General features: G+C 66.1%; 49 protein-coding genes and 3 rRNA genes (1 of these 52 only partly in view). 32 read left to right on the forward strand and 20 right to left on the reverse strand.

Going from position 1 to position 56908, the window contains the following annotated elements; translation table 11 throughout:
- From M1L61_RS01700 to rrf (M1L61_RS01710), 3 genes are all read left to right on the forward strand, one after another.
- A 23S ribosomal RNA gene (locus M1L61_RS01700) occupies positions 1–1673 on the forward strand; it begins 1202 nt to the left of the window's first position.
- A gap of 127 nt (positions 1674–1800) precedes the next feature.
- Positions 1801–1915 (forward strand): 5S ribosomal RNA (gene rrf, locus M1L61_RS01705).
- Positions 1916–2047: 132 nt separating this feature from the next.
- Positions 2048–2162 (forward strand): 5S ribosomal RNA (gene rrf / locus M1L61_RS01710).
- Between the two features lie 280 nt (positions 2163–2442).
- On the opposite strand, the gene M1L61_RS01715 is transcribed toward rrf (M1L61_RS01710), so the two are convergent.
- Complete coding sequence (locus M1L61_RS01715) at positions 2443–4152, reverse strand: M28 family metallopeptidase (RefSeq protein WP_248854234.1); 1710 nt, start codon at positions 4150–4152, stop codon at positions 2443–2445.
- A gap of 86 nt (positions 4153–4238) precedes the next feature.
- On the reverse strand, positions 4239–4901 hold the full coding sequence (locus tag M1L61_RS01720) for a hypothetical protein (RefSeq protein WP_019338882.1): 663 nt from the start codon (positions 4899–4901) through the stop codon (positions 4239–4241).
- A 95-nt stretch (positions 4902–4996) separates the two neighbouring features.
- Between M1L61_RS01720 and M1L61_RS01725 the strand changes: the two genes are divergently transcribed.
- Entirely contained in the window at positions 4997–6295 is a 1299-nt protein-coding gene (locus M1L61_RS01725; protein ID WP_049454548.1) for a peptidoglycan DD-metalloendopeptidase family protein, read from the forward strand.
- Between the two features lie 108 nt (positions 6296–6403).
- Positions 6404–7939 carry a S41 family peptidase gene (locus M1L61_RS01730; RefSeq protein ID WP_248854235.1) on the forward strand — a complete coding sequence of 512 codons (1536 nt, stop codon included), beginning with the start codon at positions 6404–6406 and terminating at the stop codon, positions 7937–7939.
- Positions 7940–8022: 83 nt separating this feature from the next.
- Here M1L61_RS01730 and M1L61_RS01735 read toward each other — a convergent pair whose 3' ends face one another.
- On the reverse strand, positions 8023–8715 hold the full coding sequence (locus M1L61_RS01735) for a rhomboid family intramembrane serine protease (RefSeq protein ID WP_010484241.1): 693 nt from the start codon (positions 8713–8715) through the stop codon (positions 8023–8025).
- Positions 8716–8943: 228 nt separating this feature from the next.
- On the opposite strand from M1L61_RS01735, the gene M1L61_RS01740 reads away from it, so the two are divergent.
- Together M1L61_RS01740 and pnuC are read left to right on the forward strand one after the other, a co-directional pair.
- Entirely contained in the window at positions 8944–10293 is a 1350-nt protein-coding gene (locus tag M1L61_RS01740; protein WP_010484240.1) for an outer membrane protein transport protein, read from the forward strand.
- A gap of 141 nt (positions 10294–10434) precedes the next feature.
- A complete protein-coding gene (pnuC, locus tag M1L61_RS01745; RefSeq protein WP_019338979.1) occupies positions 10435–11007 on the forward strand; it encodes a nicotinamide riboside transporter PnuC in 573 nt (190 codons plus the stop codon).
- A gap of 118 nt (positions 11008–11125) precedes the next feature.
- On the opposite strand, the gene putA is transcribed toward pnuC, so the two are convergent.
- On the reverse strand, positions 11126–14344 hold the full coding sequence (putA, locus tag M1L61_RS01750; RefSeq protein WP_248854236.1) for a bifunctional proline dehydrogenase/L-glutamate gamma-semialdehyde dehydrogenase PutA: 3219 nt from the start codon (positions 14342–14344) through the stop codon (positions 11126–11128).
- 274 nt (positions 14345–14618) lie between these two features.
- Between putA and M1L61_RS01755 the strand changes: the two genes are divergently transcribed.
- The 6 genes from M1L61_RS01755 to M1L61_RS01780 are packed head-to-tail and all read left to right on the forward strand — an operon-like array spanning position 14619 to position 19442.
- The gene (locus M1L61_RS01755; protein ID WP_004153894.1) at positions 14619–15095 is read left to right on the forward strand and encodes a DUF2244 domain-containing protein; all 477 of its coding nucleotides are present in this window, start codon (positions 14619–14621) and stop codon (positions 15093–15095) included.
- 11 nt (positions 15096–15106) lie between these two features.
- Entirely contained in the window at positions 15107–16072 is a 966-nt protein-coding gene (gene coxB, locus M1L61_RS01760) for a cytochrome c oxidase subunit II (RefSeq protein ID WP_053442407.1), read from the forward strand.
- 59 nt (positions 16073–16131) lie between these two features.
- A complete protein-coding gene (gene ctaD, locus M1L61_RS01765; RefSeq protein WP_005407790.1) occupies positions 16132–17739 on the forward strand; it encodes a cytochrome c oxidase subunit I in 1608 nt (535 codons plus the stop codon).
- Positions 17740–17747: 8 nt separating this feature from the next.
- On the forward strand, positions 17748–17966 hold the full coding sequence (locus M1L61_RS01770; RefSeq protein ID WP_010484236.1) for a hypothetical protein: 219 nt from the start codon (positions 17748–17750) through the stop codon (positions 17964–17966).
- Complete coding sequence (locus M1L61_RS01775) at positions 17963–18553, forward strand: cytochrome c oxidase assembly protein (protein ID WP_053442408.1); 591 nt, start codon at positions 17963–17965, stop codon at positions 18551–18553. The genes M1L61_RS01770 and M1L61_RS01775 overlap by 4 nt, the downstream gene beginning before the upstream one ends.
- A 13-nt stretch (positions 18554–18566) precedes the next feature.
- Positions 18567–19442: a cytochrome c oxidase subunit 3 gene (locus M1L61_RS01780; RefSeq protein WP_005412024.1), complete on the forward strand. Its 876-nt coding sequence runs from the start codon at positions 18567–18569 to the stop codon at positions 19440–19442.
- 20 nt (positions 19443–19462) lie between these two features.
- Here the strand turns inward: M1L61_RS01780 and M1L61_RS01785 are convergent, their stop codons facing one another.
- Positions 19463–19681, reverse strand: a complete 219-nt coding sequence (locus M1L61_RS01785) for a twin transmembrane helix small protein (RefSeq protein ID WP_053442409.1) — start codon at positions 19679–19681, stop codon at positions 19463–19465.
- A gap of 57 nt (positions 19682–19738) precedes the next feature.
- Between M1L61_RS01785 and M1L61_RS01790 the strand changes: the two genes are divergently transcribed.
- Genes M1L61_RS01790 through cyoE form a run of 4 tightly spaced genes read left to right on the forward strand, consistent with a single transcriptional unit; the run spans position 19739 to position 23131 of the window.
- The gene (locus M1L61_RS01790) at positions 19739–20476 is read left to right on the forward strand and encodes an SURF1 family protein (RefSeq protein ID WP_049454539.1); all 738 of its coding nucleotides are present in this window, start codon (positions 19739–19741) and stop codon (positions 20474–20476) included.
- A 13-nt stretch (positions 20477–20489) separates the two neighbouring features.
- A complete protein-coding gene (locus tag M1L61_RS01795; protein ID WP_026347289.1) occupies positions 20490–21059 on the forward strand; it encodes a hypothetical protein in 570 nt (189 codons plus the stop codon).
- A gap of 10 nt (positions 21060–21069) precedes the next feature.
- Entirely contained in the window at positions 21070–22233 is a 1164-nt protein-coding gene (locus tag M1L61_RS01800; protein ID WP_197597680.1) for a COX15/CtaA family protein, read from the forward strand.
- Positions 22234–22237: 4 nt separating this feature from the next.
- Complete coding sequence (cyoE, locus tag M1L61_RS01805; RefSeq protein ID WP_197656745.1) at positions 22238–23131, forward strand: heme o synthase; 894 nt, start codon at positions 22238–22240, stop codon at positions 23129–23131.
- Between the two features lie 116 nt (positions 23132–23247).
- Here cyoE and M1L61_RS01810 read toward each other — a convergent pair whose 3' ends face one another.
- The 6 genes from M1L61_RS01810 to rpsU form a co-directional block, all read right to left on the reverse strand.
- Positions 23248–24219 (reverse strand): bile acid:sodium symporter family protein, encoded by a 972-nt coding sequence (locus M1L61_RS01810; RefSeq protein WP_126560948.1) that lies wholly within the window; start codon positions 24217–24219, stop codon positions 23248–23250.
- 28 nt (positions 24220–24247) lie between these two features.
- Positions 24248–24748 carry a protein tyrosine phosphatase family protein gene (locus M1L61_RS01815; RefSeq protein ID WP_010484227.1) on the reverse strand — a complete coding sequence of 167 codons (501 nt, stop codon included), beginning with the start codon at positions 24746–24748 and terminating at the stop codon, positions 24248–24250.
- Between the two features lie 28 nt (positions 24749–24776).
- Positions 24777–26516, reverse strand: a complete 1740-nt coding sequence (gene dnaG, locus M1L61_RS01820) for a DNA primase (protein WP_049412301.1) — start codon at positions 26514–26516, stop codon at positions 24777–24779.
- 60 nt (positions 26517–26576) lie between these two features.
- The gene (locus M1L61_RS01825) at positions 26577–27521 is read right to left on the reverse strand and encodes a YihY/virulence factor BrkB family protein (protein ID WP_019336363.1); all 945 of its coding nucleotides are present in this window, start codon (positions 27519–27521) and stop codon (positions 26577–26579) included.
- 103 nt (positions 27522–27624) lie between these two features.
- Positions 27625–28068 (reverse strand): GatB/YqeY domain-containing protein, encoded by a 444-nt coding sequence (locus M1L61_RS01830; protein WP_043400028.1) that lies wholly within the window; start codon positions 28066–28068, stop codon positions 27625–27627.
- 133 nt (positions 28069–28201) lie between these two features.
- On the reverse strand, positions 28202–28417 hold the full coding sequence (rpsU, locus tag M1L61_RS01835; RefSeq protein WP_002808376.1) for a 30S ribosomal protein S21: 216 nt from the start codon (positions 28415–28417) through the stop codon (positions 28202–28204).
- Positions 28418–28583: 166 nt separating this feature from the next.
- On the opposite strand from rpsU, the gene tsaD reads away from it, so the two are divergent.
- Complete coding sequence (gene tsaD, locus M1L61_RS01840; protein ID WP_010484223.1) at positions 28584–29609, forward strand: tRNA (adenosine(37)-N6)-threonylcarbamoyltransferase complex transferase subunit TsaD; 1026 nt, start codon at positions 28584–28586, stop codon at positions 29607–29609.
- Positions 29610–29642: 33 nt separating this feature from the next.
- Here tsaD and M1L61_RS01845 read toward each other — a convergent pair whose 3' ends face one another.
- Positions 29643–30308, reverse strand: coding sequence for a hypothetical protein (locus M1L61_RS01845; protein ID WP_049454524.1), 666 nt, complete (start codon positions 30306–30308; stop codon positions 29643–29645).
- A 358-nt stretch (positions 30309–30666) separates the two neighbouring features.
- Here M1L61_RS01845 and folB point away from each other — a divergent pair, with 358 nt between their 5' ends.
- From folB to M1L61_RS01865, 4 genes are all read left to right on the forward strand, one after another.
- Positions 30667–31020, forward strand: coding sequence for a dihydroneopterin aldolase (folB, locus tag M1L61_RS01850; protein ID WP_010484221.1), 354 nt, complete (start codon positions 30667–30669; stop codon positions 31018–31020).
- 59 nt (positions 31021–31079) lie between these two features.
- Complete coding sequence (locus M1L61_RS01855) at positions 31080–32351, forward strand: mechanosensitive ion channel domain-containing protein (protein ID WP_241886081.1); 1272 nt, start codon at positions 31080–31082, stop codon at positions 32349–32351.
- Between the two features lie 128 nt (positions 32352–32479).
- Positions 32480–34654, forward strand: coding sequence for a glycoside hydrolase family 3 N-terminal domain-containing protein (locus tag M1L61_RS01860; RefSeq protein WP_224328890.1), 2175 nt, complete (start codon positions 32480–32482; stop codon positions 34652–34654).
- A gap of 144 nt (positions 34655–34798) precedes the next feature.
- A complete protein-coding gene (locus tag M1L61_RS01865; RefSeq protein ID WP_248854237.1) occupies positions 34799–35341 on the forward strand; it encodes a hypothetical protein in 543 nt (180 codons plus the stop codon).
- A 46-nt stretch (positions 35342–35387) separates the two neighbouring features.
- Here the strand turns inward: M1L61_RS01865 and M1L61_RS01870 are convergent, their stop codons facing one another.
- On the reverse strand, positions 35388–36554 hold the full coding sequence (locus M1L61_RS01870) for a PQQ-dependent sugar dehydrogenase (RefSeq protein WP_043400016.1): 1167 nt from the start codon (positions 36552–36554) through the stop codon (positions 35388–35390).
- Between the two features lie 171 nt (positions 36555–36725).
- Between M1L61_RS01870 and yiaA the strand changes: the two genes are divergently transcribed.
- The gene (yiaA, locus tag M1L61_RS01875) at positions 36726–37181 is read left to right on the forward strand and encodes an inner membrane protein YiaA (RefSeq protein WP_049412288.1); all 456 of its coding nucleotides are present in this window, start codon (positions 36726–36728) and stop codon (positions 37179–37181) included.
- 107 nt (positions 37182–37288) lie between these two features.
- Here the strand turns inward: yiaA and M1L61_RS01880 are convergent, their stop codons facing one another.
- The 6 genes from M1L61_RS01880 to M1L61_RS01905 form a co-directional block, all read right to left on the reverse strand.
- The gene (locus M1L61_RS01880; RefSeq protein WP_019336755.1) at positions 37289–37612 is read right to left on the reverse strand and encodes a hypothetical protein; all 324 of its coding nucleotides are present in this window, start codon (positions 37610–37612) and stop codon (positions 37289–37291) included.
- A 110-nt stretch (positions 37613–37722) separates the two neighbouring features.
- Complete coding sequence (locus M1L61_RS01885; RefSeq protein WP_049454509.1) at positions 37723–39024, reverse strand: amino acid permease; 1302 nt, start codon at positions 39022–39024, stop codon at positions 37723–37725.
- Positions 39021–39782, reverse strand: a complete 762-nt coding sequence (locus tag M1L61_RS01890; protein WP_043400008.1) for a L,D-transpeptidase family protein — start codon at positions 39780–39782, stop codon at positions 39021–39023. Before M1L61_RS01890 ends, M1L61_RS01885 begins: the two co-directional genes overlap by 4 nt.
- 15 nt (positions 39783–39797) lie before the next feature.
- Entirely contained in the window at positions 39798–40646 is an 849-nt protein-coding gene (locus tag M1L61_RS01895) for a MurR/RpiR family transcriptional regulator (protein ID WP_043400005.1), read from the reverse strand.
- A gap of 373 nt (positions 40647–41019) precedes the next feature.
- Positions 41020–42114: a dipeptide epimerase gene (locus M1L61_RS01900; RefSeq protein ID WP_049454503.1), complete on the reverse strand. Its 1095-nt coding sequence runs from the start codon at positions 42112–42114 to the stop codon at positions 41020–41022.
- Positions 42111–43550 carry an SH3 domain-containing protein gene (locus M1L61_RS01905; protein WP_049454501.1) on the reverse strand — a complete coding sequence of 480 codons (1440 nt, stop codon included), beginning with the start codon at positions 43548–43550 and terminating at the stop codon, positions 42111–42113. The genes M1L61_RS01900 and M1L61_RS01905 overlap by 4 nt, the downstream gene beginning before the upstream one ends.
- A 132-nt stretch (positions 43551–43682) precedes the next feature.
- Here M1L61_RS01905 and M1L61_RS01910 point away from each other — a divergent pair, with 132 nt between their 5' ends.
- From M1L61_RS01910 to M1L61_RS01950, 9 genes are all read left to right on the forward strand, one after another.
- Entirely contained in the window at positions 43683–45173 is a 1491-nt protein-coding gene (locus tag M1L61_RS01910; protein ID WP_049454498.1) for a transglutaminase-like domain-containing protein, read from the forward strand.
- Positions 45174–45224: 51 nt separating this feature from the next.
- Positions 45225–48248 (forward strand): TonB-dependent receptor, encoded by a 3024-nt coding sequence (locus tag M1L61_RS01915; RefSeq protein WP_043399995.1) that lies wholly within the window; start codon positions 45225–45227, stop codon positions 48246–48248.
- Between the two features lie 55 nt (positions 48249–48303).
- Positions 48304–49860, forward strand: a complete 1557-nt coding sequence (locus tag M1L61_RS01920; protein ID WP_248854238.1) for a serine hydrolase domain-containing protein — start codon at positions 48304–48306, stop codon at positions 49858–49860.
- Complete coding sequence (locus M1L61_RS01925; RefSeq protein WP_049454488.1) at positions 49793–50506, forward strand: M15 family metallopeptidase; 714 nt, start codon at positions 49793–49795, stop codon at positions 50504–50506. Before M1L61_RS01920 ends, M1L61_RS01925 begins: the two co-directional genes overlap by 68 nt.
- 520 nt (positions 50507–51026) lie before the next feature.
- Positions 51027–51398 (forward strand): hypothetical protein, encoded by a 372-nt coding sequence (locus M1L61_RS01930; RefSeq protein WP_010484205.1) that lies wholly within the window; start codon positions 51027–51029, stop codon positions 51396–51398.
- Between the two features lie 232 nt (positions 51399–51630).
- Entirely contained in the window at positions 51631–52041 is a 411-nt protein-coding gene (locus M1L61_RS01935) for an EF-hand domain-containing protein (RefSeq protein ID WP_004139214.1), read from the forward strand.
- 95 nt (positions 52042–52136) lie between these two features.
- Entirely contained in the window at positions 52137–52889 is a 753-nt protein-coding gene (locus M1L61_RS01940) for an HAD family hydrolase (protein WP_171953737.1), read from the forward strand.
- A 31-nt stretch (positions 52890–52920) separates the two neighbouring features.
- Positions 52921–53409 carry a hypothetical protein gene (locus M1L61_RS01945; protein ID WP_235651310.1) on the forward strand — a complete coding sequence of 163 codons (489 nt, stop codon included), beginning with the start codon at positions 52921–52923 and terminating at the stop codon, positions 53407–53409.
- 165 nt (positions 53410–53574) lie between these two features.
- Positions 53575–54936: a VOC family protein gene (locus M1L61_RS01950; RefSeq protein WP_248854239.1), complete on the forward strand. Its 1362-nt coding sequence runs from the start codon at positions 53575–53577 to the stop codon at positions 54934–54936.
- Between the two features lie 95 nt (positions 54937–55031).
- On the opposite strand, the gene M1L61_RS01955 is transcribed toward M1L61_RS01950, so the two are convergent.
- Complete coding sequence (locus tag M1L61_RS01955) at positions 55032–56546, reverse strand: acetyl-CoA hydrolase/transferase family protein (RefSeq protein ID WP_248854240.1); 1515 nt, start codon at positions 56544–56546, stop codon at positions 55032–55034.
- Between the last annotated feature and the right edge of the window lie 362 nt (positions 56547–56908).

Below are 56908 nucleotides of genomic sequence, written 5' to 3' on the forward strand. Positions count from 1 at the left end.
AAGTCTGCTGGAGGTATCGGAAGTGCGAATGCTGACATGAGTAACGATAATGCGGGTGAAAAACCCGCACGCCGAAAGCCCAAGGTTTCCTTGCGCAACGTTAATCGGCGCAGGGTGAGTCGGCCCCTAAGGCGAGGACGAAAGTCGTAGTCGATGGGAAGCAGGTTAATATTCCTGCACCTCGCGTAAGTGCGATGGAGGGACGGAGAAGGTTAGGTGTACCAGGCGTTGGTTGTCCTGGGGAAAGGCGGTAGGTTTGGATCTTTGGCAAATCCGGGATCCTTTAAGACCGAGCACCGAGACGAGCCTTTATGGCGAAGTCACTGATACCACGCTTCCAGGAAAAGCTCCTAAGCTTCAGCTTACGCAGACCGTACCGTAAACCGACACAGGTGGGTAGGATGAGAATTCTCAGGCGCTTGAGAGAACTCGGGTGAAGGAACTAGGCAACATGGCACCGTAACTTCGGGAGAAGGTGCACCCTTTTTGGTGGCTCGTGCGAGCTATAGCTGAAGAGGGTCGCAGTAACCAGGCCGCTGCGACTGTTTATCAAAAACACAGCACTCTGCAAACACGAAAGTGGACGTATAGGGTGTGACGCCTGCCCGGTGCTGGAAGGTTAATTGATGGGGTCAGCCGCAAGGCGAAGCTCTTGATCGAAGCCCCAGTAAACGGCGGCCGTAACTATAACGGTCCTAAGGTAGCGAAATTCCTTGTCGGGTAAGTTCCGACCTGCACGAATGGCGTAACGACAGCGGCGCTGTCTCCACCCGAGACTCAGTGAAATTGAAATCGCTGTGAAGATGCAGCGTTCCCGTGGCAAGACGGAAAGACCCCGTGAACCTTTACTATAGCTTTACACTGAACGTTGAGTTCGTCTGTGTAGGATAGGTGGGAGGCTATGAAACCATGGCGCTAGCTGTGGCGGAGCCATCCTTGAAATACCACCCTGTCGTGCTTGACGTTCTAACCTGGGCCCATTATCTGGGTCGGGGACCGTGTATGGTGGGTAGTTTGACTGGGGCGGTCTCCTCCTAAAGAGTAACGGAGGAGCTCGAAGGTACGCTCAGCGCGGTCGGACATCGCGCACTGTGTGCAAAGGCATAAGCGTGCTTGACTGCAAGATCGACGGATCAAGCAGGTAGGAAACTAGGACTTAGTGATCCGGTGGTTCTGTATGGAAGGGCCATCGCTCAACGGATAAAAGGTACTCCGGGGATAACAGGCTGATACCGCCCAAGAGTTCATATCGACGGCGGTGTTTGGCACCTCGATGTCGGCTCATCACATCCTGGGGCTGTAGTCGGTCCCAAGGGTATGGCTGTTCGCCATTTAAAGTGGTACGCGAGCTGGGTTCAGAACGTCGTGAGACAGTTCGGTCCCTATCTGCCATGGGCGTTGGAGATTTGAGAGGGGCTGCTCCTAGTACGAGAGGACCGGAGTGGACGAACCTCTGGTGTTCCGGTTGTCACGCCAGTGGCATTGCCGGGTAGCTATGTTCGGAAGCGATAACCGCTGAAAGCATCTAAGCGGGAAGCGCGCCTCAAGATGAGATCTCCCGGGGCACAAGCCCCCTGAAGGAACCATGTAGACTACGTGGTTGATAGGTCAGGTGTGTAAGTACAGCAATGTATTGAGCTAACTGATACTAATGATCCGAGAGGCTTGACCATATAACCTCAAGTTGCCTTGGCTTTACGACAACGTCGTAAGAGCATCCAAGTGCACGCTACGTCACAAGAACTACGAGAGGCAGGCGCCTTATCCGGCTGTATCGGATGGCGACGCTCCAACCGCCTCCCTGGTGAAATTAGCGCTGTGGAACCACCCGATCCCATCCCGAACTCGGAAGTGAAACGCAGCTGCGCCGATGGTAGTGTGGCTCAAGCCATGCGAGAGTAGGTCATCGCCAGGGTTTACACCCAAAACCCCGCTGCTCACGCAGCGGGGTTTTTCTTATTAAGTGAAGGCATTGCTTTTCTGGATACCTTCCGCCCCAAGGGCAAGATCGCGAAGCTGGCGCTGCAAGCGCTGCTGCAACCGTCTCCCTGGTGAAATTAGCGCTGTGGAACCACCCGATCCCATCCCGAACTCGGAAGTGAAACGCAGCTGCGCCGATGGTAGTGTGGCTCAAGCCATGCGAGAGTAGGTCATCGCCAGGGTTTACACCCAAAACCCCGCTGCTCACGCAGCGGGGTTTTTCTTTGACCGCCGCGAGCGGCGGCGCCAACCACGGTTGGCGACTACCGATAGCAGAGGGATCAGCGGTAGATCCACGCCATGCGTGGATGCTCCCTGCAAGGAACCAAGGCGCCAACCCAGGTTGGCCGCTACACACAGCAGGCCAGGGTTGGCACCCACCAATGGCGGAGCGCACAAAAAAACGGCGCCCCGTGGGGCGCCGCTCTACTCTCAACGATGTTCAGTCGAGCATGGCCCGACTTACTTGGCCGGGGCCTTGTCCTTCATCATCGCGTCGCGGGCCGCCTTGAACGGGTTGCCCTCATACCAGTTCGGCCAACGATCGCCGCCGGCCAGCTCCTTGCCGACGCCATACATCAGTTGCAGGTCTTCGACCGTACCGTCCAGCTTCCAGGTGGACGCATCGAATTCGTCCTTCGGCCCGTGGTAACGGTTGGCACCGTAGTCCGCCGCGGCCTTGCGGCCAGCGTCCACGCCACCCTCGCGCAGGTCTTCGCCGCCATCGGCGTACAGGGCCGGCACGCCGGCCTTGGCGAAGTTGAAGTGATCCGAACGGAAGTAGAAGCCGCTCTGCACCGAGGTCTCACCGTGCAGGGTACGGCCCTGGGCCGCAGCCAGCGGCTTGAGGATGTCTTCCAGCTCCGAGCTGCCGAAGCCGGTGACGGTCACGTCCTTGGCACGGCCGGCCACCGACATCGCATCGATGTTGATCACACCGGCGATCTTGTCCAGCGGGAAGGTCGGATGGGAGACGTAGTACTTCGAACCCAGCAGGCCGGACTCTTCCAGGGTCACCGCCAGGAACACCACCGAACGTTCCGGCTTCGGCTCCTGGTGGGCCATCGCTTCAGCCACCTCAAGGATGCCGGCCACGCCGGTCGCGTTGTCGACCGCACCGTTGTAGATGTTGTCGCCGGTTTCACCCTCGTGCTTGCCCAGGTGGTCCCAGTGCGCCATGTACAGCACGGCTTCGTCGGCACGCTTGCTGCCCGGCAGCACGCCCACCACGTTGCGCGACTGCTTCTGCGCGATCTGGCTCTTCAGGTCGACCGCGGCGGTGGCCTTCAGCGGCACCGGCTTGAAGCCGCGCTTGCTCGCATCCTTGTAAGCCTGCGCCAAGTCCAGGCCGGCACCGGCAAACAGCGCCTTCGCGGCGTCGGCGCTCAGCCAGCCCTGCACCGGAATGCGGGCATCCGGGTCATCCTTCGCCGGCAGGTCGTACTGCGGCCCGGCCCAGGAGTTCTTCACCACGTCCCAGCCATAGGAGGCACCGGCAGTGTCGTGCACGATCAGCGCGGCAGCGGCGCCCTTGCGCGCTGCCTCCTCGAACTTGTAGGTCCAGCGGCCGTAGTAGGTCATGCGCTTGCCGTCGAACAGCTTCGCGTCATCGACATGGAAGCCCGGGTCGTTGACGAACATCACGACCGTCTTACCCTTCCAGTCCTGGCCGGCATAGTCATTCCACTTCTGCTCCGGCGCATCGACGCCGTAGCCGACGAACACCAGGTCGCTGGCATCGACCTTCACCTCGGCCTGGCCGGTACGGGTACCCACCACCATGTCGGTGCCGAACTTCAGCTCGGTGGTCTTGCCGCCCTGGGTGATCTTCAGCACGGTCGACGCGTCGGCCGTGGTCTCGGTCATCGGCACATCCTGGAACCAGCTGTCACCGTTGCCGGGCTGCAGGCCGATGCGCTGCATCTGGTCGCGGATGTAGTTGACCGTCAGTTCCTCGCCCTTGCTGCCCGGGGCGCGGCCTTCGAATTCATCCGAAGCCAGCGTCTTGACCATCTCGGCGAAGTCGCCGGCGTTGATCTCGGGGGAGAACGCATGGGCCGCCGGCTTGGCAGCGGCGGTGTCGGTGGCCGGCGCGGGCGCCGGCGTGTCTTCGCCTTTGCAGGCACTGAGCGCGGCCGCAGCGGCCAGGCACAGGAGGAGTTTGCGGGGCATCGTCGATTCCTGGAAAACAAAGGGCGGCCGTACCTCGTGTACGACCGGTAACAGCGAGTATCACCGAACCGATGGGCGCGGTGTGCTCAGTCCGCCGGAGCGGTTTCGGTGTCGAACGGGATCGGCTCGGCGCCGGTGACCGGGCCGATGCGGGCCGTGCGGTGCACGTACAGCACCACCTCGCGCTCGAACTGCAACGGGCCGTCGACCACGGCATTCGGGCCGATGATCACGCGTGGCTTGCGGCTGGCGGTCAGCGAGACGCTGAAGTTCGGCTTGCGCACGTGCACACCGCCCTTGACCTGCGAACCGATGCCCACGGTGATGTCACCGTTGACGGTTTCCACGTCGTTGCCGACGCGGCTTTCGACCAGCCCGATGCCACCGTTCACAGTTTCAACGCCGCCTTCGATCTGGCTGCCGCGATCGCTGAAGATGCTGCCGTTGACGGTGCTGACGTTGCCATGGGCGATCACGTCGCGGCCCAGGCGCACACCGCCGTTGACCGTTTCGATCTTGCCGGTGCGCGCGCGATCGGCGACCTTCACCCCGCCGTTGACGGTGTCGATGCTGCCGGTCTCGACGCCTTCGCCGACGCGGATGCCGCCGTTGACGGTGTCCAGCTTGCCGTAGCGCTGGCCGGGTTCGGCGCTGATGCTGCCGTTGACCTTGCTGATGTTCTCCTGGGCGCAGACCGGCCCGGTGGCCAGCAGTACGCCCAACAGCAGCGGAATGGAGAGAGCTTTCATGGGGACCTCGATGGATGTGCGGCTGGCAGGCCGCGTGCGGAGATGTCACCATTCCCCGGTACCCCCTGCAACTGCCTGAAGTCACTGGAAAGCCCTTGCGCAACAACGTCTTCCCATCACGCCGACATCACATCGCCGCTGCCCGCGGCGGGCGCTGCCTGCTGTTGGGGCTGGCCTTGGCACTGGCGTTGCCGTTGCCGGGTGCCGCGCAGACCACGCGCGAGACCGAGCGCAAGCTGCAGAAACTGCGCAATGAGCTGAAGGGCGTGGCGCAGGAGCGCCGGCAGATCGAAGGCCAGCGTGGCCAGGCCTCGCAGCAGCTGCGCGAGGCAGATGAGAAGGTGGCCCGCACCGGCCGTGCGCTTGCGCAGACGGAAACCGCGCTGCGCGAGCAGGGAAGGGCCCTGGCCGAGGCCGAACAACGCCGCAGCACGCTGCAGGCCAACCTCGCCCAGCAGCATCGCGAGCTGGCCGGCCTGCTGCGTGCAGCCTACCAGCTGGGCAACCACGCACCACTGAAGCTGCTGTTGTCGCAGGACACGGTAGCCGATGCCAATCGCGCCCTGGCCTACCATCGTTACCTGCAACGCGAGCGTGCGCAGCGGATCACTACGCTGACCGCCGACCTGAAGGAACTGGAAGCGCTGCAGGCGCAGATCGCCGAGCGCAAGCAGAAGCTGCAGGGTGCACAACAGGACCAGAAGCAGCAGGCGGCGGCGCTGGAAGCCGACCGTCGCGATCGCGCCAAGACCGTGGCCTCGCTGGACGAACGCTTCAAGGACCAGCGCGAGAAGGAACAGGCGCTGGGCCAGGACGCCAAGGCGCTGGAAACACTGCTGGCCAATCTGCGCGCGGCCGCCGCCCGCGCCGAGGCCGAGCGTCGCGCGGCTGCACGCCGAGCCGCCGCCGAAAAGGCCGCTGCCGAGCGGGCCGCACGCCAGGCCGCTGCGCAGGGCCGCCCGCCGCCGCCGACCAAGGTTCCGCCGGCGGTGGCGTCGGCACCGGCGCCGAAGGTCGGGGGCCTGGGCTGGCCGCTGTCCGGCAACCTGCTGGCCCGCTATGGCGGCAAGCTGCCTGACGGGCGTACCAGCAGCGGCGTGCTGATCGGCGCACCGGCCGGCAGCACCGTCACCGCGGTGGCCGACGGTACCGTGGTGTTCTCCGATTGGATGACCGGCTACGGCATGATCCTGATCGTCGACCACGGCAACGGCTACATGAGCCTGTACGCCCACAACGACACCCTGCTCAAGGATGCCGGCGCGCGGGTCAGCCGTGGTGATGCGGTGGCCAAGGTCGGCAATTCCGGCGGCCAGGGCGTCACCGCGCTGTATTTCGAGCTGCGTCGTGGTGGGCAGCCGGTGAACCCTGACAGCTGGCTGCAGCGGCGCTGAATCCAGCGCTTCCGCGTGCAGGGCGGATTCAACGGGAATTTAGCTGTGCTTCGCGCATAATCGGTGCATGTGCCTTGGGCACCATGCCACCGTCGACAGGAGTGATCCATGCGCGCAGCCCGTACCGCCACCCTCTTGCTGGCCCTGTTGCCAGCGCTGTCCTGGGCGCAGCAGACCGCGCCCGCCCCGAGCCAGGAAACCGGCGGGCAGGCAGCGAGCAGCGAGGAGGCGGTGACCTCGAAGGTGCCGCTGGAGGACATCCGCCGCTTCGTGGCCGTCTACAACGCAGTGCGGGCCGCCTACGTCGATCCGGTCGATGACAAGAAGCTGATGCAGGCCGCGGTGCGTGGCCTGCTGCTCGACCTCGACCCGCACAGCACCTACTTCAACAAGGAAGACGCGCAGGCGTTCGACGAACAGGCCAGCGGCGCCTACGAAGGCATCGGCGTGGAGCTGCAGCAGCAGCCCGACAATGCCAGCATGAAGGTGATTTCGCCGATCGACGACACGCCGGCGGCGAAGGCCGGCATCCTCGCCGGTGACCTGATCATCGCCATCGACGGCAAGCCGATCAGCGCGATCGATGCCAGCGAACCGCTGCGCGGCCCGGCCGGCAGCAAGGTCGTGCTGACCATCGTGCGCGAAGGCAAGCCCAAACCCTTCGATGTCAGCCTCACCCGGCAGACCATCCGCGTGACCAGTGTGCGCAGCCGCCTGCTGGAACCCGGCTATGGCTATATCCGCCTGAGCACGTTCCAGGCCGACACCGGTTCGGACTTCCAGAAGCACGTGCAGCAGCTGCAGAAGCAGTCCGGTGGCCAGCTCAAGGGCCTGGTGCTGGATCTGCGCAGCAACCCGGGTGGCCTGCTGACCGCTGCCGTGCAGGTGGCCGACGACCTGCTCGACAAGGGCAACATCGTCAGCACCCGCGGCCGCATCAGCATCAGCGATGCACGCTTCGATGCGACCCCGGGCGATCTGTTGAAGGGGGCACCGGTGGTGGTGCTGGTCGATGCGGGTTCGGCCAGTGCCTCGGAAGTGCTGGCCGGCGCACTGCGCGACAACAAGCGCGCCCGCGTGGTCGGCAGCCGCACCTTCGGCAAGGGCTCGGTGCAGACCGTGCTGCCGCTGGACAACGGTGATTCGGTGAAGCTGACCACCGCGCGTTATTACACGCCCAGCGGCAAGTCGATCCAGGCCACCGGCATCGTGCCGGAGGTCGAACTGAAGCCTGCGGCGCGCCCGGAAGACGAGGCGCTGCCCTCCAGCCTGAGCGATTACAGCGAAGCGACCCTGCCGGGCCATCTGCGCGGTGACGACGAAGGCACCGAGGGCTACCACGCCGGCGCCGTACTGCCGGGCGATGGCCCGATCAACGACGCGCTGGCCGAGCTGAAGAATCCGGGTTCGGTGGCTGCACGCTTGAAGGCCGAAGCGGCGAAAGCGGATGCGGCGAAGGCCGTGAAGGCCACAGCTGCGAAGCCGGAGGCGAAGGTAGAACCGAAGCCGGAAGCGAAGCCGGAAGCAAAGCCGGAAGCAAAGCCGGAAGCAAAGCCGGAAGCACCGGAAGCAAAGCCGGAAGCACCGGAAGCACCGGAAGCAAAGCCGGAAGCAAAGCCCGCACCGGCTCCGGCCAAGCCCTGATTCTGTAGCGTCGAGCCGTGCTCGACTGATCTACGAACGAGCGGGTGAGCGTGACGCCGGCCAGCGGCCGGCACCCCAGGGGGTCAGAAGCCGTGCCGCTTGCGCAGGCGGCGTGCGATCGCGGCGCGCACGTACACGCCGTACAGCAGGCCGAACAGGAAGCCACCGATGTGCGCCCACCAGGCCACCATGCCGAAGCTGGGGCCGATATGGGCGAACACCACCTGCAGCGCCGCCCAGACGCCGATCAGCAGGTAGGCCGGGGCGCGCACGAACTCCAGGAACAGGCCCAGCGGGATCACCACGCCCAGCCGGGCGCCCGGGAACAGGGCCAGATAGGCGCCGATCAGCGCTGACACCGCACCGCTGGCACCGATGATGATCTGGTCCGGGCTGCCCATGGTGTAGATGGCCACCAGATTGGACACCGCACCGCCGACCAGGAACAGCAGCAGCAGGCGCCACGGGCCCAGCACCCGTTCGGCGGGCAGGCCGAAGATCAGCAGGAACACCAGATTGCCCAGCAGGTGTGACCAGTCCGCGTGCAGGAACAGGGCGGTGAACAGGCGCAGCACGCTGCCGTCCTGCAGGGTCGCCCACCAGTCCAGCGGGTGGGTCAGGCCGGTGGACAGGGCGCCCCAGTCCAGCCAGAGGCTGCCCCGGGCGTCATCCGGACGCGAGATCGACCACAGGAACGCCAGCCACAGTGCCGCAAACAGCACGGGCGTGGCCCAGCGCAGGGCTGCCTTCTTGCGCGACGGGAGGGAGACGAACATGGGCACTAGCCTAGCGTGAGGGCGCTTACGGCGGGGATTGTCCTGTTCAGCTTTTGAGACGAAAAAAGCGCCTGCGCTGTTATTGTTTCATTAACAGCTCTGGGTAATACTCGCATACGGCGTCGTATGTCGGGAGGGGAATCCGGCGCGCTCCGAAGGGCCCCAAGGCCCGCCGGGCGCAGGCGCACTCAGAGCACCATCACCGCTTACCGGAGAGAGAGAACTACGATGCAAACCGCTTCCACCATTGCCCGATTGACCCTGCTGGCCGTCGGCGTTGCCGGTGCGCTGGCTGCTGCCGACGCCAATGCCGCTGCCTTCCAGCTGAAGGAAAACAGCGCCAAGGGCCTGGGCCGCGCGTTCGCCGGCTCCGGCAGCGCCGAAGGCGACGCCTCCATCATCGCCGTCAACCCGGCCGGCATGCGCCAGCTCGATGGCACCCTGGTGCAGGGCGACCTGAGCGCCATCAGCTTCAAGGCCGAGTTCAAGGGCCAGGGCCGCAATGCAGCAGGCCGTCCGCAGACCGGTGGTGACGGCGGCGACGCCGGCATGATCGCTCCGGTTCCGGCCGCGTACTTCCACATGCCGATCGGCGAGAAGGCCCACTTCGGTGTGTCGCTGACCGCACCGTTCGGCTTCAAGACCGAATACGACAACGGTTGGGTCGGTCGTTACAGCGGCCTGAAGACCGATCTGAAGGCCATCGACCTCGGCTTCGCCGCGTCGTATGACGTCAACCCGTACGTGTCCTTCGGCGCGTCGGTGTTCGTCGAGCACCTGACCATCGAGCTGAGCAACGCCGTCGACTACGGCAGCATCCTGGCCGGTGCCGGCGCTCCGGGCTTCGCCCCGGGCAGCGCCGATGGCACCCTGAAGATCGAGGGTGACAACAATGCCGTGGGCTGGACCGTCGGTGGCCTGTTCTCGATCGACGAGAACACCCACATCGGCCTGAGCTACCGTTCGAAGGTCGAGCACAAGATCACCGGTGGTGATGCGACCTTCAGCGGCGCCGACCGCGCCCGTTCCCTGCTGACCAACTCGCCGCGTACCCGCGGTTGGTTCATGGACACCAGCGGCAAGGCCACTGTGACCATGCCGGCCTCGGCCACCCTGAGCGTGACCCACAAGGTCAACGACCGCTGGACCGTGATGGGCGACGTGACCCGCACCGCCTGGTCGACCGCCTTTGACAGCGTCACCGTCGACTACGCTTCGCCGCAGGCGGATTCGGTCCTGGAGTTCGGCTACCGTGACACCACCTTCGTGTCGCTGGGCGCCGACTACAAGCTGAGCGACACCGTCACCCTGCGCGGTGGTGTTGCGCTGGACCAGACCCCGACCACCGACGCCCACCGCGACGTCCGCGTGCCGGATACCAGCCGCAAGTGGCTGTCGCTGGGCGTGGGCTGGACCCCGTCGCAGAACACCGAGTGGAACTTTGGCTACACCCACCTGTTCACCAGCGATCCGAACGTGAACGTGCGTGCGACCACTGCCAACCAGGGCAACTCGCTGTCGGGCAAGTACAAGGTCCGTGGCGACGTGCTGGCTGCTTCGTTCCAGTACAAGTTCTGATCCAGGCCTCGGCCTGACGCAGTACACGGAAGGCCCCGCGCAAGCGGGGCCTTCTTTTTTGTGGAACGCTTTGGGGCATCCACGCAGGGTGTGGATCCAGCCGATTGCCTACGCAGCGCGTGGATCCACGACAATAGCGCGATGAACCTGTCCGATCCGAATTTCCAGCTGGAGCTGGCCGCCAACATCGCCGTCGCCGGCTCGATCCTGCTGGCGGGCCGCAACAACGTGCACACCTGGTGGCTGGGCATCGTCGGCTGCGCGCTGTTCGCGGCGGTGTTCGAGCGCTCTCACCTGTATGCAGACATGGTGCTGCAGTTCTTCTTCATCGCCATCAGCGTGCTGGGCTGGTGGCAGTGGCTGCGCGGCGACCACGGTGCACCCCTGCCGATCACCTCATTGCGACCGCGTGCCTGGGCGTGGCTGGCACCACTGGCGGTGGTGGCGACCTTCGGCTACGGCTGGATGCTGACCCGCCTGACCAACGCCTACGCGCCCTACATCGATTCGGCGGTGCTGGTGCTGAGCGTGATCGCCCAGATCCTGATGATGCGGCGCAAGCTGGAATCGTGGTGGGTGTGGCTGCTGGTGAATACCGTCGCGGTGCCGCTGTACTACAGCCGTGGCCTGCATCTGACCTCGATCCTGTACGTGGGCTTCTGGATCAACGCACTGGTGGCGTTGCGCCACTGGCGCAATCTGATGCGGGTGTAGAGCCGAGCCCATGCTCGGCTGTACCGTTCAAGCCGAGCATGGGCTCGGCTCTACAGCAAGCAATGCACAAAAAACCCCGCTTTCGCGGGGTTTCTCGTTTGCCGCATCAACCGGGCGATCAGTCGCCCAGGGTCAGCAGCGAAGCGTTGCCGCCTGCGGCGGTGGTGTTCACCGTCACCGTCTTCTCGGTGGCGAAACGCAGCAGGTAGTGCGGGCCGCCGGCCTTCGGACCGGTGCCGGACAGGCCCTGGCCGCCGAACGGCTGCACGCCGACCACCGCACCGATCTGGTTGCGGTTGACGTAGACGTTGCCGACGTGGACGCCGTTGCTGATGCGATCAACGGTTTCGTCGATGCGCGAATGCACGCCCAGGGTCAGGCCGTAGCCGGTGGCGTTGATCTGGTCGATCACCGCGTCGAGCTGGTCGCCCTTCCAGCGGATCACGTGCAGGACCGGACCGAAGACTTCCTTGTGCAGCTGGCCCAGGTCCTTCAGTTCGTACGCGCGCGGTGCGAAGAAGGTGCCATTGGCGGCTTCGGCGGACAGCTCGGCGGCAGCGATCAGGCGCGCTTCGCGGTCCATGCGTTCGGCGTGGTCCTGCAGGATCTTCAGTGCATCGGCGTCGATCACCGGGCCGACGTCGGTGGACAGCAGGCCGGGGTTGCCGACCTTCAGCTCCTTCATCGCACCGGCCAGCATGGTCATCACCTTGTCGGCGATGTCGTCCTGCACGAACAGCACGCGCGCGGCCGAGCAGCGCTGGCCGGCGGAGGTGAAGGCCGAACCGATCGCGTCCTTGACCAGCTGTTCCGGCAGCGCCGAGGAATCGGCGATGAAGGCATTCTGGCCGCCGGTCTCGGCAATCAGCACACCGATGGCGGCGTCACGTGCGGCCATCGCGCGGTTGATCGCACGGGCGGTGTCGGTGGAACCGGTGAAGGCCACGCCAGCGACGCGCGGGTCGGCGGTCAGCGCCGCACCCACGGTGGCGCCGTCGCCCGGCAGGAACTGCACCACCTCGGCCGGCACGCCGGCGTCGTGCAGCAGCTTCACCGCGTAGTAGCCGATCAGGTTGGTCTGCTCGGCCGGCTTGGCGATCACGCTGTTGCCAGCGGCGAGTGCAGCGGCCACCTGGCCCAGGAAGATCGCCAGCGGGAAGTTCCACGGGCTGATGCAGACGAACACGCCGCGGCCGTGCAGCTGCAGCTCGTTGGATTCACCGGTCGGGCTCGGCAGCTTCTCGGCGTGGCTGAACTGCTCGCGTGCCTGCTTGGCGTAGTAGCGCAGGAAATCCACCGCTTCGCGCACTTCGGCGATGCTGTCGGGCAGGCTCTTGCCGGCTTCCTTCACGCACAGCGCCATGAACTCCGGCATGCGCGCTTCCAGCTGGTCGGCGGCGTGCTCGAGGATGGCGGCGCGGCTGGCGGCCGGGGTGCGGTTCCAGGCCGGCTGCGCGGCCACGGCATTGGCCAGGGCCTTCTGCACGGTGGCAGCGTCGGCGGCCAGCCACTGGCCGACCACTTCACGGGTGTCGGCCGGGTTGGTCACCGGCAGCGTGGCGCCGGCCGGGTTCGCACCCGGTACCAGCGGAGCGGCCTGCCAGGCTTTCACGGCGGCGTTGATCTGCTCGGCCAGGGCGCGCAGTTCGTTGTCGTTGGCGAGGTTGGCGCCCATGGAGTTCTTCCTGTCGTGGTTCTGGCTGCGCAGCAGGTCAACCGGCAGCGGGATCTTGGGATGCGGAATCGATTCGAACGAGGACACCATCTCGACCGGATCGCGGATCAGGTCGGCGATCGGCACGCGCTCGTCGGTGATGCGGTTGACGAAGCTGGAGTTGGCGCCGTTTTCCAGCAGGCGGCGCACCAGGTACGGCAGCAGGTCTTCATGTGAACCGACCGGGGCGTACACGCGGCAGGGCAGGTTCAAGCGATCGGCCGGCACCACTTCGGCGTACAGATCGTCACCCATGCCGTGCAGCTTCTGGTGCTCGTACACGCCGCCATTGGCGATGCTGCGCACTGCGGCGATGGTGTGCGCGTTGTGCGTGGCGAACATCGGGTAGATCGCGTCGGCATGGGTGAACAGGCGCTTGGCGCACGCCAGGTAGGACACGTCAGTGTTCTGCTTGCGGGTGAACACCGGGTAGCCCGGATAGCCTTCGATCTGCGCGCGCTTGATCTCGGCATCCCAGTAGGCGCCCTTGACCAGGCGCACCTGCAGGCGGCGACCGGCGCGGCGTGCCATGTCGGCCAGATGGTCGATCGTGTACGGGGTGCGCTTCTGGTAGGCCTGCACGACCACGCCGAAGCCATCCCAGCCGGCCAGCGAGGCGTCGGAGAACACCTGCTCGATGATGTCCAGCGACAGTTCCAGGCGGTCGGACTCTTCGGCGTCGACGGTGCAGCCGATGCCGTAGCTCTTGGCCAGCTGTGCCAGTTCCAGCACGCCCGGCACCAGGTCCTTCAGCACGCGCTCGCGCTTGGCGTGCTCGTAGCGCGGGTACAGCGCCGACAGCTTGATCGAGATGCCCGGGGCGTTGTTGACGTCGCCGTCCGGACGGCCGCCGCGTGCCTTGTGATCGCCGCCGATGGCGTGGATCGCACGACGGTAGTCTTCCAGGTAGCGCAGCGCGTCCTTCATGGTCAGCGCGCCTTCGCCCAGCATGTCGAACGAGTAGCGGTAGCTGGCGTTGTCACCCTTGTGCGAGCGCGCCAGCGCTTCGCTGATGGTGCGGCCCATGACGAACTGGTGGCCCATGATCTTCATCGCCTGGCGCACGGCCAGGCGCACCACCGGCTCACCCACGCGGCCGACCAGGCGCTTGAACGCGCTGGGGGCATCGGCGCGGGTGGCGTCGTTCATCTGCACCAGCTTGCCGGTCAGCATCAGGCCCCAGGTGGAGGCGTTGACCAGCACCGAGTCGCTGCCGCCCAGGTGCTTTTCCCAGTCGGCATCGGCCAGCTTGTCGCGGATCAGCTTGTCGGCGGTGTCCTGGTCCGGAATGCGCAGCAGCGCCTCGGCCACGCACATCAGCAGCACGCCTTCCTCGCTGCCCAGGTCGTACTGGCGCATGAAGGCTTCGATGGCGCCCTGGTCCTTGGCACGCACGCGCACGCGGCCGACCAGGTCGGCGGCCAGCGCCTGCACCCTGGCCTGTTCCTCGGCGGGCAGGCGGGCCTGCGCCAGCAGCTCGCGCACATGGCTGGCCTCGTCCTTCAACCAGGCATCGGTGATGGCCTGGCGGAACGGGTTGGGGGGCGCCGGCAGTTCCGGCGACAGCAGCGCGCCGGGACGCGGAGCGTCGTGGGCGGCAGGGGAGGAGGAAGGTGCGTTCATGCCGGTCCGGCCAGTGGAAAACTTGGCGATTTTAATCATTTTTGCGGGTTCCGGAAGTGCCCCGCAGCCACCTTGATGAAGTGCTGATAGCCCCTAGCTGCGGTGGATTCAGCGTGTTCAGCAAGCTCGGAAGAATTTGTGCTGAATTCGTCATTTGTGTCGCCGACCTCATGCTGTGTTGCAGCATGGGAAAAAGTGTGAATGCACCCTTGCTACCGGCGAGAGGGCGGGGCTACCATCGAGACGTTTCCCGCGGCAGGAACGCGGTTGCGACATGATCGAGGTGCTTCCAGCTCCGGATGGGTCAGGTACGCAGCTGCGGCTGCGTCCCCCACGGGCGCTCGATGCCCGGCAGTTCGTCCTGTTGTTCACCGTGTTGTCGGGTGCGATGTGGCTGGTGTCCGCCCTCGGGTGGTTGGCCGGCAATGCATTCGCCCCCCTGTTCGCGCTGCTGTACAGCCTGGTGCTGGCGGCGGCGCTGCGTGCCTTGTGGCGCAGCGGAGAACGGCAGGAGGAGATCCGGGTAGTGCCGGCGTACGTGGAGGTCATTCCCGTACCCGGTGGATCGCCGGTGTTCCGGGCCCACCCCCACTGGGTGCGCCTGCTCACCGACGATGAGAGGGTCCGGCTGGCATCCAGCGGCCGGCAGGTGGAGGTGGGGAGTTTCCTCGCGCCGGCCGAACGTCAGACGCTTGCAGAGACACTTGAAAGCTTGCTCGCCGCCAGCGATGGCGGCAACCGACGACGCTAAGGGTCTAGGCAATGAAGCAAAGCAGCAGGTGGGGCACGAAGTGCGTGAACGCGGTTGCCGCAGTGCTGGCGACCGGGGGACTGATGCCGGCGTTGGCCTGGGCCCAGGCGGCCGATCCCAAGCCGTGGCAGCTGAACATGGGCAAGGGGGTGACCCAGACCTCGCGCCTGGCCTGGGAATCGAACAACCTGTCGTTGATCATCTGCACGGTGATCGGCGTCATCGTGTTCGGGGCGATGGCCTACGCCATGTTCAAGTTCCGCAAATCCAAGGGCGCGGTCGCCGCCACCTTCAGCCACAACACCAAGGCCGAGGTGATCTGGACGGTGATCCCGGTGATCATCCTGATCGTGATGGCCTGGCCGGCCACGGCCAACCTGATCAAGATGTACGACACCCGCGATGCCGAGATGACGGTGAAGGTCACCGGCTACCAGTGGATGTGGAAGTACGAATACCTCGGCGAGAACGTCACCTTCACCAGCCGCCTGGACCGCGAGTCCGACCGTGTGCGGCAGAGCGGCGTCGTGCCGACCCGCGAGAGCCATCCGCACTACCTGCTGGATGTCGACAACCGCCTGGTGCTGCCGGTCGATACCAAGGTGCGTTTCGTCATCACCTCCGACGACGTGATCCACGCCTGGTGGGTACCGGCGTTGGGCTGGAAGCAGGACGCCATCCCCGGCTTCATCAACGAAGCCTGGACCAGCATCGAGCAGCCCGGCGTGTACCGCGGGCAGTGCGCAGAGCTGTGCGGCAAGGACCACGGCTTCATGCCGATCGTGGTCGAGGCGGTGTCCAAGGAAGACTTCAAGCAGTGGCTGGCGCAGCGCAAGCCTGCGGCGCCTGCCACGCCGGCGGCACCTGCGGCACCGGCCGAACCGACCGAACCGACTGCACCGGCGGGCGAAGCACCGGCTGCGCCTGCTGCTGCAGAAGCGGGCAGCGCACCTGCCACCGCAGCCAGCGGCGCGTGATGTAAAGCCCGCGGCCGCTCGCGGCCGTGGTGACAACCGATTCTGAGAGGTGTTTTGCAATGGCGCACTCGGCAGTTGGGCACGACGATCACCATCACCACCAGAGCTTCTTCGAGCGTTGGTTCTTCTCGACCAACCACAAGGACATCGGCACGCTGTACCTCGGTTTCAGCTTCATCATGTTCATCATCGGTGCGGCGATGAGCGTGGTGATCCGCGCCGAGCTGGCGCAGCCGGGCCTGCAGTTCGTCAAGCCCGAGTTCTTCAACCAGATGACCACCGTGCATGCGCTGGTGATGATCTTCGGTGGCGTGATGCCGGCCTTCGTGGGCCTGGCCAACTGGATGATCCCGCTGCAGATCGGCGCGCCGGACATGGCGCTGCCGCGCATGAACAACTGGTCGTTCTGGCTGCTGCCGGTGGCCTTCAGCCTGCTGCTGCTGACCCTGTTCCTGCCCGGTGGTGCACCGGCCGGTGGCTGGACCCTGTACCCGCCGCTGTCGCTGCAGGGTGGCTACAACGTCGCCTTCAGCGTGTTCGCCATCCACGTGGCCGGCATCAGTTCGATCATGGGCGCGATCAACATCATCGCCACCGTGCTCAACATGCGTGCGCCAGGCATCGACCTTCTGAAGATGCCGATCTTCTGCTGGGCCTGGCTGATCACCGCCTTCCTGCTGATTGCGGTGATGCCGGTGCTGGCCGGTGCGGTGACCATGCTGCTGACCGACAAGTTCTTCGGCACCAGCTTCTTCAATGCCGCCGGTGGCGGTGACCCGGTGATGTACCAGCACATCTTCTGGTTCTTCGGGCACCCCGAGGTCTACATCATGATCCTGCCCGCCTTCGGCGTGGTCAGCGAGATCATCCCGACCTTCAGCCGCAAGCCGCTGTTCGGCTATCAGGCGATGGTGTACGCCACCGCCGCGATCGCGTTCCTGTCGTTCATCGTCTGGGCCCACCACATGTTCACCGTGGGCATGCCGCTGGGTGGCGAGATCTACTTCATGTTCGCCACCATGCTGATCTCGATCCCGACCGGCGTGAAGGTGTTCAACTGGGTCAGCACCATGTGGCGCGGCTCGCTGACGTTCGAAGCGCCGATGCTGTGGTCGGTGGCCTTCGTCATCCTGTTCACCATCGGCGGCTTCTCCGGCCTGATGCTGGCGATCGTGGCGGCCGACTTCCAGTATCACGACACCTACTTCGTGGTCGCCCACTTCCACTACGTGCTGGTGACCGGCGCGGTGTTCGCGCTGATTGCCGCGGTGTACTACTGGTGGCCGAAGTGGACCGGGCGCATGTACAGCGAGAAGTGGGCCAAGGTGCACTTCTGGTGGTCGATCGTGTTCGTCAACCTGCTGTTCTTCCCGCAGCACTTCCTCGGCCTGGCCGGCATGCCGCGCCGTATTCCCGATTACAGCGTGGCCTTCGCCGACTGGAACCTGATCAGCTCGATCGGTGCGTTCGGCATGTTCGTCACGCCGTTCATGATGGCCGCGATCCTGCTGTCCTCGCTGCGCAATGGCGAGAAGGCCGAGGCGCGTTCCTGGGAAGGCGCACGTGGGCTGGAGTGGACGCTGCCATCGCCGGCACCGGCGCACACCTTCACCACGCCGCCGACCATCCGTCCGGGGGATCTGGCGCATGACGACATCACGCACTGAGGTGGGGCATGCATAACGAGAGCCCGCTGCAGATCTGTAGAGTCGAGCCATGCTCGGCTGACGAAAAGCAGCCGAGCATGGCTCGGCTCTACAACAGCCCGGGCGACGCCCCGGAAAACGGCATCGAACAGCAACGCCGGCGCGCCAGGCGCACGGCGATGTGGGTCGGCGCCATCGCTGTGCTGGTCTACGTCGGTTTCATCCTCAGTGGGGTGATCGGCCGATGAGCGACGCATCGGCCACCGCGACCTCACGCAGTGCCGGGCTGCCGCGCCTGATCGGCGTGGCGGTGGCGGTGTTCCTGCTGACCTTCTCGCTGGTGCCGCTGTATCGCATCGCCTGCGAGAAGGTGTTCGGCGTGCGACTGGAGCGCGGCCCCGGCAGCGAAGCCAGTGCGGGTGCGGCGTCCGGCAAGCGCACCGTACGGGTGGAATTCGATGGCGGCGTCAACTCGCGCCTGCCGTGGTCGTTCCATCCCGAACAGCTGACCATGGACGTGGTGCCCGGCGAACTCAACGAAGCGTTGTACTTCGCACGCAACGACAGCCAGCAGGCGGTGGTCGGCAGTGCGGTGCCTTCGGTGGCGCCGGCGCGTGCCTCGGGCTTCTTCAGCAAGACCGAATGTTTCTGTTTCACCGCGCAGACGCTGCAGGCTGGCGAGAAGCGCGACATGCCGGTGCGATTCATCGTCGATCCGGATCTGCCGCCGGAGATCAGGACGATCACCTTGTCCTACACCTTCTACCGCAACGACGCGCTGTCCGATCGGCTGGCCCCGGCCGCCACCTCGGAAGGCGCGCACGCCGCACCCTGACCCGGATACCGACATGGCCCAGACACCGACCGACGCCAACGTGTACTTCGTCCCGGCCCAGAGCAAATGGCCGTTCGTGGGTTCCATCGCGATGATGGTGACCATGGTGGGCGTGGCCAGCTGGCTCAACGATGCCAGCTGGGGACGCTGGACGTTCTACATCGGCATCGCGATGCTGGTGCTGACCCTGTTCTGGTGGTTCAGCGACGTGGTGCGCGAGTCGCAGGCCGGCAACTACAACCACCAGGTCGATGGTTCGTTCCGGATGGGGATGATCTGGTTCATCTTCTCCGAGGTGATGTTCTTCGGCGCCTTCTTCGGCGCGCTGTTCTACACCCGCAACCTGGGCCTGTCGTGGCTCAGCGGCGAAGGCCGCGGGGTGATGACCAACGAACTGCTCTGGCAGGGCTATTCGGCAGGATGGCCGACCAATGGCCCGGCGGCGATCGGCGGTGCGTTCCAGACCATCCCGGCCTGGGGCCTGCCGCTGATCAACACGCTGATCCTGCTCACCTCCGGCGTGACCCTGACCATCGCCCACCATGCACTGAAGGCCGGCAACCGCCGCCAGCTGCTGATCTGGCTGGGCCTGACCGTGGTGCTCGGCCTCGGCTTCCTGACCCTGCAGGCGGAGGAGTACATCCACGCCTACAAGGAACTGAACCTGACGCTCGGCTCGGGTATCTATGGTTCGACGTTCTTCATGCTGACCGGCTTCCACGGCGCGCACGTGCTGCTGGGCACGATCATGCTGATCGTGATGTGGCTGCGTTCGGCCAAGGGACACTTCACCCGCGACAACCATTTCGGTTTCGAAGCCGCCGCGTGGTACTGGCACTTCGTCGACGTGGTGTGGCTGATGCTCTTCATGTTCGTCTACGTGCTTTGACCGCGCACGCATCGGTGGCCTCAGCCGCCGATGCCGTGCGGTTTGATCCAGCCCATGTAGATGCTCACGATCACCAGTACGATCAAGGCCACCGACAGCCCGATGCGGCGTGTCAGTGCGTTGACCGTGCGCTTGGTCTGGCCGCGGTCGACCAGCAGGTAATACAGGCCGGCGCCCAGATTCCAGACGATGACGATCAGAAACGCGATTACCAGCAGGGTCTTCAGCGAATCACTCATGCGCGGCTCGAGGGCAGGGTGGATGTGCCTATCTGACCGCGTTTGCGCGGACTTGTCATGATGCGCCAGCACACGCGCGTGCTCGGATGGCTGCTGGCCGTGCTGGCAATGGCCGGTTTCACCGCATTGGGGCTGTGGCAGCTGCAGCGCATGCATGCCAAACAGGCAATGTTGGATGCACAGGGTCCAGCCGCAGCGCAGGTACTGTCGTTGGCGCAGGCGCTGGCAGCGCCCGGTGCGTTGCACGGCGTGGCCGACCACGGTCGCTTCCTGCCCGGCGTGGTGCTGCTGGATAACCAGACCCGGCACGGCCGTGCCGGCGTGAAGATCTACCGCCCGTTCCGCAGTGACGAGGGCAGTGTGTTGCTGGTCGATCTGGGATGGCGCGCGCTGCCGCCTGATCGCACCCTGCCGGATGTGCCGTCGCCACCTTCGCCGGTGGCCGTACGTGGGTTGCTGGCGCCGCCGCCGTCAGCGGGACTGGCACTGGGCCCGGCGTTCTCCACCACCGATGAAGCGGGCCGCTGGCTGGCCAGCCGGTTGCCGGCCGGAGGCCTGGCCCGGGCGCTGGGGGTGCAGTCACTTCCCGATCGTGTACTGCGCCTGGACCCGGCGCTGCCCTTCGGCGACGAACGTGATCTGGACCTGCTGCCGAACACCTTGCCGCCGCAGCGTCATCTGGGCTACGCCGTGCAGTGGTTCGGCCTGGCCCTGACCGTGCTCGTCGTTGCGCTGGTGTTGGAGTGGCGCAGGAGGCGCGCCGTGGCACGACCGGCATCCCGTACCCAACCATGAGAAAATGCCCCGCATGAACACTGCTACGTCCCCGCAGGCGCGCGGCTCTGGCCGCCGGACCCTGGTACTGCTGTTTGCCGTGTTCTTCGGGGCGATGGCGCTGGCTGCCGTGCTGCGCTTCTCCGGCTGGCAGCCCACCGGGCACCGCAATGCCGGCCAGCTGCTGAAGCCGCCGGTGGACCTGCGCCAGCAGGCGCCGACCCTGGCCAGCGGCCAGCCTTATCCGTGGAATCCCGAGGCCCGTACCTGGCGCCTGCTGGTGGCGCCGGCCGGAGTCTGCGACGCGCAGTGCGTCACTTTGTCGCAGGGACTGGGCAAGGTGTGGCAGCTGTTCGGCCATAACGCCGATAATGTCGAAATCCTGTGGCTGGGAACGCCACCGGCGTCGATCGCCTCGCTGCCCGCGCTGCGGCCGCTGGCACCGTCGCCAGCACTGCGCGCGGCCCTGCCCGGCGTCGACGATCCGGCTGGCCTGCCGGTCTACGTGATCGATCCGAACGGCTTCGTGATCATGCGCCATGCCCCCGGCAGTGACCTGGGTGGCCTGCGCAAGGACATGGCCACGTTGCTGAAACTGAAGTGAGTCCCGTTTGATGAGCCTTTCCGCGCGTCCGGCGCTGCACCGCAATTTCCACCGCCTGGCGTGGTTCGCCATGATCATGACCGCGAGCACGATCATGTTCGGCGCCTTCGTGCGCCTGTCCGATGCCGGCCTGAGCTGCCCGGACTGGCCGACCTGCTATGGACAGGCCACCTGGCCGCAGCACGTGGAAGAGACCATCGGCCATCCGGCAGCGGAGATCCGCCCGCTGGAGACCCACAAGGCCTGGCGTGAGCAGGTGCATCGCTTCCTGGCCGGCGCGCTGGGCATCGAGATCCTGACCCTGGCGCTGCTGGCCACGCGCAAGCGCCGCTTTGGAAGCACGGCGGTGGTGGCCGCCTGCGTGCTGGTGGCCGCCGGCATACCGCTGTACATGATGGGCTGGCACGGCACCGCCAGCGCCTTGGCCCTGATAGGCGAGGCGATCCTGCTGATCGCGGCGCTGCGCTGGAGCAACATCGACCTGGCGCGCGCTGCCCTGCTGACCCTGGCGGTGGTGATCTTCCAGGCCCTGCTGGGCATGTGGACGGTGACCCTGCTGCTGAAACCCATCGTGGTGATGGGCCACCTGCTGGGCGGCATGCTGATGTTCGCGCTGCTGGTGTGGATGGCCTGGCGCGCAACGCACATGCCGATCACCCTGGCCGAAGCACCGAAGCTGAAGTGGATGCTGCGCATCGGTGTGGCGGTGCTGGTCACCCAGATCGCACTGGGGGGCTGGGTCAGTGCCAACTACGCGGCGCTGGCCTGCGGCGGCGGAAGCGCCTCGCTGGACAACTTCCCGCGCTGCGCCAACCAGTGGTGGCCGCAGCACAACTTCGTCGAAGGCTTCACCCTGTGGCGTGGCATCGGCGTGGACTACGAAGGCGGCGTGCTGGATGGCGCTTCGCGTATCGCCATCCAGATGGCGCACCGCCTGTTCGCGGTGGTGGTGGCGGTCTACCTGTTGTGGCTGGGCGTGCGCCTGTTCCGCCTGCCGAGCATGCGTGGCTGGGCCAGTGCGCTGATCGCGCTGCTGGTGCTGCAGGTCACCCTCGGCATCCTCAATGTGAAGCTGGCGCTGCCGCTGGAAGTGGCGGTGGCCCACAACGGCGTAGCCGTTGCCCTGTTGTTCGTGCTGGTCAGCCTGCTGGCCCGTCTGCGTGCCCCGGACTGATTCCATGTTTTCCAATTACCGCCAGTACTGGGACCTGACCAAACCCAAGGTCGTCGCCCTCATTGTCTTCACTGCCCTGGTCGGCATGGTCCTGGCCATCCCCGGCGTGCCCAGCTGGGAGCAGGTGCGCGCCGGCGTGCTCGGTTTCCTCGGCATCTGGCTGGCGGCCTCGGCCGCGGCCGCGATCAACCAGCTGCTGGATGCGCACATCGATGCGCAGATGGCGCGCACTTCGTGGCGTCCGCTGGTGGTGGGCAAGGTCAAGCCGTGGCAGGTGCTGGTGTTCGCCGGCGTGCTGATCGTGGTGTCGATGACCATCCTGGTGCTGTGGGTGAACCTGATCACTGCGGTGCTGACCTTCGCCTCGCTGATCGGTTATGCGGTGATCTACACCGTGTACCTCAAGCGCGCGACCTCGCAGAACATCGTCATCGGCGGCCTGGCCGGCGCGATGCCGCCGATGCTCGGCTGGGCTGCGGTCACCGGCATGCAGGGTTCGTCGGACTGGGCGTACTCGTCGCTGCTGGTGCTGATCATCTTCATCTGGACGCCGCCGCACTTCTGGGCACTGGCGATCTTCCGCCGCGAGGACTACGCCAAGGCGGAAATTCCGATGCTGCCGGTGACCCATGGCGTGGTGCACACCCGCAAGCAGATCATGGTGTACTCGGTGGTGCTGGCACTGGTCTGCCTGCTGCCGTACCTGGTGGGCATGAGTGGCGCGTTCTACCTGGGCGGCGCGATCGTGCTCAACGCCGTGTTCCTCTGGTACGCCTGGCGCATGCTGAACCCGCCGGACGAACTGTTCTCGATGAAGATGTTCTATTACTCCATCGTGTACCTGATGGCGCTGTTCGCCTTCCTGCTGGTGGACCACTGGATCCTGCCCTGGTTGTAAAGCGCCACCTGTAGAGCCGAGCCCATGCTCAGCTGAGGGGTGGTTGGAAGAGCAGCCGAGCGTGGGCTCGGCTCTACAGTAGATCCACACCATGCGTGGATGTTCTCCTCGTCGCGTCAGGGCTTGCGCCGCGCATACCGCTGCGCGATCACGCCGCAGACGATCAGCTGGATCTGGTGGTAGATCATCACCGGCAGCACGATGGCACCGAGGCTGCCACCAGCGAACAACACCTTGGCGATCGGCACGCCCGTGGCCAGGCTCTTCTTCGAGCCGCAGAACACGATGGCGATCTCGTCCTCGCGGTTGAAGCGCAGGCGGCGGGCGATGACGGTGATCAGCGGCATGGCGATGCCCAGCAGCACCGCGGCCACGACGGCCACGGCCAGCAGTGACAGCAGCGGCGTCTTGCTCCACAGGCCCTCGGTGACGGCTTCGCCGAAGGCCGAGTACACCACCAGCAGGATGGTGGCCTGGTCGGTGTAGCGCAGCAGTGCACGCTGCTTCTCCACCCAGCCGGCAATCCACGGCCGCAGCAGATGGCCGGCCACGAACGGCACCAGCAGCTGCAGCATGATGCCGCCGATCGCGTGCAGCGGATCCTGCACGCCGCCGGAGGTGCCGGCCAGCGCGGTCAGCAGCAGCGGGGTGAGGAACACACCCAGGATGCTCGACAGTGAAGCGCTGCACACTGCTGCGGGCACGTTGCCGCGGGCCATCGAGGTGAACGCGATGGACGACTGCACGGTGGAGGGCAGGGTGCACAGGAACAGCACGCCCAGGTACAGCTCCGGGGTCAGCAGCCAGCCCGACAGTGGCTTGAACATCAGCCCCAGCAGCGGGAACAGGATGAAGGTGCATGCGAGGATGGTCAGGTGCAGCCGCCAGTGCAGCATGCCGCCGATGATGGACTCACGTGGCAGGCGCGCGCCGTGCAGGAAGAACAACGCCGCGATGGCGACGGTGGTGACGTCATCAAGGACGATGGCGGCGGCGCCCTTCATCGGCAGCAGCGAGGCCAGGCCAACCGTGCACAGCAGGGCGAGGGTGAAATTGTCCGGTCGCAGGCGCGACCACCAGCGGGTCATGGTGGGCAGAGTCCTTGGTGCGGTGGAGTCAGGGCGAAATGGATGGCGTGGCCAGGCGCTGGCGGGTGGCGGCTTCCAGCGACTTCAGGCCGGCACGCTGGCCGAGCTGCAGGGCCTGTTCCGGGCTGGCGTGTTCGTAACGTGCATTGACCAAGCCGAGCACGGCACCGGCACGGTTGCCGGAGGCGCAGTGCAGCAGCACCGGTCCCTGGCTTTGCCGCAGGGCCTGATGCACGGCGCGCACATTGGCCGCATCCAGCCCCTCTGCGCCGGCCACCGGAATGCGCACATAGCGCAGGCCCAACGATTCGGCCACGTGGGTTTCATCGAAACCGCGGTCTTCGTCGGGCTGGCGCAGGTCGATCACCGTGCGCACACCCTGTGCAGCCAGTTCGCGCAGTTGTGCGGCACTGGGCTGGCCGCCGGCATACAGGCCGGGGCGGACTTCATTGAGCGGGGTATCCGCGGCCAGGACGGCCAGCGGCAGGCAGAGCGACAACAACAGCAGGCAGGTCAGGCGCAGCAGCATGGTCCTCTCCGTGAAAGCGTCTGCCCCTCTACAGGCGCAGCCCGGCGCGGGCCTTCAACAGCTCGCGCAGTTCGTATTTGTCAGTATCGTCCAGACCCTGCTGGCGCTGCTTTGCCAACAACTCCTCCAGGCGTTGCACCAGCAGCTGTTTCTCCAGCTGAGCCACCGCGTCGTGCAGTTCCTGGGTCCAGCTGGCCTCGGTGCCGGGCAGTGTCTGTGCCGCCAGTGTATGCAGCGAGCCCTGTTCTTCGCGGCCGTCGAAATGTTCCAGCAGGGCGCCGGTGCTGATGTCCGGGCGCTGTTCGACCAGCCCCAGCAGCTCCAGCAGCAGCTCCACGCCGGGCAGGCGCAGGCCCTGGAAGTGATGCTTGCCGCCCAGGGTCAGTGCCAGCGACGGCTGCTGCAGCAGCACGGCGATCGCGCCGCGCACCAGGCTGCGCTTGGCCACCGGTTGAATAGTGCGTGCCGGCTGGCGCTGAGGCATCGAAGCGCGTGCAGCCTGGGCGTTGCCGCCGAGGCCGGTCAGCTGCGCCAGCTGCTGCTTCATCAGGTCGCCGAAGGCACCGTCGGGAATCTGCGCCAGCATCGGCTTGGCCCGCTCGGCCAGGCGCGCCTTGCCGTCCAGCGTGCCCAGGTTGATCTCGCGGGTCAGCTCGTCGAAGAAGAACTGCGACAGCGGCGTGGCCTGCTTCAGGCGTTCGTTGAAGGCCTCGGCGCCTTCCTTGCGCACGATGGTGTCCGGGTCCTCGCCATCGGGCAGGAACAGGAAGAAGGCCTGGCGGCCATCCTTCATGCGCGGCAGCACCGACTCCAGCGCCTTCCAGCCAGCACGGCGGCCGGCGGCGTCGCCGTCGAAGCAGAAGAACACGTCCGGCGCGTTGCGGAACAAGAGCTCGGCATGGTCCGGCGTGGTCGCCGTGCCCAGCGTCGCCACCGCCTGGGTGACGCCGAACTGGAACAGCGAGACCACGTCCATGTAGCCCTCGACCACGATCAGCCGCTCGATCTTCTGGTTGGCCTGGCGCACCTGCCACAGGCCGTACAGCTCGCGGCCCTTGTGGAACAGCGCGGTCTCGGGCGAGTTGAGGTACTTGGGGCCGTCGTCCTTCTCGAACACGCGGCCGCCGAAGGCGATCACCCGGCCACGGCGGTCGAAGATCGGGAACATCACCCGGTCGCGGAACTTGTCGTAGACGTGGCCGCGGTCGTTCTTGGAGAACAGGCCGGCGCGGTCGAGCAGTTTCATGCGCCGCTCGTCCTTGCCCAGCGCATCGCGCAGGCCGCTGTAGCCATCCGGCGCGTAGCCGATCTGGAAGCGTGCGCGGTTCTCTTCGTCCACGCCACGCCCATCCAGGTAGCTGCGTGCCTTTTCGCTGCCCTGCAGGTTGCTCTGGAAGAACTTCGTGGCCGCCTCAAGCGCCGAATACAGCTCGCGGCTGTCGTCCTGCTGCTGGGGGCTGCGTGGGTTCTCGCTGCGCGGCACTTCCATGCCTGCGCGCTTGGCCAGTTCATCCACCGCGTCGAGGAACTCGAGGCGGTCGTAGTTCATCAGGAAGCTGATCGCGGTGCCGTGTGCGCCGCAACCGAAGCAGTGATAGAACTGCTTGGTGGGCGAGACCGTGAACGACGCCGAGCGCTCGTCATGGAACGGGCAGCGCGCTGCATATTCCTTGCCCTGTCGCTTCAACGGCACGCGGCTGCCCACCACCTCGACGATGTCGGAGCGGGCGAGCAGATCGTCGATGAAAGCGTCGGGGATACGGGCCATGGGCAACAGAACGGGGCGCGGCCGCCAGGGCGCGCAGCAGGGGCGGCAGGTTCCCCTAGTTTACTCGCTGGCGACGCCGGGACTGGCCTGTTCGGCCTCGACCCCGGCCTTGGCCAGCTGAGCCCGTGCATGCAGGCGCTCGTCGATCACCGCGGTCATCAGCGCGCCGACGAAGAACACGGCGGTGGCGTAGTAGATCCACACCAGTGCGATCACCAGCGCACCCATCGAGCCGTAAGCGCTGCCCGGGGCCACGGTGGCGATGTAGACGCCGATGCCATACCGGCCCAGGGTGAACAGCACCGAGGTGATGGCGCCGCCGATGAAGGCCTGGCGCCACGCCACGCGGCGGTCCGGCAGGTAGTGGTAGAGGAAGGCGAAGGCCAGCGTGTAGAGCAGCAGCGAGGTCAGGTAGCCGATCGCCGGCAGCACCGAGGGCAGCTGCGCGAACACCACCTGCAGTGCAGTGGTGGCGGTCATCGAGAGGATCAGCAGGAAGCCCAGTGCCAGCACCACGCCGAACGAGAACACGCGCTTGCGCAGCCAGGCCTTGACGCCTTCCAGGCGCTGGCCGCTGGTGTGGAAGATCCGGTTCAGCGCGTTCTGCAGCTGGGCGAACACGGCGGTGGCGCCGATGAACAGCAGCAGTGTGCTCCACAGCCCGGCCAGCGAACCCACGCTGGGCTGGCTGTTGGCGTTGTGCAGCACGGTGTCGGCGACGCTGGCCACGCTGCTGCCGGCCACCGAGCCAATCTGGCTGATCAACGTCTGTTGTGCAGGCGGGTACAGCGAGGCGGTCAGCCACAACAGCAGCACCAGCAGCGGTGCCATCGACAGCAGGGCGTAGAAGGAGACCGAAGCGGCCTGGGTCAGCACATCGATTTCGACGAAGCGCTTGGCGACCGCCATCGGAAAGCTGTCCTGCAGGCGGTCAGCGTAGTGGCGAAGCCGTGCGGGGAAGCCGTGGGGACGCGAGCCGGTGGGGGCGTTGGATTGCTCGACCATGGGGATGTTGTAGCAGCCGGGGGTCGAAGGTGCGGTGAAGCGGATGCATCAATGGGGTCAGAGCCCTTCCGCGATGCGAAAGGGATCCGACCCCGGCAATGGCTTATGCCAGCAGCTGCTTGACCAGCTTGGATACCAGGCCCATGTCGGCCTGGCCGGCGAGCTTGGGCTTCAGCGCACCCATCAGCTTGCCCATGTCGGCCGGGCCGGAGGCGCCGGTCTCGGCAATGGCGGCCTGGATGGCGGCCACGATCTCGGCCTCGCCCATCTTCGCCGGCAGGTAGGCTTCGATGACCACGATCTCGGCGCGCTCGATCTCGGCCAGGTCCTCGCGGTTGGCGGCCTCGTACTGGTTGACCGAGTCCTTGCGCTGCTTGACCATCTTGTCGAGCACGGCGATCACGGCGGTGTCATCCAGTTCAATGCGCTCGTCCACTTCGCGCTGCTTGATGGCGGCATTGATCAGGCGGATCACGCCCAGCTTGTGCTTCTCGCCCGCCTTCATGGCGGCCTTCATGTCTTCGGTGAGCTGCTGCTTCATGCTCATGAGGAACCTCGTGGTGGTAGGTGGGGCGGGGCGGATGCCCGAACCCGGAAACGCAAAAAGCCGGCGACGCTCGCGCGTGCCGGCTTCGGCTCCATCGCGACAGGCAAACCCGCCGCAATGAAGATGCGTCCGATCAGTACAGGCGCTGACGCTTGGTGACGTCGCGCGACGAGCGGCGCAGCTGACGCTTCACAGCAGCGGCGGCCTTGCGCTTGCGCTCCTGGGTCGGCTTTTCGTAGAACTCGCGCTTGCGGGTTTCGGCCAGCACACCGGCCTTTTCGCAAGTGCGCTTGAAGCGGCGAAGAGCAAACTCGAAGGGCTCGTTCTCGCGGACTTTGACGCTGGGCATGGAATCTCCGGGACACAGTAGAACCGGGTCACGCCCGGCGAGCCGCACATTATAGCGGCGAATAGACAAACTGCAAGCGGCCAACCCTGAATACGGGCCGGAAGTTCGAAAGCAGTGAGATCTGCACATCCCCCGAGGGGGCGGCAGGGGCGTCATAATAGCAGGCATGCGAGTCCTTGGCATCGAATCTTCCTGTGATGAGACCGGCGTGGCGGTGTATGACACCGACCTGGCCGGCAGCGCGGCCCTGCGCGCCCACGCGGTCTACAGCCAGATCGCCCTGCATGCCGAGTACGGCGGTGTAGTGCCCGAGCTGGCCAGCCGCGACCACGTCCGCAAGCTGCTGCCGCTGGTGCGCCAGACCCTGGCCGACGCCGGTCTGGGCGTAGACGACATCGATGGGGTGGCCTATACGGCGGGTCCGGGCCTGGTCGGCGCGCTGCTGGTGGGCGCCGGCGTAGCCCGCTCGCTGGCCTGGGCGCTGGAGGTGCCGGCGGTAGGCGTACACCATATGGAAGGCCACCTGCTGGCCCCGCTGATGGAAGACGATCCGCCGGAAGCGCCGTTCGTGGCGCTGCTGGTGTCCGGCGGCCATACCCAGCTGGTGGCCGTGGACGCCATCGGCCAGTACCGCCTGCTGGGCGAGACCCTGGACGATGCGGCCGGCGAGGCCTTCGACAAGACCGCCAAGCTGATGGGCCTGCCGTACCCGGGTGGTCCCCAGCTGGCCAGGCTGGCCGAGCAGGGGACGCCGGGCGCGTACCGCTTCGCGCGGCCGATGACCGACCGCCCCGGGCTGGATTTCAGTTTCTCCGGCCTGAAGACACAGGTGCTGATGGCCTGGCGCGACAGCGACCAGAGCGAACAGACCCGCGCCGACATCGCCCGTGGCTTTGAAGACGCGGTGGTCGAGACCCTGTCGATCAAGTGCGAGCGCGCGCTGGAAGCGGCCGGGACCAACGTGATCGTGGTGGCTGGCGGCGTGGGCGCCAACAAGCGCCTGCGCGCGCGCCTGCAGCAGATGGCCGAGCGTCTCGGCGGCCGCGCCTGTTTCCCGCGCCCCGCGCTGTGCACCGACAACGGCGCGATGATCGCCTTCGCTGGCGCGCTGCGCCTGCAGGCCGGCCAGCACAGCCCGCCGAAGGTGGACGTGACCCCGCGCTGGGACATGGCGACCCTGCCGGCGGTCTGATCCGGCAGCGCCGGGCCACGCCGGGCGGACGTATTACCGACGCCCTGCCAACGGCGACGCCGCCAACACGGTCGTCGCCCGCTCATGGCGCTGCAGCCAGCCCAGGGTGTGCGGGCAGCGGGCGTGGATCAGCCGCCCGATCGCGGCCAGGTCGGCACCGAGGTCGCGTTCCAGGATGGGTTCGTGGTGCGCGATCCGGTTGCGCAGGTGGCGGATGCGTCCAATGTCTGCGTGGATGGCTTTCCTGATGACACTGGGATGTGCCGAAGGCGCATGACGTAGAACCCCACCAAGTGCGGGTATCCACAGGGTGGAGTCGAAGCGACATGTAAAGAGCTGCTGCCAGAACACCATTGGCAGGTTGGCGACGATCTCAGGTGTATCGGTTACGCGGCTGGCAAGTTGTTCCAGTGCCGTGCGTGGAGAAGTACTGGATGAAGTTGGCAGTCTGCGTCGGAAGGCATCATTCCACGGCCAACGCGGGCCGTGCTGTCGGGTAAGCACAGCTGCAGCGGCGTTGCGAATGACCACCTCGCACAGATGGACCGGCATCATCAGCGCACCGCACATCCGCATGTTCCAGAGATACAGGGAATCGGCAGTGACGTCAGGGCTGCAGGTCGATGCGATTCTCTCGTAAGTCGACAGGCGCTCCGCTGACAGCGCGCGCCGCAGTACATCGTATGGAGCCATCGTCATGTGCGGTGGTGAAGGAGGGCTCAATGTTCGCGAGAGTGGGCGGCGACCACCATCAGGGAACGTAGTTGTCCGCGCGGCTGATTTCCTGCGTTTCGCCTCGGGCGAATACCTGACCTGCCCTGTCGGAATTGGCCTTGACCGGCGATCTGGTCCTTGCCTAATCTGCGTGCCTGCGCCACCGGGACTCGCGGCTGGATTCCAGCTCCCCCTGGGGACAAACGGTAGTACCAAAGGGCCCTGCTAGCGGGGCCCTTTGTCTTTTCCGGGCCCGCCCCGTGCCGGCCACCCATCGCCCGTTCCGGGCAGGGTCACCGCCGTGCCGTTACCATGGCCCCCTGTATTCGGGCGGGTAAGCGCAATGGACAAGGTTTTCATCGAGGGGCTGACGATCGACGCCCTGATCGGTATCTACGATTGGGAGCGACGGATCCGCCAGGACCTGGTGTTCGACCTGGAAATGGGCTTCGACAACCGTCGCCCTGCGGCTACCGATGACATTGCCCACACCCTGAACTACAAGGCGGTGAGCAAGCGCCTGGAGCAGTTCGTGCGCGAATCGGAATTCGGTCTGGTCGAGACCCTGGCCGAGCGTTGCGCGCAGATCGTACTGGAGGAGTTCGACGTGAAGTGGCTGCGCTTGAAGCTGAGCAAGCCCGGTGCGGTGCGCGGCGCGCGCGCGGTGGGCGTGATCATCGAGCGCACGCGGGACTGACCCGGTCATGCCGGCCGCTGGCCGGCAACCTCAACAGCAATGAAGAAAGGAGACAACTGATGGTGGACGCGGTGGTGGCGGTACAGTGGCTGGAAAAGCTGCAGAACACACTGGAACCCTATCCCGGCGCCTACCTGGCGTTGATGATCTCGGCGCTGCTGATCGCAGCGGGCCTGGCCAACTGGGTGACCAAGCGCATCCTGGTGCGTGGCCTGCGGCGCCTGCTGCAGCGCCTGCCGGGTGCCGAGTCCGGGCGTGGCAGCCATTTGATGCGGGTCATTTCGCGCCTGTCCAACGTGGTGCCCAGCCAGGTGATCGCCTCGGGCATCACCCTCATCCCCGACCTGCCGCCGGGCCTGGTCAACGTCATCATCAAGCTGTGCATCGTGTGGGCGGTACTGACCGTGTCGATGGCGTTCTCGCATGCGCTGGACGCGGCCAACAGCCTGTACGAGCGCAAGCCCGACGCACGCAACAAGCCGATCAAGGGCTACCTGCAGGTGGTCAAGATCGTGGTGTTCGTGGCCGCCGGCCTGTCCATCATCGCCACCCTGCTGGGGGTCGCCCTGGGGCCACTGGTCACCGGCCTGGGCGCGGCCACCGCGGTGCTGATGCTGATCTTCCAGGACACCATCCTGTCGCTGGTGGCCAGCGTGCAGATCAGTGGCGACGGCCGCGTGCGCATCGGCGACTGGATCGAGATGCCCAGCCAGAACGCCGATGGTGATGTGATCGACATCGCCCTGCACACCATCACCGTGCAGAACTTCGACAAGACCATCACCACCATCCCGACCAAGAAGCTGGTGACCGAGTCGTTCAAGAACTGGCGCGGCATGCAGGAGGCCGGTGGCCGCCGCATCAAGCGCGCGCTGTACCTGGACCAGCACAGCGTCGGATTCCTGGACGAGGGCGACCTGGCCTTCCTCGGCCAGTTCGCGCTGCTGCGCGACTACTTGCAGGACAAGGAACAGGAGCTGGGGCAGTGGAACGGGCGCCTGCGCGAGCAGGGTGTGGCCGAGGTCAACAGCCGCCGGGTGACCAACCTGGGCACCTTCCGTGCCTATGTGGAGCGCTACCTGCGCAGCCATCCGGGCATCCACACCGACATGACCCTGCTGGTGCGGCAGCTGCAGCCGACCACCGAGGGCCTGCCGCTGGAGCTGTACTGCTTCACCCGTAGCACCGCCTGGGGCGAGTACGAGGCGGTGCAGTCGGACATCTTCGACCACCTGCTGGCGATCCTGCCGGCCTTCGGCCTGCGCGTGTTCCAGGCCTCCAGCGACGCCATGTTGATGGCCGGGCAGCGCCAGTTGGCCAGCTCGGAGTAAGCTGCGGTGCCCCCGGCGGGTCCATACGGTCCCCGCTGGTGGCTGAAACTGAATGAAGAAACCTCTCGCCAAACGGCTCGGGATCGCTAGAATGCCGGGCTTGTAAACGTTTTCATCAAGGACTGCCGGTGGCCTCCGATCGCATCGAATCCCTCATTGCCCAGATGACCGTCGAGGAAAAGGTCGGCCAGCTGGGTGTCTTCGCAGACATGGTCCGCCCGTTCGCCCCGGACGTGAACCCGGAAGCCAACGTGCGCAATGCCGACCAGGTGCTGCAGCAGGTGCGCGAGGGCAAGGTCGGCTCGCTGTTCAATGGTGTCGGCGCCGAGCTGGGCCGCCGCATCCAGCAGGTCGCCACCGAGGAAAGCCGCCTGGGCATCCCGGTGATCCTGGCCGCCGACGTCATCCACGGCATGCGCACCGTGTTCCCGATTCCGCTGGGCGAGGCCGCCAGCTTCGAGCCGGACCTGGCCGAGCGCACCGCGCGTGCCACTGCCATCGAGGCCACCGCCGCCGGCCTGCACTGGACCTACGCACCGGCCGTGGACATCGCCCGCGACCAGCGCTGGGGCCGTGGCGCCGAAGGTGCCGGTGAGGACGTGGTGCTGGGCTGTGCGTTCGCCGCCGCCCGCGTGCGCGGCTTCCAGGGCAGCGACCTGCGCGCGGCCGATTCGCTGCTGGCCACGCCCAAGCACTTCGCCGCCTATGGCGCGGTGATGGCCGGCATGGAATACAACATGGTGGACATCTCGCCGCAGACCCTGCGCGACGTGCACCTGCCGCCGTTCAAGGCCGCCTTCGACGCCGGCGCGATCACCGTGATGTCCTCGTTCAACGACATCAACGGCGTGCCGGCCAGCGCCAATGCCGAACTGCTGACCGACATCCTGCGCGGCGAATGGAAGTTCCCGGGCGTGGTGATCTCCGATTACACCGCCGACATGGAGCTGGTCGCGCACGGCTATGCCGCCGATGATCGCGATGCCACCGCCAAGGCATTCACCGCCGGCCTGGACCTGAGCATGCAGAGCGGCTTCTACGCCGAGCACCTGCCGGGCCTGGTCGAGAGCGGCGAGGTGCCAATGGCGGTGCTGGATGAGGGCGTGCGCCGCATCCTGTGGCTGAAGGAAACCATCGGCCTGTTCGACGACCCGTACCGTTCGCTGGACCCGGCGCGCGAAGCGGATACCTCGCACCTCGCCGCGCATGACGAACTGTCGCGCGACGCCGCGCGCCGTTCGATCGTGCTGCTGAACAACCGCGACAACGTGCTGCCGCTGCAGAAGACCGGGCAGAAAATCGCGCTTATCGGCCCGTTCGTGCAGGACCGCGAGAACATTGAAGGCTGCTGGACGCTGTTCGGTGACAAGCAGCGCTACGTGGATCTGGAAACCGGCGTCCGTGCCGCCATCGGTGACGAAGCGCTGCTGGAGATCGTGCCGGGCTGCGAACTGGAAACTGCCATTCCGGGCGGCACCGAAGCAGCCGTGGCTGCCGCTCTGCGCGCCGACGTGGTGGTGCTGGCGCTGGGCGAACCGCAGCGCTACAGCGGTGAAGCGCAGTCGCGCGTGGAGATCACCCTGCCGCCGGCCCAGCAGGCGCTGGCCGAGGCCGTGGCGATGACCGGCAAGCCGCTGGTGGTGCTGCTGCGCAATGGCCGCGCGCTGGCGCTGCAGGGCGCGGTGCGCAATGCACAGGCGGTGGCGGTGACCTGGTACCTGGGCACGCAGACCGGCCACGCTGTGGCCGATGTGCTGTTCGGCGACTACAGTCCGTCCGGCCGCCTGCCGGTCAGCTTCCCGCAGGTATCCGGCCAGCAGCCGTACTTCTACAACCACCCGCGCACCGGTCGCCCGGAACTGCCGACCATGTCGGAGTTCAAGGCCCGTTGGCGCGAGATTCCGAACGAACCGCTGTACCCGTTCGGCCATGGCATCGGCTACACCAGCTTCGCCTACGGCGTGCCGCAGCTCAGCGCGGCGCAGTTGGGCTGGGACGACACCCTGACCATCACCACCACGCTGACCAACAGCGGTGATGTGGCCGGCGAGGAAGTGGTGCAGTTGTACATCCATGACCGCGTGGCCAGCCGCGTGCGTCCTGTGCGTGAGTTGAAGGACTTCCGCAAGGTGGCACTGCAGCCGGGCGAGTCGACCGAGGTGGTGTTCACCCTCACCCGCGAGCAGCTGTCGTTCACCGGCCGCGACGGCGTGCTGCGCGCCGAGCCGGGCGTGTTCGACGTGTGGGTATGCGCCTCGTCGGCGGCCGGTGAAGCCGTGCAGTTCGAGTTGCTGAAGGGCTGATTGCGCCCTCATCCACGCATGGCGTGGAGCAACGGCAAGCGGTAGCGCCGGGCCACGCCCGGTGTTGCTGTGCTCACATTGCACGAACACGCCGGGCGTGGCCCGGCGCTACCATCGGGTTCCCTGTTTCGATGGAGCCCGCGCATGCGCCGGATGGCCTGTCTGATTCCCGCCCTGATGCTGGCCGCCTGTTCGCAGCCGGCGCCGCCGGCCGAGCCTGCGGCGGATGCTCCGCCGCCGATGGAGGCCAGTGCTGCAGCGACGCCTGGGGCTGAATCGGTGACGCCGACGGCCGAACCCTCTGCAACCGCACCGGCGGAAGCGCCCGCCGAAGACGCACGCGCGCGCATCGAGTCGCTGCTTGGCGATGCGGCGCAGTACGAAAAGGTGTTCAACGCGTTCAAGACCGCGGTGGTCGGCGGTGATCGTGCTGCCGTGGTCGAGGAAGTGCACTTCCCGTTGAACATCAGCGGCGGAAAGAAGATCACCGGCCCCGGTGAGTTCCAGCGCAACTACGAGAAGATCATCACCCCGGCGGTGGTCAAGGCGGTGTCCGAACAGGACTTCGGCAAGGTCTTCGTCAACCAGCAGGGCGTGATGATTGGCGATGGACAGGTGTGGTTGAACGGGCAGTGCCTGGACCAGGCCTGCACGAAGACCGAGGTGAAGGTCATCACCATCCAGTAAACGGAAACGGCCCCGCATGCGGGGCCGTTCCGGGAAAAGGTGCCGATCAGGCCTTCGGCGTCAGCTTCAACAGGCGCGCCTTGCTGCCATCTTCCAGCAGCCACAGCGCGCCATCCGGACCCTGTTCCACTTCGCGGATGCGCTCGCCCATGTTGAAGCGTTCGGCCTCGCGCGCGCTGTCGCCGTCGAACGCCACACGCACCAGCGAGGTCGACGACAGCCCACCGATGAAGCCGCTGCCCTTCCACTGCGGGAACAGGCTGCCGCTGTAGATCACGAAGCCGGCCGGCGAGATCACCGGCGTCCAGGTCACCTTCGGGGCGGCGAATTCCGGACGCGTGTCGTGGTCGGGAATCGGTCGGCCGTCGTAATGGTCGCCGTTGGAGACGATCGGGTAACCGTAGTTGGTGCCGCGCACGATCAGGTTCAGTTCGTCGCCGCCGGCCGGGCCCATCTCGTGTGCCCACAGCTTGCCGTTGGCGTCGAAGGCCATGCCGAGGATGTTGCGGTGGCCCAGCGACCACACCTGCGCGGCCACGCCGCCCTGCGAGGCGAACGGGTTGTCGGCCGGCAGGCTGCCGTCATCGTTGAGGCGGATGATCTTGCCGAGGTTGCCGCCCATGTCCTGCGCCGGATCGAACTTCTGCCGCTCGCTGGAGCTGATCCACAGCTTGCCGTCCGGGCCGAAAGCGAGGCGGTGGCCGTAGTGGCCCTCACCGCTGACCTTGGGGCTCTGCCGCCAGATCACCTTCAGGTCCTTGAGCTGACCGGCGCCGTTGGCGTCCAGCGCCAGCGTGGCACGGGCCACGGCAGCACCGCGGGTGTCCAGCGTGCCTTCCTCGGCGTAGCTGAGGTACACAACGTGATTACGGGCGAAATCGGGATGCAGGATGATGTCGCCGAAACCGCCCTGGCCACCGTAGGCGACCTTCGGAACGCCGGTGATCTCGTGCTTCTGGCCGCTGGCCAGATCCAGGTGCTGCAGCTTGCCGCGCTTCTCGGTGACCAGCAGGCTGCCATCGGGCAGGAAGGTCATCGCCCACGGCTGGTCGAAACGGCTGACCTCGGTGGCGGTGAACGGGCGCTGGTCGGCGGCGGCGGATGCCGTGGCCGTGGCCTGGGCGCCGTTGGCGGCCGGGTCGGCGGCATTGCAGGCGGAGGTGGCGAGGATCGGCACCAAGCCGAGGGCGAGCAGCAGGGGCATGCGGGTCATGGGTATCTCCAGGGCGGGGATGCGGATGGCCGGGCTGTCCCTTGTATACCACTGGAGGCGTGATCGTCGTGGCCCGAAGGTCCTGCGCCCCCCCCTGTGCGACGGCGGCGGGATCGTCTAGGGTGGGCACGCCCGGGCAACGCGTGCCCGACTGCCTGCCAAGGATCTGCAGTGAACACTGCCATGCCCCACAAGCCGTCCACCGCCTTCATCGCCGCCTCGTGGGTGGCCCTGTTGCTGGGCGCGGCGGCCTACCTGATCGGCCTGTTCAACGCCGCCACGATGGCGCTCAACGAGAAGGGCTACTACCTGACCCTGCTGCTGTTCGGCCTGTTCGCGGCGGTGTCGCTGCAGAAGAGTGTGCGTGACCGCGTCGAGGGTATTCCGGTGAGTGGTTTGTACTACGCGTTGTGCTGGTTCGCGCTGCTGTCGGCGCTGATGCTGCTGCTGGTTGGGCTGTGGAATGCCACCCTGGCATCGAGCGAGAAGGGCTTCTATGGCATGGCCTACGCGCTGTCGCTGTTCGGTGCGGTGGCGGTGCAGAAGAACACCCGCGACCTGATCGCCGCCGGTGGCGGTGAGAGCAAGCGCAGCGCAGGCGTGCTGCCGCTGCCGGAACAGGAGTGATCGATCCGGTGTAGAGCCGAGCCATGCTCGGCTCAGTCGAGCATGGCTCAACTCTACAGACGTGGTGCGAGAGCCGAGCGTGGGCTCGGCTCTACAAAAGCATGGCGTTATCGCTTCAACCGCGGATCCGCCAGCTGTGCATCCTCCCAGCCACGACGCACCGCACCGCGCGCCTGCGCCCATTCCAGCCGGCTGCGGCCACGCTCGCTGGCCCAGCGTGATTCCAGTTCGCGCTCCACTTCCTCGTAGGCGCGGATCATGTCCTGTGCGCGAGCCGCATGTCCGATACGGTAGGCAGGCTCGTAATCCTCGAAGAACAACTGGTCGTCGTAGTACGGCTCGGCCGTGTAGCGCTCGCGCCAGTAGTTGCTGACCGCATCGCGCGGGGTGCTGTCGTCCGGTACGCGGCCGGGGATCTGGTACTCGGTCATGGAAGGCTCCGTTGTGGACGAAGCCCGATCGTGCCTGCGTGGCGGTTAACGGCCCGGTCCGGCAGCGTGATAACCAGATCAATCCGCCGGGCATGCCGCGGCGTTACCGATCACCCGGCGTCGGCATCCTTGCGCGGCAGCTTGTAGATCACCGCGCCGATGGCAAACGCCACCAGTGCCGCGGCGATGTTCTGCCAGCTGGCACTGGCGAACAGCGCCAAGCACAGCAGCAGCGCCAGCACCGGAATAAGCGGGCCACCCGGCAGCTTCAGCGCACCTGGCCGGTCGGCGTAGCGCTTGGCCAGCACCAGCACCGCAGCGGCCGTTCCGATGTAGGCGAACAAGCGCGTGGTCATCGACAGCAGGGCCAGCTGCACGAACGAACCGGACAGGGCCAGGCCGAGCGCGATCAGGCCCTGGCAGAGGATCGAGGCGGCCGGGGTGTGGAAGCGTGGGTGTACCTGCGCCAGGATCTTCGGCCCGTAGCCATCGCGGGCCAGCGCGAACAGGAAGCGCGGGCCCATCATCATCGTGTTGCTGTTGGTGCCGAGGATGGAGATGGTGGCGCCGACCGTCAGGATCAGCGCAAGCGCTTCGCCACCGAAGCCGGCGGCGGCATCGGCCAGCGGCGTGGCCGAGCTGGACAGGCCGGCCAGCGTGCCCTGCGCCACCACCTGCACCGCGCCGTAGATGACGGTGACGGTGATGATCATGGTGATCAGCGCGAACGGAATGTCGCGGCGCGGATTGCGGTACTCGCCGGCCGCGGCCGGGATGTTCTCGAAGCCCGCGTAGGCATACAGCAACAGGAGCGCGGCTTCGCCCATGCGCTGCAGGTCATGCGGGTCCGGGCGCTGGCCGGAGAACGCAAGTTGCGGATCGATGTAGAACGCGCCGATGGCCACGAACAGCAGCAGGGGCAGCATCTTGCCGATCACCAGCACCACGCCGGTCCGCGCGGCCGAGCGCACGCCGATGATGTTGACGCCGGTCAGGAAGCCCAGCGACACCACGATGATCGCGATACGCCCCATGCCGGCACCGGCCCATGGCCAGAACCGCGCGACGGCATCGGCCAGCGCATTGCTCAATGCGGCCGCCGAGCTGATGCGGGTCAGCCAGATCATCCAGCCGATCTCGAACCCGGCGAATCGCCCGAACGCCTCGCGTGCATACAGGTAGCTGCCACCGGGTTCATCGAAGTAGCTGGCGGCCTGCGCGTAGCACAGCACCAGCAGCGCGACCACGATGCCGGCGGCGACCACGCCCCACAGGCTGAAGGGACCGAGCAGGGCGACGGTGGCGGCCGGCAGCAGGTAGATGCCGCTGCCGATCACATCGTTGATCGACAGGCCGACGATCTGCCAGCGGCTGACCGCGCGCTGCAGCTGCGGTTCGTCCTGCGCGCTCAACGGGCGTCTCCGCTCAGTGCGGGCAGTTGCCACTGGGCCTGCAGGCGCGTGTACTCGGCACGCGGCAGCAGCACGAAGCGCGGCGCATCCTGCGGCCGCAACCAGTTCAGCAGGGCCTGCATGCGCGCCTGCGGCATGGCGGTGCAGCCGGCTGTGGCCTCGCCGGGCTGGCGCCACAGGTGGGCGAAGATGCAGCTGCCCTTGCCGGGCTGGTTGTCCGGGTTGTGGGCGATCACGAAGCCTTCCTGGTAACGCACATCGCCCTTGTTGTGCAGGTCCAGCCGCATGGGCTCGGTGGAGCCCTTGACCGCTGCACTGCCGACTTTTCTTTCATCGACGATGCGGTTGTAGAACGGCGAGCCGGGCACGTCCATGCAGTAGCTGCTTTCGAGCATCGGCTGGTAGGCCATGGCCGTGCCTGGGCGTGTGACGGCATAGCCGAACGCACTGCCGAGCGCGAACACGCCCGCAGGGCTGCGGCCATCGCCTTCCTGCTTCTGCGGGCCATCGGCCTGTGCCGGATGCAGGCCCAGGCCCCAGGCACTGCCGGTGCGGCCAAGCGCCACCGGGAACGCCTGTCCATGCGCATGCCAGCCCTTGCCATCGCGCACATAGGCCTGCAACTGGCCTTGGGTGCTGTCCCAGCTTTCGCTGGTGACCACGATCAGCTGGCGCGCACCATCCAGCGGTGCCGCGTGGACGGACACCGCTGCAGCAAGCAGCAGCGCAGCGGTAGCGAGACGGACCAGCGATTTCATCAACAGGTGCTCCGGTCAGGAATCCAGCAGGTGGTCGATCCGCTCCAGGTTCACCGCAAGCTGCTGCTGGCGGTCCGGATTGGTGTGGCAGAGCAGCACGAACAGGAAATCGAGCAGGGCATGCATGGCGCTACGGTACAGCAGCTGCGCGACCTGCGGCGTGCGATCGTGCGCACACACCACCAGTGCTGCATCAGCATGCGCGCGCAGCGGGTTGGCGGTGTGGCGGGTGATGGAAATCACCTTGCCACCCATGTCCTGGAACTGCCGTGACAGCTGCGACAGCTGGGGCAGGTTGCCGAATTCGGAGAACATCAGCAGCGCATCGCCCGGGCGCGCGGCCGACAGGTTGGCCAGCATCAGGATCGGATCGGTATGCGGCACCACCAGCAGGCCGAGCAGCGACAGCCGCATGGCGAACTCGCGGGCGAACAGGCCATCGTCACCCAGGCCATGGACGAACAGCTTCGGCGCGCCGTCGAGCAGCTGCACAATGCGCTCGATTTCTTCGCGTGGGTTGGCCTGGCGGGTTTCCTCTTCGGCCTGCGCCTTGCTGCGGCGCAGGGCGTCGCCCAGGCGCAGGTAGTCATCGCCGCCGTCGGGTTCGCTGGGGGCCTGTTGTGGATCGGCACCGGCGCGGGCCACGTCCTGGCCGATCGAGTACTTCAGGTCCGGGTAGCCCTTGAAGCCGAGCTTCTGGCTGAACTTCACCACGCTGGACTGGCTGATGCCCAACGCGCTGGCCAGCTGCTGGGACGAGTAGTCGCGCAGCAGGTGGGCGTTGTCGAGGATGAAGTCGGCGATACGGCGCTCGATGGCCGACATCTGCCCGCGCTCGGAACGGATCTTCAGCAGGGGCGGCATGCGGGGTGTCCGGGCATGTGTAGGCGCGTTGCGGTTGGCAGCGTAGAGCGTGCCATGGAATGGGTCGGGCGGGTTCCAGCCGCGAAGAGGTTACGGAGTGCAGTTGTTGCCTTTGACGTTGAGTCCGCCTTCAAGCGAGCCGAGCACCGCAGGTCCGGCGAGGGCGAAGAGGCGCGGGTGTCTGAGCGTAGCGAGTTCCCGCGCCGTCCCTCGACGGGCCGAGGAGCGCAGGGAACCGGTGCGTAGCACCGGCTCGCGGTCGGCGGAGCGTTTCTTTTGGTTACTTTTCTTTTCGCAAAAAGAAAAGTAACGCCCGACCAGGCGTCAGTCACCCGTGGACCTTGTAGAGTCGAGCCATGCTCGACTGCGCGGTTCAACCCAGCATCTCCAGCCCACGCACTTCGGTGATGCCCAAGCCCGGCACGTCGCTGATGCTGATCTCCGATTCGTTGAAATGCACGCCGCCGCTGACCGGGTCGAACTGGCCCAGCGAGGGGCCGTCGAGGTCGACCTTGGTGATCACATCGCTCTTGGCCACCGCCAGGTGCACGGCGGCGGCGACGCTGATGCTGGATTCAATCATGCAGCCGATCATGCACGGCACGCCGTAGATGCCGGCGATGTCGGCGATGCGGATCGCGTTGGACAGGCCGCCGGTCTTCATCAGCTTGATGTTGATGATGTCGGCCGCGCGCTGCTGGATCAGGTCCATCACCTGGCTGGGGCTGAACACGCTCTCGTCGGCCATCACCGGCGTGTTGACGCGGTCGGTGACGTACTTCAGACCGCTGATGTCAGCGGCCTTCACCGGTTGCTCCAGCAGTTCCAGCACCACGCCGGCCTCTTCCAGCGCGCGCATCGCATGCACCGCCTGCTTGGCGGTCCAGCCCTGGTTGGCGTCCAGGCGCAGCAGGGCCCGGCCCTCGACGGCGGCATGGATCGCCTTGACCCGCTCGATGTCCAGGCCGATGTCCTTGCCGACCTTGATCTTCAGCGACTCGAAGCCGCGTTCGATCGCCGACAGCGAATCGGCCACCATCTTGTCGATGTAGTCCACGCTGATGGTGATGTCGGTGGTGATCACCGGGTCGCCGCCGCCGAGCATCTGGTACAGCGGCGCACCGTGCAGCTGCGCCCACAGGTCGTACAGCGCGATCTCCACCGCGGCCTTGGCGCTGGTGTTGCGCTCCATCGCGGTCTGCACCAGCCCGCACAGGCGGTTGAGGTTGACTACGTCCTGGCCGATCAGGCGCGGCGCGATGAAGTGGCGGATCGCTTCGATGATCGAGCCGTGCGTGTCACCGGTGATCACTGCGGTGGCGGGGGCTTCGCCGTAGCCGGTGTGGCCGGTGTCGGTGCGGATCAGCACCACCACGTCTTCCACGGTTTCCACCGTGCGCAGGGCAGTCTTGAACGGCGTCTTCAGCGGCACGCGCAGCATGCCCAGTTCGATGGCAGTGATCTTCATTCAGGAGTCTTGGCCCGCAGGCGCTGGATGTTGGTGATGCGGTCGATGTAGCGGACGGTATCGCTGGCCATCATCGGCTCCAGCGGCGTGACCGAAACACCATTGAGGTGGGCCTGCACGCGCGTGCCGTCGGCACCGAACCAGCTGCCGCCCGCGGTATCGTGGATGACCCAGGTGCGGCCGTCGACATGGCCGATGGCCATCATCACGTGCCCGGGAATGTAGACGAGGTCGCCCACCTGCAGGTTGGTGACGGCGCGGTCGCGCACCGCTTTGCCGTCCTTGCCGGTGAAGGGCAGGCGATCCAGTGCGGGGCTGACCGCCTGTGCACTGGTATTGCGCGGCAGCAGCACGCCGAAGCTGCGGTAGATCTCGGAAACGAACCCGCTGCAGTCGCGGGTGTCGTAGTCATGGCCCCAGCCGTAGCGTTCGCCCAGGAACTTGAAGGCCTGCTGCAGCAGCAGGCGCGGGGTCAGCGGCAGGTAGTCCGCGGCGGTGTCCTGCGAGCGCGGCAGCAGCGCCGGCACCAGCTTCAGGCGCCCGTTGGCCTCGCGCACCGGCAGCTGCACCACCCACGACGCGTGCGCCTGCTGGCCGTTCACGGGTTCTGAAGCGGGCCAGTCGGCCAGCACCGGCAGGCGCACGCCCATGTCCAGCTGCAGGCGCGAGACGCGCGGTTCCTCCGGGGTGTAGGCGGTCTGCGCGGTGGCGCCGGTGACGATGCGGTACGGGCCCTTCGTGCCATAGCCAAGCACCGTGGCCTTGTCGCCGCTGGCGATGGCATCGGCCTCGATCCACGCGCTGTAGCGCTCGCTGTGCACGAACAGCCAACGGCCGTCGGCACTGCGATGGACCACGGCAACCCTGTCACCGGGGAACAGTGCCGATTCCTGGAAGCGGTCGATGTCGGTGTCGCCGACGGTGCTGAAGACGCGCTCGCGGGTGGGGAAGGTGCGCAGTGCCGCGCGCTTCACCACCAGCCCGTAGGCCGGTGCCGTCTGGGCGGGAATCGCATCGAGGCCGAGGTTGGCTTCGATCGCGCTGCGCAGCGCGGGCGCGATCGCCTGGCCCTTGTCGTTGTAAAGGGCACGCGTGGGCCAGCTCGACAGCGCGGCGATGCTGGCACGCACCGTCGCCGCATCAAGCTGGGCGGGCAGTGCGGCGATGTTCTGGATGTGGCTGTCCTGCGCCCGCATCCGCGCGTTCTGTGCCTCGATCTGTGCGCGGTCCAGAATCGGCGCATCGGCGTTGTCCAGGCGCGCGGCCCAGTACTGCGGGGTCAGGTAGGCCTCGTGCAGGCCGATCACATAGGGCAGCGGTGCGCCAGGATCGGGTGCCGAGGCAGGCTGTGCAAAGGCCGGTGCGGCCAGCAGGCACAGGGCCAGGGTCAACCGGCGCGGCCAACGCCGGCGCGGTTCGCGGGAAGCCAGGCTCATGCGGTGCACACCCTCCTCGAATGCCTGTTGGAATATTTATTCCTTTCGGCTTCGAAATCAAGAATAAATTATTGACCGGCATCCCGGCCCGTGTTACACAGCCGTTACCACCCGCGCTGGGGAAGTGTCGCTGTGGAGTCTGCCGTTCGCAAACCGTGTCTGCCTGCCGCCGCCGGTCTCTGTGCCGCGCTGCTGCTGTGGGCGTGGTCGGCGGGAGCGGAGCCGCCGCCCTCAGCCATCCAGTTTGCGCGCGTCGTGCAGATGATCGACGCGGGACGGTTCTTTGAAGCTCACAGCGAACTGAACACCTGGTCGGCCGCCGACGCGGCGGAGCCTGGCGTCAGTTTCGACGACATCGCGTTCCAGGAAGAACGCATGCGCCGCATCCGCCTGGATTTTTCCCTCGACGAAACCGCCGCGAAGGCCGCCGTGCGCCGCTGGATTCCCGGCCTCACCGACGAGGAATTCGCGCGCTGGGACCAGCTCGGCCTGATTGAACACCTCGATATCGACGGCACGCGCTGGTACTTCAAGCGCGCACCGTCGAACCTGTTCCTGCTCAGCGATGAGGCACGCGCACGCCGCCGCGCGGATGCACCGATGCCGCCTCCGGGCCCGAACGAGGTGCTCAACGCGCACCACGCGCACGTGCTTGCCGCGGCCCAGCAGAGTGGCCAGGCGTCGGTACTGCCGCAGCGCATTGAATTCACCCAGTCGCTCACGGTGAAGGCCGACGCCGTACCGGCCGGCGAAACCGTGCGCGCCTGGATTCCGTACCCGCGCGAGATTCCGGGCCAGCAGGAGCAGGTGCAGTGGCTGGGCAGCGCGCCCGGTAAGGCACGCGTGGCGCCAGCCAGCACCCTGCAGCGCACCGCTTATCTGGAAGCCAAAGCGGTGGCCGGGCAGCCGACCCGCTTCGAGATCCGCTACGCGGTGACGATCTTCGCGCGGCATACCGCGATCGATCCCGCCAAGGTGCAGGCCACACCGAACGATCCCGCATTGAAGCCCTACCTGGCCGAACAGCTGCCGCATGTGCGCTTCACCCCCGCGCTGAAGCTGTTCTCCGACCAGGTGCTGCAGGGCGAGGCGCGCCCGTATGAAGTAGTGCGCAAGCTGTTCGCAGCGGTCGATCGCATTCCATGGGCGGGCGCGCGCGAATACTCCACGCTCAGCAACATCAGCGATTACGCCCTGCGCGCTGGCCATGCCGACTGCGGCCAGCAGACCCTGCTGCTGATCGCATTGCTACGCATGAACGGCATTCCCGCGCGCTGGCAGTCGGGGATGGTGTTCTCCGACGATGGCAGTGGCTACAACAACCTGCATGATTGGGGGCAGGTCTACCTGGCGCCCTACGGCTGGTTGCCGATGGACGTGACCACCGGCGCGCTCGCCAGCGATGTGCCTGCACTGCGCAATTTCTATCTGGGTGGCCTCGACGGCTACCGCATCGCCTTCAACGACGATTTCGGCCAGCCCTTCGTGCCGGCCAAGCAGCATTACCGCTCGGAAACGGTCGACTCGCAGCGCGGCGAGGCCGAGTGGGCAGGCGGCAACCTGTACTTCGACCAATGGAGCTACGAATTCCAGTGGCGGGTACTGCCAGCCGGGCAACGCTAGCGCGACACATCGCAACTCACACCATTCAATTCTTGCAGGAGAGAGCAGGGGATGAAGGCTTACAGCATCAAGCGGGCGGCGTTGTGCGTCGCCCTCGGGGCGTGTCTGGGCGTAGTGCTGCCCGGCATCGCGATGGCACAGAACGTGAGCGGTGCAGTCGCCGGCCGTGCAACCGCCGGTGACCAGGTGACCGTGGTCAGCAGCAGCACCGGCCTGACCCGTACCGTCACCGTTGGCGCCGATGGCAGCTACCGCCTCGGCCAGCTGCCGGTGGGTGACTACCAGCTGCAGCTCAGCCGCGATGGCCAGAAGCTGGGCGATCAGGTTGCTGTCAGTGTGGCGGTAGGTGGTACCACCACGGTCAACCTGGCCAGTGGCGGCGGCGTCACCAATCTTGATGCCCTGCAGGTGGTCGGCACCCGAGTGGTCAACCGCGTGGACGTCTACTCCACCGAGACATCCTTCAACATCAACCGCCAGGAAATCTCGCGGTTGCCGGTGGCGCAGGACCTGTCTGCGGTCGCGCTGATGGCGCCGGGCGTGGTCGGCGGCAACTCGTCATTCGGTGGCCTGTCGTTCGCCGGTTCATCGGTGGCCGAGAATGCGGTCTTCATCAACGGCCTGAATGTCACCGACATGTACACCCGTCGTGGCTTCAGCACTGCGCCATTTGCGTTCTTCAAGGAATTCCAGGTCAAGACCGGTGGCTACTCGGTCGAGTTCGGGCGCTCCACCGGCGGCGTGATCAATGCGGTAACCCGTTCGGGCAGCAACGAATTCGAAGGCGGCGTGGAAGTCACCGCTGAACCCAGTGCATGGCGCTCCAGCGGCGGCGATCACTTCCATCGTGATGGAACCCCGCATTCTTATGGCAGCCGCGACAACAACTCCTTCCTGAAGACCAACGTGTGGGGCTCCGGCCCGATCATCAAAGACAAGCTGTTCCTGTTCGCGATGTACGAAGACCGCAGCGACAAGGGACACAACACTTCGTCCGATGGCAGCACCTGGTTCAAGAATGATTCCGGCAACGGCTTCTGGGGCACCAAGCTGGACTGGAACATCAACGACAACCACAGCCTGGCGCTGCTGGCGTTCTCGGATGAGGGCGATGTCACCAATGCGTCGTACGGCTACAACTGGAACGCCGACCAGCTCGGCGCCTGGGGCGGCGATTCGGTCACCGAGACCGGCGGCCGCAACTGGTCGGCCACCTACACCGGCCACTTCGGCCAGAACTTCACCGCCCGTGCCATGGTCGGCCAGAACAACCAGCGTGCGTTCACCAATTCGTCGTTGGACCAGGCCTGCAGCCCGGTGTTCACCGACAGTACGTATGGCCCGCGACTGGGCAAGCTGCAGGGTCTTCGTGCCGGCTGCCATCCTACCGGTACGGCGGTGGCCGAGCGTGACGATACCCGTGACGTGGCGCGACTGGACTTCGAATGGCAGCTGGGTGATCACCTGCTGCGCTTCGGTGTCGACCGCGAGTTGATGACCACCAAGCAATCCACACGCTACCCCGGTCCGACCGAACTGAGCTATACCGCCTACGTGGCGCGACCGGGCGATGAAGTCTGGGATGGCGCCAACGCCTACGTGCCGGCGGGCGTTACCGAAATGCTGCGTGCGCGAAACCGCAAATCGGGCGGCACGTTCGAGACTGAAGCCAATGCCTTCTACGTGGAGGACATCTGGAACATCACGCCGAATCTGATGCTCAACCTCGGCGTGCGCTGGGACCGTTTCGAAAACCGCACCGCCGCCGGCAAGGCGTTCATCAAGATGGACGACCTGATCGCGCCACGTGTCGGCTTCTCGTGGGACATGCGCGGTGACGGCAGCACCAAGCTGTTCGGCAACGCTGGCCGCTACTACCTGCCGGTCACCAACAACATCAACGTGAACTTCGCCGGTGGCCTCACTGACGAATACAGCTACTACGTGCTCAACGGCTGGGAGCGGAAAACCTCGCCGACAGGCTCACCGTACATGGCACCGATCGTCGGCCAGCAGATCGGCCCGACCGACACCCGCATGAACACCGGCGGTGCCGACCTGCGCCAGAGTGTGGATCGCGACCTCAAGGCGGTCTACCAGGACGAGTACATCCTGGGCTTCCAGAACATGATCAACCAGGCATGGTCGTGGGGCGTCAACGCCACCTATCGACGGATGACCCGTGCGCTGGACGACATCCGCATCAATTACACCCCGTGCGGCCCGACCCCGAGCACGCTGTGGCCGATCGCCAACCCGGGCGAGAGCCTGACGATCTGGGGTGATAAGAGCATCGGCTGCGCCAACGAGGGCTGGATCACCATCGATACCGCCAACAGCGGTTATCGCAAGGGTGGCAGCGGCGAGGTGATCGGTTACTCCAAGCCCAAGCGCACCTACAAGGCACTGGAGTTCCAGATCGACCGTGCATGGGACGAGAAGTGGATGTTCAACGCGTCCTACCTGTGGTCGAAGAGCGAGGGCAATTTCGAAGGCCCTGTGAATTCCGATACCAACTACGGCGACACGGGCATGGTTCAGTTCTGGGACCATCCGGCCACCAACGAGCGCTATGGCGTGCTGTTCAACGACTTCCGCCACCAGTTCAAGCTGCGTGCCGCTTACGCGCTGAACAAGCAATGGTCGTTCGGAACCACGCTGCAGGTGCAGTCCGGTGGTCCGATCACGGCCTACGGCGTGATGTGGCCAAACGATTCCATCGCCGGTGGTAGTACCTCCAGCGAAGGTAGCGGTGGTGGCACCGGCTGGCTGTGCGTGGCCAACTGTTCCGGTCCGTACAACCAGCGGCAGTTCGAGTACAGCCCACGCGGTGCGTTCGGTCGCCTGCCGTGGACCTGGACCATGGGCGCCAATGTGACCTGGCGTTTGCCGGTGGAGGGCATCGACCTCAGTGCACGGCTGTCGGTGTACAACCTGTTCAACAACCAGAAGACCATCAACGTGCACCAGCGCTATGAAGCGCAGCCCGGCCAGTACCGCGAGGCGACGTTCGGCACCGGGACGCGCTGGCAGGCCCCGCGCTACACCCAGCTGGTGGTGACCTGGAACTTCTGAGGCCACGATCCGCGCCGTCCACCGTGACGGCGCGGGCAATGGAAGGGCTGCGCGCATGTACCACCTGCTGATCGTCGCGGCGGCACTGGCCGCACCGTCCGCTTCGGCGACCGACATCGCCTCCCTCGATGCCGACGTCGCCGCCGTGGTCCAGCACGAGCACCTGCCTGGGCTGGCCATGGCGGTGGTCGAGCAGGGGCGTGTGGTGTACCAGCATGCCGAGGGCGCGCGCGGCGATGGCGGCCATATCGACGAGGACACGCTGTTCAAGATCGCCTCCAACAGCAAGGCGATGACCGCCGCGCTGCTGGCGCGGCTGGTGCGGCAGGGCAAGCTGCGCTGGGAGGATCCGGTGCGGCGGCATCTGCCGGGCTTCCGCATGCACGATGCGTGGGTGGGCGAGCAGATGCAGGTGCGCGACCTGCTGATCCACAACAGCGGCCTGGGCCTGGGCGCCGGTGACCTGATGCTGTGGCCGGAACCGAACACGTTCACCCGCGCCGACATCATTGCCGGGCTGGCGCACCTGAAGCCGGTCAGTAGTTTTCGCAGCCACTACGCCTACGACAACCTGATGTATGTGGTGGCAGGTGAAGTGGCGGCGGCGGCGGGTGGCAAGCCGTATGACCAGCTGATGCGCGAGCAGGTGTTCGAGCCACTGGGCATGACGCGCTGCCAGGTGGGGGCGTGGTCGGTGAAGCGCGTGGGCAACGTGGCGCAGCCGCATGCCCGGCGCGGTGATCGCAATAATAAAGTGGTGAACGCCGATGGAGCGATCAGCCCGGACCAACCCTCGATGGCGGCTGGGGGCATCCGCTGTTCGTTGCGCGACATGACGCGCTGGATGCAGGTGCTGCTGGATCCTGCGCTGGTGCCGGAATGGCTGGGCGCTGAGCAGCGCCGCACGCTGTGGACCCTGCACATGCCCATGCCGCTGGGCGAGCGCCAGCGGCGCTGGGACAACGCGCATTTCTACGGTTATGGGTATGGCTGGCGCGTGTCGGACATAGACGGGCAGTGGAAGGTGGCCCACACCGGCACGCTGTCGGGCATGTATTCGTCGCTGGCGCTGCTGCCCGACCGCAGGGTGGGCGTGGTGATGCTGATCAACGGCGAAGGCGAGGATGCGCGCACCGCGCTGATGCAGGCCACGCTGAAGCGCTTCACCGCACCCGACGATGCACGCCCGGCGATGGAATACCTGGCCGAACTGAAGGCGGACCAGGCCGCTCGTGCGGCAACCGGGCATCAGCGACCTGTGACTTCATCTGCGCAGCGACTCGCGGCTTCCGATCTGCAGCGCTGGCAGGGCCGCTACGCCGATCCCTGGCTGGGCCCGGCCTCGCTGTGCCCGGGCAAGGACGGCCTGCGCTTCAGCGTCGACAAGTCGCCAGCGCTGCAGGCGGCCGTGCTGAAGTTGCAGGGGCGCTGGCTGCTGCGCTGGGATACGCTTGGCGACGAAGCGCAGGCGTGGTTGCAGCCAGGCGAGGGCCCGGTACCGACGCTGGACCTGCGCGCCATCGATCCGGACATCGACTTCAGCTATGACTTCCAGGACCTGCATTTCACTCGTACTGGCGACTGCGCTGGCAGCGACCGCCAGCGCCGCTGAGCCACCGCGTGTTTCACCGGCCACCGACGCGGCCAGCGCTGGTTTGGTGGAGATCCGCGCGTTGTCGCCAGGCATCGACATGGACATCCGCTACGCCGGCGCCAACAACTTCACCGGCGCGCGCGTGCCCGGCTACGAGGCGTCGTCCTGCTACCTGCTGGCGCCGGTGGCGAAGGCGCTGGCCGAGGTGGAACAGGACCTGCGCGCCGATGGCTTCGGCCTGCGCCTCTACGACTGCTACCGGCCGGTGCGTTCGGTGCAGGCCTTCATGGCCTGGGTGAACGATCCGCGCGAGCTCTCGCGCAAGGCACAGCAGTATCCGGACCTGGACAAGTCGCGCCTGCTGGCCGATGGCTACATCGCCGAACGCTCCGGCCACAGCCGCGGTGCCACGGTGGATCTGGGCCTGCTGGATTGCCGCAGCAGAGCATGTACGCCGCTGGACATGGGCACCGACTTCGATTTCTTCGGGCCACGCGCGCATACGCAGACGAGCGGGCTGAGTGAGACGCAGCAGGCGAACCGGCGGCAACTGGTACAGGCAATGGCACGGCGTGGTTTCGTGAACTATCCGCAGGAGTGGTGGCACTACACGTTCCAGCCGGAACCGGATCCCGGCACCGCGTACGACGTCCCAGTGCGGTAGGGGTATCGGCAGGGCTGCGCCCTGCACCTGCAGAGGCAACTGCAACGGCCGAAGCAACAGCTGGCATTCCGTGGGATGGCTGGGTGGGTCCGGTTGCGTGGGACGCTGCAAGTCCCCCTCCGGGGTCCGGCCCAGCCGCTGGCGGCTGTGCGTTCGGGCGCTTGCGAAGCAGTGCTTCGCAAGCAAAGCGCCCTCACCCATGTAAGCTCGGTCGCCGCTTGCTCGTGCGCGCAGTCCTGCACGCACGGCAAGGCCAGGGTTGGGCGTCCTGCCCAACCCGCCCGAGGCATGCCTCCGGCCCATGCGGCTCACGCCCCCGCAACCGGACCCACCCAGCCTTCGACAATTCCCCGCGCGGTCCGTTGTAGAGCCGAGCCCATGCTCGGCTGCTCTTTGTTCAATCGTCGAGATATTCGATTTCGAGAGATTCATCCACGCATGGCGTGGATCTACCGTGGCTGCCGGATTGGGTCCGGGGCAGATCCCTTACACTGGCCGCCTCTTCATCCCTGCCCGCCCGATGAACCTTCCCCTGCACTTCGGCCTGCTCGGTACCCTGGAAGCGGGCGCCATCGCCCTGCTGGTCGGGCTGCTGGTGTACTTCCTGTGGTCGCAGCTGTGCCGGCTCCTGCACTGGACAGTCGGCCACGCGATCGGCTGGTCCTGCGTCATCGCCGTGATCATCTCCGCCGGCATCGATGCATGGAAGCTGTTCTACATGGGCATCGTGCGGCTGGAATCCCCGCTGTACGCGCGCCTGTTCCTCGCCACCATCCATGATCCGAACGAACTCGGCAGCCGCGTGGTGCTGGAAATCGCCGGCGCGCTCGCCGGTGTTGCCCTCGGCTGGGTGTTGTTCAGTTCGCGGTCATCGGCACAGAACGTCGACTGACGCAGGTTTTTCGTTGGTTGCCGGTTAAATCCGGCAGCGCTGAATGCGCATCTTATGAGCTGCTCACTTGCTGCTAACCACCGCGCTAAAGCATGCGTGGAGGCGAGTGGTTAATCGTGCGTGTTGACGCCGGTCGCGGGGCAAAATCGATTCAGAAACGCGGTGGCAGGGTAGGTGCCGTGCGGAGACAACACGCCGCGCAACACCACCCAATCGGTAGGAGACACCCCTGATGACTATTCGCAACCGCAAGCCCCTGATCGCCCTGATCGTCGCCGCCGGCAGCGTGCTGGCCATTCCGGCGATGGCCCAGTCGGCCAAGCAGCAGGCCGCGCAGGCACAGAACGAAGCCGCGCAGGCGCAGCAGTCGGCGGCACAGGCAGGGCAGGCGGCTGACCAGGCGACCAATGCGGCCGCCGCGGCATCGGCACAGGCCAATGGCGGTGGCCAGACCTGGGCCAGCATCGATACCGATGGCAACGGCACCATCAGCAAGACCGAGGCACAGGTGAACGCGGGCCTGGCCCAGGTGTTCGACCAGGCTGATACCAACAAGGACGGTGAACTGAGCGCCGATGAGTACAAGGCCTACGTGGCCGCGCAGCAGGCCGGTGCAGGTGCCGGCGCGGCCCAGGGCCGCTGATCCACACCTGATTCGGGAAGACCGGTGCATGGGGACCCGGGCGGCTGCGGCCGCCCGGGTTTTTCTCGTCATCGCCACCCCTGTATCCTTGGCCGATGAACACCTCCACGCCTGCGCCGTCGCGCGCCATCGGCCTGGTCGGTTTTGACGGTGACGATACGCTGTGGAAGAGCGAGGACTACTACCGCAAGGCCGAGCAGGATTACCTTGACCTGCTGTCGCGCTACGTCGACGTGCATGACACCCAGACCGCGCGCCACCTGCTGGAAGTTCAGCAGCGCCACCTGGGCACCTTCGGCTACGGTGTGAAGAGCATGACCCTGTCGATGATCGAAGCGGCCATCGACATCACCGGCCAGCGCATCGAGGCCAAGGATATCCAGCGCATTCTGGATATCGGCCACGACACCCTGCGCCACCCGGTCGAACTGATCGACGGTGTGCGCGAAGCCGTGGCAGCCATCGCCGAGCACTACCCGGTGGTGCTGATCACCAAGGGTGACCTGTTCCACCAGGAAGCGAAGATCAAGGTCGCCAACCTGGCCGAGCTGTTCCCGCGCATCGAGATCGTCTCGGAGAAAGATCCGGAAACCTATGCCCGCGTGCTGGCCGAATTCGATCTGCCGATGCAGCGCTTCGTGATGGTCGGCAACTCGCTGCGTTCGGACATCGAGCCGGTGGTCACCCTCGGTGGTTGGGGCGTGCATACCCCGTATGCAGTGACCTGGGCACACGAGACCCAGCATGGTGTGGCCGACGACGAACCGCGCATGGTCACCGCCGACACCGCCCACGATTGGCCGGCTGCACTGGCGGCGATCGAGGCCAAGGCCGCTGCGGTGGCCTGACAGGACCCGGCGGCTGCGGCAGAATCGGGGCATGAACGTCCGATTGCGCGCGCTGTTGTTGTCCCTGCTGCTGGTGCCGGCCACCGTGCTGGCCCAGCAGACCGCCGAGCGTTCGGCAGCCTACGAGGTGGAGACCGGTGACAGCTGGGTCGATGCCCAGCTGCAGGACATCAACCACTACGCCGAGCGCTACCCCGACGCCTTCCTCGACGAAGTGTCGCGCTACGCCGACGTGCCGCGCGGCTACATCAGCGCGCTGTTCACCACCCACGGCTGGCAGGCCGGGGACATCTACTTCGCCTGTTTCTGGGCCAAGGCCAGCGGCCAGACCTGCCGCGACAGCGTGCGCGCCTTCAGCCAGGACCCGGAGGGCGGCTGGGAGGCGGTGGTGAAGCGCATGCCCTCCAAGCCGGACAACCTGCATTACCGCGCCGTGCGCCATGCCATCGTGGCCAGCTACCAGCACTGGGACCGGCCGATCACCTTGGATGCCACCCTGAAACGCCAACTCAAGCGGTAGTGCCGGCCGCTGGCCGGCAACTGCACCCTTCCAGGCATCCGGAGGTTGCCGGCCAGCGGCCGGCACTACCGATTTCTTTCATGTTGCTCTGCATATCGCCGCCGCCGCGCGCTCCGGCGACAATACGGGTTCGAGCTGTTCCCCGTTCCCGTAATCGAGTGACTGATGAGCGCCTCTTTCGTTTCGCCTGATGTGATCCGCCGCCTGTTCGCACAGGCCATGTCCCGCATGTACCGCACCGAAGTGCCGTTGTACGGCACGCTGGTGGAACTGGTGGAGCGGATCAACGCGCAGGTGCTGGAGCAGGACCCGGCGCTGGCCGCGCAGCTGCAGCGCAATGACGAGCGTGCGCGCCTGGATGAAGAACGCCATGGCGCGATCCGGGTGGGCACCGTGCAGGAACTGGCCACGCTGCGCCGCCTGTTCGCGGTGATGGGCATGTACCCGGTCGGCTACTACGACCTGTCGGTGGCCGGCGTGCCGGTGCATTCCACCGCGTTCCGCCCGCTCACTGGCGCCGCGCTGGCGCAGAACCCGTTCCGCGTGTTCACCTCGCTGCTGCGCCTGGAGCTGATCGAAGACGAAGCGCTGCGTGCCGAATCGGCGAAGATCCTTGCGCGCCGCCGCATCTTCACCGACGGCGCGCTGGCCCTGATCGACCAGGCCGAGCGTGACGGTGGCCTGGCGCAGGCCGATGCCGAGCGCTTCGTCGAGCAAGCACTGGAAACCTTCCGTTGGCACGGCGATGCCACGGTCGACCTGCAGACCTACCACGCGCTGCACAACGCGCATCGGCTGGTGGCCGACGTGGTCAGTTTCCGCGGTCCGCACATCAATCACCTGACCCCGCGCACGCTGGACATCGACGCTGCGCAGGCGGCGATGATCGAACACGGCATGGCGGCCAAGGCGGTGATCGAAGGCCCGCCGCGCCGCGCCTGCCCGATCCTGCTGCGCCAGACCAGCTTCAAGGCGCTGGAAGAGGCCGTGCATTTCCCGGACGCGGAAGGTGGCGATGCCGGCACGCATACCGCGCGCTTCGGCGAGATCGAACAGCGCGGCCTTGCGCTGACCCCGAAGGGCCGCGCGCTGTACGACCAGCTGCTGTCGCAGGCACGCGATGCCGGTGGCGAAGGCAGCACCGGCGGCGACTACGGCCAGCGCCTGCAGGCGGTGTTCGCCAGCTTCCCGGATGACCATGACACGCTGCGCCAGGAAGGGCTGGGCTATTACCGCTACCAGCTGACCGACGCCGGCCGTGCCGCGCCCGAGCGCGTGGCGGATCTGCCGGCTGAAGTGCTGGTGGCCGCGGGCCTGGCGACGGCCGATCCGATCGTCTACGAGGATTTCCTGCCGGTCAGTGCCGCGGGCATCTTCCAGTCGAACCTGGGTGGTGAAGAGCAGCGTGCCTATGCCGCACATGCCAACCGCGAGGCCTTCGAGCAGGCCTTGGGCGTGGCGGTGAATGACGAGTTCGAGATCTACGAGCGGCTGCAGGCCGAGTCGCTGGCGGCGCTGCGCGCCTGATCGGCACCGCTTTGGTACGCGTGGTGGGTGCGGATCAAGGTCCGCACCCACTGGAAGCTGGTAGCGCCGGGCCATGCCCGGCGAACCGAGAATAATCAGCCCTTCATCGTGCCGGTATCCAGCCAGCGCTGGTGCCACGACAGCGCTTCCGGCAGCAGGTGCGGGGTGTGCTTGCCGTAGCTTTCGCGGCTGGCACGGTCGAAGTAGTCCTGCAGCTGCGGGCGGAAATCCGGGTGCGCGCAGTTGTCGATCAGCACCTGCGCGCGCTTGCGCGGTGTCAGGCCACGCAGGTCGGCCAGGCCCTGTTCGGTGACGATCACCGACACGTCGTGCTCGGTGTGGTCGACATGGCTGGCCATCGGCACGATCGCCGAGATGGTGCCGTTCTTTGCAGTGGACGGGCTCAGGAACGCCGACAGGAAACCGTTGCGGGCAAAGTCACCCGAACCGCCAATGCCGTTCATGATCCGCGTGCCCATCACGTGCGTCGAATTGACGTTGCCGTAGATGTCCACCTCGATCATGCCGTTCATGCCGATGCAGCCAAGGCGGCGCACCAGTTCCGGATGGTTGGAGATTTCCTGCGTGCGCATGATGATGCGCTCGCGGTAGAAATCGATGTTGTCCTTGAACGTCTCGTTGGCCTGCGGGCTCAGTGCGAAACCGGTGCACGAGGCATAGCTCAGCACGCCGTCGCGCAGCAGGTCGAGCATGCCGTCCTGGATCACTTCGGTGAACGCGGCCAGGTCGCGGAAACCGCTCTTGGCCAGGCCGGCCAGCACCGCGTTGGGGATGTTGCCCACGCCCGACTGCAGCGGCAGCAGGTTCGGCGGCAGGCGGCCCTTCTTCACCTCGTGCTTGAGGAACTCGATCAGGTGCGAGGCGATCTGTTCGCTGGTTGCATCGATCGGGCTGAACGGGCTGTTGCGGTCCGGGCCGTTGGTGCGCACCACCGCCACGATCTTGTCCGGGTCGCAGCGCAGCGCGGTGTCGCCGATGCGGTCGTTGGCGTTCACCAGCGGAATCGGCTTGCGGTGCGGCGGCAGCGCGGTGCCGTAGTAGATGTCATGCATGCCGTCGACGCCGGCCGGCTGCCATTCGTTGACCTCGACGATCACCTTCTTCGCCAGGTCCAACCAGGTCTTGTTGTTGCCAACCGAGGTGGAGGGCACCAGCGAGCCATCTTCGCGGATGGCCGAGACTTCGATCACCGCAGTATCGATCTCGCCGTAGAAACCGAACCACACGTGCTGGGCCACGTGGCTGAGGTGGATGTCGATGTAATCCAGCTTGCCCTCGTTGATGCGGTTGCGTGCATCCGGGTCGCTCTGGAACGGCATGCGCATGGCGATGCCATCGGCCTTGGCCAGCGCGCCATCGAGTTCCGGCGCGGTGGAGGCGCCGGTCATCAGCTTGATCTGGAAGGGATTGCCCTGGGCATGCACCGCTTCGATGCGGCGGGCCAGTTCCACGGGAACGGCCTTGGGATACCCGGAGCCGGTAAAGCCGCTCATGGCCACGGTTTCACCGGGCTGGATCAGCGCGGCTGCGGCCTCTGCGGAGACCACGCGGTCACGGAGACGCGCGTTGGCGATGCGATCAACAGACATGACGACACGTGTTGCTGGGGGGAATTCCGATTATCGGCCATCCTCATCCGTACGGGGGGTTCTACCTTCGTGGAATGGCTTTTCCCCGGGGGCTCACCCAAACCCACCGGTTTTGTTTTGCAGTGCAGCGTGCAAAGTGCTTTCGCAGCCCGCACGATGGCCCTGCATCCCGACGTGGGGGAGGGAGCAGAGCCCGCTGGCAGTTCGCTGCAAGCGGGCTTTTTTATTGCCTGTCATCCAGTATGAATACGCGGCACCCCTTCAGGGTCGGATCCTTTTGCCAAGGGCAAAAGGCTCTGATCCCACCCGCGGGATCAAGCGGCGGCATCTCGGGGGCAGAGCCCTTCGCCGTTGGCAAAGGG

Origin of the sequence: Stenotrophomonas sp. NY11291 (genome assembly GCF_023277365.1) — a bacterium.
Classification (GTDB): Bacteria; Pseudomonadota; Gammaproteobacteria; order Xanthomonadales; family Xanthomonadaceae; genus Stenotrophomonas; species Stenotrophomonas geniculata.

Excerpts from the sequence above, each read along its gene's own strand:
- M1L61_RS01715 (WP_248854234.1), bottom strand. The coding sequence starts at position 4,152 with ATGCCCCGCAAACTCCTCCTGTGCCTGGCCGCTGCGGCCGCGCTCAGT.
- M1L61_RS01720 (WP_019338882.1), bottom strand. The coding sequence starts at position 4,901 with ATGAAAGCTCTCTCCATTCCGCTGCTGTTGGGCGTACTGCTGGCCACC.
- M1L61_RS01730 (WP_248854235.1), top strand. The coding sequence starts at position 6,404 with ATGCGCGCAGCCCGTACCGCCACCCTCTTGCTGGCCCTGTTGCCAGCG.
- M1L61_RS01735 (WP_010484241.1), bottom strand. The coding sequence starts at position 8,715 with ATGTTCGTCTCCCTCCCGTCGCGCAAGAAGGCAGCCCTGCGCTGGGCC.
- M1L61_RS01740 (WP_010484240.1), top strand. The coding sequence starts at position 8,944 with ATGCAAACCGCTTCCACCATTGCCCGATTGACCCTGCTGGCCGTCGGC.
- pnuC (WP_019338979.1), top strand. The coding sequence starts at position 10,435 with ATGAACCTGTCCGATCCGAATTTCCAGCTGGAGCTGGCCGCCAACATC.
- putA (WP_248854236.1), bottom strand. The coding sequence starts at position 14,344 with ATGAACGCACCTTCCTCCTCCCCTGCCGCCCACGACGCTCCGCGTCCC.
- M1L61_RS01755 (WP_004153894.1), top strand. The coding sequence starts at position 14,619 with ATGATCGAGGTGCTTCCAGCTCCGGATGGGTCAGGTACGCAGCTGCGG.
- coxB (WP_053442407.1), top strand. The coding sequence starts at position 15,107 with ATGAAGCAAAGCAGCAGGTGGGGCACGAAGTGCGTGAACGCGGTTGCC.
- ctaD (WP_005407790.1), top strand. The coding sequence starts at position 16,132 with ATGGCGCACTCGGCAGTTGGGCACGACGATCACCATCACCACCAGAGC.
- M1L61_RS01770 (WP_010484236.1), top strand. The coding sequence starts at position 17,748 with ATGCATAACGAGAGCCCGCTGCAGATCTGTAGAGTCGAGCCATGCTCG.
- M1L61_RS01775 (WP_053442408.1), top strand. The coding sequence starts at position 17,963 with ATGAGCGACGCATCGGCCACCGCGACCTCACGCAGTGCCGGGCTGCCG.
- M1L61_RS01780 (WP_005412024.1), top strand. The coding sequence starts at position 18,567 with ATGGCCCAGACACCGACCGACGCCAACGTGTACTTCGTCCCGGCCCAG.
- M1L61_RS01785 (WP_053442409.1), bottom strand. The coding sequence starts at position 19,681 with ATGAGTGATTCGCTGAAGACCCTGCTGGTAATCGCGTTTCTGATCGTC.
- M1L61_RS01790 (WP_049454539.1), top strand. The coding sequence starts at position 19,739 with ATGATGCGCCAGCACACGCGCGTGCTCGGATGGCTGCTGGCCGTGCTG.
- M1L61_RS01795 (WP_026347289.1), top strand. The coding sequence starts at position 20,490 with ATGAACACTGCTACGTCCCCGCAGGCGCGCGGCTCTGGCCGCCGGACC.
- M1L61_RS01800 (WP_197597680.1), top strand. The coding sequence starts at position 21,070 with ATGAGCCTTTCCGCGCGTCCGGCGCTGCACCGCAATTTCCACCGCCTG.
- cyoE (WP_197656745.1), top strand. The coding sequence starts at position 22,238 with ATGTTTTCCAATTACCGCCAGTACTGGGACCTGACCAAACCCAAGGTC.
- M1L61_RS01810 (WP_126560948.1), bottom strand. The coding sequence starts at position 24,219 with ATGACCCGCTGGTGGTCGCGCCTGCGACCGGACAATTTCACCCTCGCC.
- M1L61_RS01815 (WP_010484227.1), bottom strand. The coding sequence starts at position 24,748 with ATGCTGCTGCGCCTGACCTGCCTGCTGTTGTTGTCGCTCTGCCTGCCG.
- dnaG (WP_049412301.1), bottom strand. The coding sequence starts at position 26,516 with ATGGCCCGTATCCCCGACGCTTTCATCGACGATCTGCTCGCCCGCTCC.
- M1L61_RS01825 (WP_019336363.1), bottom strand. The coding sequence starts at position 27,521 with ATGGTCGAGCAATCCAACGCCCCCACCGGCTCGCGTCCCCACGGCTTC.
- M1L61_RS01830 (WP_043400028.1), bottom strand. The coding sequence starts at position 28,068 with ATGAGCATGAAGCAGCAGCTCACCGAAGACATGAAGGCCGCCATGAAG.
- rpsU (WP_002808376.1), bottom strand. The coding sequence starts at position 28,417 with ATGCCCAGCGTCAAAGTCCGCGAGAACGAGCCCTTCGAGTTTGCTCTT.
- tsaD (WP_010484223.1), top strand. The coding sequence starts at position 28,584 with ATGCGAGTCCTTGGCATCGAATCTTCCTGTGATGAGACCGGCGTGGCG.
- M1L61_RS01845 (WP_049454524.1), bottom strand. The coding sequence starts at position 30,308 with ATGACGATGGCTCCATACGATGTACTGCGGCGCGCGCTGTCAGCGGAG.
- folB (WP_010484221.1), top strand. The coding sequence starts at position 30,667 with ATGGACAAGGTTTTCATCGAGGGGCTGACGATCGACGCCCTGATCGGT.
- M1L61_RS01855 (WP_241886081.1), top strand. The coding sequence starts at position 31,080 with ATGGTGGACGCGGTGGTGGCGGTACAGTGGCTGGAAAAGCTGCAGAAC.
- M1L61_RS01865 (WP_248854237.1), top strand. The coding sequence starts at position 34,799 with ATGCGCCGGATGGCCTGTCTGATTCCCGCCCTGATGCTGGCCGCCTGT.
- M1L61_RS01870 (WP_043400016.1), bottom strand. The coding sequence starts at position 36,554 with ATGACCCGCATGCCCCTGCTGCTCGCCCTCGGCTTGGTGCCGATCCTC.
- M1L61_RS01880 (WP_019336755.1), bottom strand. The coding sequence starts at position 37,612 with ATGACCGAGTACCAGATCCCCGGCCGCGTACCGGACGACAGCACCCCG.
- M1L61_RS01890 (WP_043400008.1), bottom strand. The coding sequence starts at position 39,782 with ATGAAATCGCTGGTCCGTCTCGCTACCGCTGCGCTGCTGCTTGCTGCA.
- M1L61_RS01895 (WP_043400005.1), bottom strand. The coding sequence starts at position 40,646 with ATGCCGCCCCTGCTGAAGATCCGTTCCGAGCGCGGGCAGATGTCGGCC.
- M1L61_RS01900 (WP_049454503.1), bottom strand. The coding sequence starts at position 42,114 with ATGAAGATCACTGCCATCGAACTGGGCATGCTGCGCGTGCCGCTGAAG.
- M1L61_RS01905 (WP_049454501.1), bottom strand. The coding sequence starts at position 43,550 with ATGAGCCTGGCTTCCCGCGAACCGCGCCGGCGTTGGCCGCGCCGGTTG.
- M1L61_RS01915 (WP_043399995.1), top strand. The coding sequence starts at position 45,225 with ATGAAGGCTTACAGCATCAAGCGGGCGGCGTTGTGCGTCGCCCTCGGG.
- M1L61_RS01920 (WP_248854238.1), top strand. The coding sequence starts at position 48,304 with ATGTACCACCTGCTGATCGTCGCGGCGGCACTGGCCGCACCGTCCGCT.
- M1L61_RS01925 (WP_049454488.1), top strand. The coding sequence starts at position 49,793 with ATGACTTCCAGGACCTGCATTTCACTCGTACTGGCGACTGCGCTGGCA.
- M1L61_RS01930 (WP_010484205.1), top strand. The coding sequence starts at position 51,027 with ATGAACCTTCCCCTGCACTTCGGCCTGCTCGGTACCCTGGAAGCGGGC.
- M1L61_RS01935 (WP_004139214.1), top strand. The coding sequence starts at position 51,631 with ATGACTATTCGCAACCGCAAGCCCCTGATCGCCCTGATCGTCGCCGCC.
- M1L61_RS01940 (WP_171953737.1), top strand. The coding sequence starts at position 52,137 with ATGAACACCTCCACGCCTGCGCCGTCGCGCGCCATCGGCCTGGTCGGT.
- M1L61_RS01945 (WP_235651310.1), top strand. The coding sequence starts at position 52,921 with ATGAACGTCCGATTGCGCGCGCTGTTGTTGTCCCTGCTGCTGGTGCCG.
- M1L61_RS01950 (WP_248854239.1), top strand. The coding sequence starts at position 53,575 with ATGAGCGCCTCTTTCGTTTCGCCTGATGTGATCCGCCGCCTGTTCGCA.
- M1L61_RS01955 (WP_248854240.1), bottom strand. The coding sequence starts at position 56,546 with ATGTCTGTTGATCGCATCGCCAACGCGCGTCTCCGTGACCGCGTGGTC.